The organism is Mycobacterium sp. UM_11, from assembly GCF_001414075.1.
GTDB lineage: Bacteria > Actinomycetota > Actinomycetes > Mycobacteriales > Mycobacteriaceae > Mycobacterium.
The window spans coordinates 1-44,267 of sequence record NZ_LATC01000037.1; the positions used below are offsets into that span (position 1 = coordinate 1).

The 44,267-nt window shown below is 69.7% G+C and carries 34 protein-coding genes and 2 pseudogenes; 12 read left to right on the forward strand and 24 right to left on the reverse strand.

The genetic code is table 11. The features are described 5' to 3' along the window. Nucleotides 1-6,731 (forward strand): non-ribosomal peptide synthetase (locus WU80_RS11735; RefSeq protein WP_156349709.1); only part of this gene is annotated, 6,731 nt, incomplete at its 5' end. On the opposite strand, the gene WU80_RS11740 is transcribed toward WU80_RS11735, so the two are convergent. Continuing rightward, the gene (locus WU80_RS11740; RefSeq protein ID WP_231633812.1) at nucleotides 6,732-7,037 is read right to left on the reverse strand and encodes a DUF732 domain-containing protein; all 306 of its coding nucleotides are present in this window, start codon (nucleotides 7,035-7,037) and stop codon (nucleotides 6,732-6,734) included. 461 nt (nucleotides 7,038-7,498) lie between these two features. Between WU80_RS11740 and WU80_RS11745 the strand changes: the two genes are divergently transcribed. The 4 genes from WU80_RS11745 (at nucleotide 7,499) to WU80_RS11760 (ending at nucleotide 14,918) form a co-directional block, all read left to right on the forward strand. After that, nucleotides 7,499-9,304: an N-acetylglutaminylglutamine amidotransferase gene (locus WU80_RS11745; RefSeq protein ID WP_055405225.1), complete on the forward strand. Its 1,806-nt coding sequence runs from the start codon at nucleotides 7,499-7,501 to the stop codon at nucleotides 9,302-9,304. Beyond that, entirely contained in the window at nucleotides 9,301-11,094 is a 1,794-nt protein-coding gene (gene ngg, locus WU80_RS11750; RefSeq protein WP_055405224.1) for an N-acetylglutaminylglutamine synthetase, read from the forward strand. The genes WU80_RS11745 and ngg overlap by 4 nt, the downstream gene beginning before the upstream one ends. Before the next feature lie 58 nt (nucleotides 11,095-11,152). Then, nucleotides 11,153-12,634: an MFS transporter gene (locus WU80_RS11755; protein ID WP_055405760.1), complete on the forward strand. Its 1,482-nt coding sequence runs from the start codon at nucleotides 11,153-11,155 to the stop codon at nucleotides 12,632-12,634. A 106-nt stretch (nucleotides 12,635-12,740) separates the two neighbouring features. After that, complete coding sequence (locus WU80_RS11760; protein ID WP_055403643.1) at nucleotides 12,741-14,918, forward strand: glutamine synthetase III; 2,178 nt, start codon at nucleotides 12,741-12,743, stop codon at nucleotides 14,916-14,918. A 3-nt stretch (nucleotides 14,919-14,921) separates the two neighbouring features. On the opposite strand, the gene WU80_RS11765 is transcribed toward WU80_RS11760, so the two are convergent. The 10 genes and pseudogenes from WU80_RS11765 to WU80_RS11815 all read right to left on the reverse strand — a co-directional run bounded on the left by WU80_RS11765 (nucleotide 14,922) and on the right by WU80_RS11815 (nucleotide 24,371). After that, a complete protein-coding gene (locus WU80_RS11765; RefSeq protein ID WP_055403644.1) occupies nucleotides 14,922-16,427 on the reverse strand; it encodes a serine/threonine-protein kinase in 1,506 nt (501 codons plus the stop codon). A 28-nt stretch (nucleotides 16,428-16,455) separates the two neighbouring features. Continuing rightward, on the reverse strand, nucleotides 16,456-17,283 hold the full coding sequence (locus WU80_RS11770; protein WP_082459877.1) for a DUF1707 domain-containing protein: 828 nt from the start codon (nucleotides 17,281-17,283) through the stop codon (nucleotides 16,456-16,458). Then, a complete protein-coding gene (locus WU80_RS11775) occupies nucleotides 17,280-19,049 on the reverse strand; it encodes a serine/threonine protein kinase PknE (RefSeq protein ID WP_055403646.1) in 1,770 nt (589 codons plus the stop codon). Before WU80_RS11775 ends, WU80_RS11770 begins: the two co-directional genes overlap by 4 nt. 99 nt (nucleotides 19,050-19,148) lie before the next feature. Beyond that, nucleotides 19,149-19,484 carry a hypothetical protein gene (locus WU80_RS11780; protein WP_055403647.1) on the reverse strand — a complete coding sequence of 112 codons (336 nt, stop codon included), beginning with the start codon at nucleotides 19,482-19,484 and terminating at the stop codon, nucleotides 19,149-19,151. Between the two features lie 145 nt (nucleotides 19,485-19,629). After that, entirely contained in the window at nucleotides 19,630-20,310 is a 681-nt protein-coding gene (locus tag WU80_RS11785) for a pyrimidine reductase family protein (protein ID WP_082459878.1), read from the reverse strand. A 2-nt stretch (nucleotides 20,311-20,312) separates the two neighbouring features. After that, on the reverse strand, nucleotides 20,313-20,810 hold the full coding sequence (locus tag WU80_RS11790) for a flavin reductase family protein (RefSeq protein ID WP_055403648.1): 498 nt from the start codon (nucleotides 20,808-20,810) through the stop codon (nucleotides 20,313-20,315). A 46-nt stretch (nucleotides 20,811-20,856) separates the two neighbouring features. Beyond that, complete coding sequence (locus WU80_RS11795; RefSeq protein WP_055403649.1) at nucleotides 20,857-21,264, reverse strand: ArsI/CadI family heavy metal resistance metalloenzyme; 408 nt, start codon at nucleotides 21,262-21,264, stop codon at nucleotides 20,857-20,859. 24 nt (nucleotides 21,265-21,288) lie between these two features. After that, nucleotides 21,289-22,711 (reverse strand): annotated as a pseudogene (arsB, locus tag WU80_RS11805) (ACR3 family arsenite efflux transporter). 50 nt (nucleotides 22,712-22,761) lie between these two features. Beyond that, complete coding sequence (locus WU80_RS11810) at nucleotides 22,762-23,085, reverse strand: helix-turn-helix transcriptional regulator (RefSeq protein ID WP_055403652.1); 324 nt, start codon at nucleotides 23,083-23,085, stop codon at nucleotides 22,762-22,764. Between the two features lie 38 nt (nucleotides 23,086-23,123). Continuing rightward, on the reverse strand, nucleotides 23,124-24,371 hold the full coding sequence (locus tag WU80_RS11815; protein WP_055403653.1) for an APC family permease: 1,248 nt from the start codon (nucleotides 24,369-24,371) through the stop codon (nucleotides 23,124-23,126). 178 nt (nucleotides 24,372-24,549) lie between these two features. On the opposite strand from WU80_RS11815, the gene WU80_RS11820 reads away from it, so the two are divergent. Beyond that, nucleotides 24,550-26,004, forward strand: a complete 1,455-nt coding sequence (locus tag WU80_RS11820; RefSeq protein ID WP_055403668.1) for a multicopper oxidase domain-containing protein — start codon at nucleotides 24,550-24,552, stop codon at nucleotides 26,002-26,004. A 1-nt stretch (nucleotide 26,005) separates the two neighbouring features. Here the strand turns inward: WU80_RS11820 and WU80_RS11825 are convergent, their stop codons facing one another. After that, nucleotides 26,006-27,130 carry an FAD-dependent oxidoreductase gene (locus WU80_RS11825; protein WP_055403654.1) on the reverse strand — a complete coding sequence of 375 codons (1,125 nt, stop codon included), beginning with the start codon at nucleotides 27,128-27,130 and terminating at the stop codon, nucleotides 26,006-26,008. Nucleotides 27,131-27,201: 71 nt separating this feature from the next. Between WU80_RS11825 and WU80_RS11830 the strand changes: the two genes are divergently transcribed. Together WU80_RS11830 and WU80_RS11835 are read left to right on the forward strand one after the other, a co-directional pair. Continuing rightward, the gene (locus WU80_RS11830; RefSeq protein ID WP_197281259.1) at nucleotides 27,202-28,035 is read left to right on the forward strand and encodes a hypothetical protein; all 834 of its coding nucleotides are present in this window, start codon (nucleotides 27,202-27,204) and stop codon (nucleotides 28,033-28,035) included. 136 nt (nucleotides 28,036-28,171) lie between these two features. Further along, nucleotides 28,172-28,861 (forward strand): PadR family transcriptional regulator, encoded by a 690-nt coding sequence (locus WU80_RS11835; protein ID WP_055403655.1) that lies wholly within the window; start codon nucleotides 28,172-28,174, stop codon nucleotides 28,859-28,861. Nucleotides 28,862-28,940: 79 nt separating this feature from the next. Here the strand turns inward: WU80_RS11835 and WU80_RS11840 are convergent, their stop codons facing one another. Then, entirely contained in the window at nucleotides 28,941-30,653 is a 1,713-nt protein-coding gene (locus tag WU80_RS11840) for a 3-ketosteroid-delta-1-dehydrogenase (protein WP_082459879.1), read from the reverse strand. 102 nt (nucleotides 30,654-30,755) lie between these two features. Here WU80_RS11840 and WU80_RS11845 point away from each other — a divergent pair, with 102 nt between their 5' ends. Beyond that, the gene (locus WU80_RS11845; protein WP_055403656.1) at nucleotides 30,756-31,886 is read left to right on the forward strand and encodes a Rieske 2Fe-2S domain-containing protein; all 1,131 of its coding nucleotides are present in this window, start codon (nucleotides 30,756-30,758) and stop codon (nucleotides 31,884-31,886) included. A 4-nt stretch (nucleotides 31,887-31,890) separates the two neighbouring features. After that, nucleotides 31,891-32,175 (forward strand): hypothetical protein, encoded by a 285-nt coding sequence (locus WU80_RS11850; protein WP_055403671.1) that lies wholly within the window; start codon nucleotides 31,891-31,893, stop codon nucleotides 32,173-32,175. Between the two features lie 84 nt (nucleotides 32,176-32,259). Here the strand turns inward: WU80_RS11850 and WU80_RS11855 are convergent, their stop codons facing one another. The 7 genes and pseudogenes from WU80_RS11855 to WU80_RS11885 form a co-directional block, all read right to left on the reverse strand. Then, a complete protein-coding gene (locus tag WU80_RS11855) occupies nucleotides 32,260-33,336 on the reverse strand; it encodes a hypothetical protein (protein ID WP_055403657.1) in 1,077 nt (358 codons plus the stop codon). Between the two features lie 67 nt (nucleotides 33,337-33,403). Then, nucleotides 33,404-34,364, reverse strand: a pseudogene (locus WU80_RS11860) (alpha/beta hydrolase); the annotation flags it as partial. A gap of 1 nt (nucleotide 34,365) precedes the next feature. Continuing rightward, nucleotides 34,366-35,235 carry an SDR family NAD(P)-dependent oxidoreductase gene (locus WU80_RS11865; protein WP_055403659.1) on the reverse strand — a complete coding sequence of 290 codons (870 nt, stop codon included), beginning with the start codon at nucleotides 35,233-35,235 and terminating at the stop codon, nucleotides 34,366-34,368. After that, nucleotides 35,235-35,711 (reverse strand): nuclear transport factor 2 family protein, encoded by a 477-nt coding sequence (locus tag WU80_RS11870; protein ID WP_055403660.1) that lies wholly within the window; start codon nucleotides 35,709-35,711, stop codon nucleotides 35,235-35,237. Before WU80_RS11870 ends, WU80_RS11865 begins: the two co-directional genes overlap by 1 nt. Nucleotides 35,712-35,780: 69 nt before the next feature. Beyond that, on the reverse strand, nucleotides 35,781-36,806 hold the full coding sequence (locus WU80_RS11875; protein WP_231633810.1) for an acyl-CoA dehydrogenase family protein: 1,026 nt from the start codon (nucleotides 36,804-36,806) through the stop codon (nucleotides 35,781-35,783). After that, a complete protein-coding gene (locus tag WU80_RS11880; RefSeq protein WP_055403661.1) occupies nucleotides 36,803-37,942 on the reverse strand; it encodes an acyl-CoA dehydrogenase family protein in 1,140 nt (379 codons plus the stop codon). Before WU80_RS11880 ends, WU80_RS11875 begins: the two co-directional genes overlap by 4 nt. Beyond that, nucleotides 37,942-39,528 (reverse strand): acyl-CoA synthetase, encoded by a 1,587-nt coding sequence (locus WU80_RS11885; RefSeq protein WP_055403673.1) that lies wholly within the window; start codon nucleotides 39,526-39,528, stop codon nucleotides 37,942-37,944. Before WU80_RS11885 ends, WU80_RS11880 begins: the two co-directional genes overlap by 1 nt. Nucleotides 39,529-39,630: 102 nt before the next feature. Here WU80_RS11885 and WU80_RS11890 point away from each other — a divergent pair, with 102 nt between their 5' ends. Next, nucleotides 39,631-41,562: an NAD(P)/FAD-dependent oxidoreductase gene (locus WU80_RS11890; protein WP_055403662.1), complete on the forward strand. Its 1,932-nt coding sequence runs from the start codon at nucleotides 39,631-39,633 to the stop codon at nucleotides 41,560-41,562. Continuing rightward, nucleotides 41,559-42,446, forward strand: coding sequence for an SDR family NAD(P)-dependent oxidoreductase (locus tag WU80_RS11895; RefSeq protein ID WP_055403663.1), 888 nt, complete (start codon nucleotides 41,559-41,561; stop codon nucleotides 42,444-42,446). The genes WU80_RS11890 and WU80_RS11895 overlap by 4 nt, the downstream gene beginning before the upstream one ends. Nucleotides 42,447-42,476: 30 nt before the next feature. On the opposite strand, the gene WU80_RS25400 is transcribed toward WU80_RS11895, so the two are convergent. The 4 genes from WU80_RS25400 to WU80_RS11915 form a co-directional block, all read right to left on the reverse strand. Next, nucleotides 42,477-42,914, reverse strand: coding sequence for an SRPBCC family protein (locus WU80_RS25400; protein WP_082459880.1), 438 nt, complete (start codon nucleotides 42,912-42,914; stop codon nucleotides 42,477-42,479). A gap of 63 nt (nucleotides 42,915-42,977) precedes the next feature. Next, entirely contained in the window at nucleotides 42,978-43,610 is a 633-nt protein-coding gene (locus tag WU80_RS11905) for a Dabb family protein (RefSeq protein ID WP_055403665.1), read from the reverse strand. Then, the gene (locus WU80_RS11910; RefSeq protein WP_055403666.1) at nucleotides 43,603-43,953 is read right to left on the reverse strand and encodes a hypothetical protein; all 351 of its coding nucleotides are present in this window, start codon (nucleotides 43,951-43,953) and stop codon (nucleotides 43,603-43,605) included. The genes WU80_RS11905 and WU80_RS11910 overlap by 8 nt, the downstream gene beginning before the upstream one ends. Further along, on the reverse strand, nucleotides 43,950-44,267 hold a 318-nt coding region (locus WU80_RS11915; protein ID WP_231633811.1), incomplete at its 5' end, for an IclR family transcriptional regulator C-terminal domain-containing protein. The genes WU80_RS11910 and WU80_RS11915, both read right to left, overlap by 4 nt.

The following is a 44,267-nucleotide window of genomic DNA, read 5'->3' on the forward strand; positions in this document are numbered from 1 at the left end:
CGATCGTGTCCATCCTGGCGGTGCTCAAGACCGGGGCGGCCTACCTGCCCATCGACCCCGCGCACCCCGCGGCCCGCATCGGCTTCATGCTCGCCGACGCCGCGCCCGTCGCGGCGATCACCACCGCCGAGCTGGCCGGCCGGCTGGGCGAGCACGACGTGCCCGTCATCGACGCCGACGGCCCGGCCGTCACCACCCGGCCCGCGGCGGCGTTGCCGGCACCCAGCGCCGAGGACATCGCCTACCTGATCTACACGTCGGGGACCACCGGGGTGCCCAAAGGCGTTGCGGTGAGCCACCGCAGCGTGACCCAGCTGATCGCGTCCGCGGACGCGAACCTGCCGGACGGCGGGGTGTGGTCGCAGTGGCACTCCTACGGCTTCGACGTCTCGGTGTGGGAGATCTTCGGCGCGCTGTTGCGCGGCGGGCGGCTGGTGGTGGTGCCCGACGCGGTGGTGCGGTCCCCGGAGGACCTGCACGCCCTGCTGATCGCCGAGCGGGTCACCGTGCTGAGCCAAACCCCCTCTGCCGCAGCCATGTTGGACCCGGAGGGGTTGGAGTCCGCCGCGCTGGTGGTGGCCGGCGAGGCCTGCCCGACCGAGCTGGTGGACCGGTGGGCGCCGGGGCGCGTGATGATCAACGCCTACGGACCGACCGAGGCCACGGTGTACGCGGCGATCAGCGCGCCGCTGAGGGCGGGCGACGGCGTGGTTCCGATCGGGTCGCCGGTGGCCGGGGCGGCGTTGTTCGTGCTGGACGACTCCCTGCGGCCGGCGCCGCCCGGCGTGGTCGGCGAGCTGTACGTGGCCGGCGCCGGGCTCGCCCGCGGGTATTGGCGACGGCCGGCGCTGACCGCGTCGCGGTTCGTCGCCTGCCCGTTTGGCGGGCCCGGGGCGCGCATGTACCGCACCGGTGACCTGGTGTGCTGGGGCGCGGACGGGCAGCTGCAATACCTGGGCCGGGCCGACGCGCAGGTCAAGATCCGCGGCTACCGCATCGAACTCGGCGAGATCCAGGCGGCGCTGGCCGACCTGGACGGCGTGCGGCAGGCGGCGGTCATCGCCCGCGAGGACCGACCCGGGGACAAGCGCCTGGTCGGCTACGTCACCGGGTCGGCGGAACCCGCCGAGGTGCGCGCCCGGCTGGCCGACCGCCTCCCCGCGTACATGGTTCCGGCGGCGGTGGTGGCGCTCGACGCGCTGCCGCTGACGCCCAACGGCAAGCTCGACAGCCGCGCCCTCCCGGCGCCCGAGTACCGCGACGCCGAGCGCTACCGCGCCCCGAGCACCCCGGCCGAGGAGGTCCTGGCCGGCATCTACGCGCAGGTGCTCGGGGTCGAGCGGGTCGGCGTGGACGACTCCTTCTTCGACCTGGGCGGCGACAGCATCTCGTCGATGCAGGTGGTGACGCGCGCCCGCGCCGCCGGCCTGACGTGCCGGACGCGCGACATCTTCGTCGAACAGACGGTGGCCCGGTTGGCCCGCGTGGTCGGGGTGGCCGACGGCGACGCTGGCGTGACCGACGAGGGCACCGGGGACCTGCCCGCGACGCCGATCATCCGCTGGCTGCAGGGAGTGGACGGTCCCGTCGACCAGTTCAACCAGACGATGGTCGTCGAGGCCCCCGCCGGGGTCGGGGAGGCCGACGCGGTGGCGGTGTTGCAGGCCCTGCTCGACCGGCACGCCATGCTGCGGCTGCGCGTCGACGCGAACTGGTCCCTGACGGTGCCGGAGGCCGGCGCCGTGCGCGCCGCCGACAACCTGCGCGCGGTCGACGCGCTGTCCGACGCGGCGGTGGCGGCGGCACGGTCGCGGCTGAGCCCGGCCGACGGGGTGATGCTGAGCGCGCTGTGGGTCAGCTCCACCCGCCAGTTGGTGCTGATCATCCACCACCTGGCTGTCGACGGCGTCTCCTGGCGAATCCTGTTGGAGGACTTGAACATTGCCTGGGCGCAGCGCAGTGGCGGGCAGCCGGTGGCGCTGCCGCCGGGCGGCACGTCGTTCGCCCGCTGGGCCGCGCTCCTGGACGAGCACGCGCACGCCCCGGCCGTCGTCGAGCGGGCCGACGCCTGGAAGCGCATCGCGGCGGCCCCGCCCGCGCTGCCGGCGGTGCGCCCCGACACGGACACGTACGAGACCGCCGAGCACCTCTCGGTGCGGCTCGACGTGGAGACCACCCGCACGCTGCTCGGCGAGGCGCCGGCCGCCTTCCACGCCGGCGTCAACGACATCCTGTTGATCGGTTACGCGCTGGCGTGGGCCGAGTTCTTGGGCCCCGACCTTCCTGGCGGGGCGCCGGTCGGCATCGACGTCGAGGGTCACGGGCGGCACGAGGAACTGGCCGCCGGCGTGGACCTGTCGCGCACCGTCGGCTGGTTCACCACCAAGTACCCGGTTGCCCTGGCGGTGGGCGAATTGCCTTGGGCGCAAGTGGTTTCCGGTGACCCGGCGCTGGGGGAGGTGCTCAAGGCGGCCAAGGAGCAGCTGCGCGGCATGCCGGATCCGCTGACCTACGGGCTGCTGCGCTACCTGAACGCCGACGTCGACCTGGACGGCTCCGACCCGCCGATCGGCTTCAACTACCTGGGCCGGCTGGGCGGCGCCGCGGCCGAGATGTCGGACGAGCTGTGGCGCATCTGCAGGGACGGCTCGGCCGTCACCGCGACCAGCACGGCGGTCCCCATGCCGCTGATGCACACCGTCGACCTCAACGCGGGAACCGCCGACGGCGAGGCCGGCCCGCAGCTGCACGCCAACTGGACGTGGGCGCCCTCGGCGCTGGACCGCGAGCAGGTCACTCGGCTGAGCCGGCTCTGGTTCGAGGCGCTGACCGGCATCTGCGCCCACGTGCGCGGCGGCGGCGGGGGGCTGACCCCGTCGGACATCCTGCCCGCCCGGCTGGACCAGCGACAGATCGACGAGCTCGAGCGCCTCGACGCCGTCGCCGACGTGCTGCCGTTGACCCCCCTGCAGCAGGGCCTGCTCTTCCACGCCACCACCACGCGGGCGAGCCACGACGACCTGTACGTGGTGCAGCTGGACATCGGCGTCACCGGCCCGCTCGACCCCGACCGGCTGCGCGAGGCGGTGCAAGCGGTGGTGGAGCGGCACCCGCACCTGGTGGCCCGATTCCGCGACCAGTTCGACGAACCGGTGCAGGTCATCCCCGCCAAGCCGGTGATGGCGTGGCGGTACCTGGAGCTCCGGGGCGCCGACGAGCGCGTGCAGGAACTCTGCGCCGCCGAGCGCGCCGCGGTCTACGACCTGGCCGACCGGCCCGCGTTCCGGGTGGCCATGATTCGCACGGCCGAGAACCGGCACCGGCTGGTGCTCACGATTCACCACATCGTGCTGGACGGCTGGTCGGTGCCGATCCTGGTGAACGAGACCTTCGCCAGCCTCACCGGGCAGCGGTTGGCCCCGCCCGCGCCCTATCGCCGGTTCGTCACCTGGCTGGCCGGGCGCGACCTCGACGCCGCGCGGGCGGCGTGGGGCCAGGTGCTCGCCGGCTTCGAGACCCCGACGCTGGTCGGACCGCCGACCAAGCTGGAGCCGGGCGCCCGGGGCCTCACGACGTTCGCGGTGCCCGCCGAGACCACCGCCGCGCTCGCCGAGCTGGCCCGGTCCTGCCAGACCACGGTCAGCACCGTGCTGCAGGCCGCGTGGGCGCAGCTGCTGACCTGGCTGACCGGCAACTACGACGTCGCGTTCGGCACCACCGTCTCCGGCCGGTCGGCCGAGGTGGTGGGCGCCGAATCGATGGTCGGCCTGCTGATCAACACGATCCCGGTGCGCGCCCGCATCACGCCCGCCACCACCACCCGGGAGCTGCTGGACCAGTTGCAGGGCGCGCACAACGAGACGCTCGACCACGAACACCTGTCGCTGAGCGAAATCCACCGGATGACCGGTCACGAACGGCTTTTCGACACGCTGTTCGGCTACGAGAACTATCCGCTGGAAACCTCGGCGATGGCGGTCAACCACGAGCTGTCCATCACCGACTTCAACATGTTCGAGCGCAACCATTACCCGTTGACGATGCAGGCCGCCCTGTCCGGCGACCGGCTCGGACTCCGGGTGGAATACGACGCGGGATTGTTCGACGCGGGCACTATCGACGCGCTCACCGAGCGGCTGCAGCGGGTGTTGGTGGCGATGACCACCGACCCCGCCCGGCGGCTCTCCGCGGTCGACCTGCTGGACGCCCCGGAGCACACGCACCTGGACGGGATCGGCAACCGGGCGGTGCTGGCCCGGCCGGCCCCCACCCCGGTGTCGATCCCGGAGATGTTCGGCGCGCAGGTCGCCCGCCGGCCCGACGCCCTCGCGGTCGGCTGGGACGACCTGTCCCTGACGTACCGCGAGCTCAACGACGCGGCGAACCGGCTGGCGCACCTGCTGGTCGCCGAGGGCGCGGGCCCGGGACAGTCGGTGGCCCTGCTGTTTTCCCGCTCGGCGCAGGCGATCGTGGCGATCCTGGCGGTGCTCAAGACGGGAGCGGCGTACCTGCCGATCGACCCGGCGGCCCCGGCCGCCCGGATCCGGTTCATGCTCACCGACGCCGCGCCGATCGCCGCCATCACCACCGAAGGGTTGCGCTCGCGGCTGGACGGGCGCGACGTCCGGGTCATCGACATCGAGGACGCGCGGATCGCGGGCTACCCGCACACCGCGTTGCCGGCGCCCCCGGCGGACGGCGTCGCCTATCTCATCTACACCTCCGGGACCACCGGCGTGCCCAAGGGCGTGGCGGTCACCCACCAGAACGTGACCCGGCTGATCGGCTCGCTCGACGCCGGCCTGCCGTCCCCCGGCGTGTGGACGCAGTGCCATTCGTACGCCTTCGACGTGTCGGTGTGGGAGATCTTCGCCCCGCTGCTGCGCGGCGGGCGCGTGGTCGTGGTGCCCGAGTCCGTGGTGCGCTCACCGCGGGACTTCCGCGCCCTGCTGGTCGACGAAGGGGTCAGCGTCCTGACCCAGACCCCGTCGGCGGTCGCGGCGCTGGACCCGGCCGGTCTCGACGGGTTGGCGCTGGTGATGGCCGGTGAGCCCTGCCCCGCCGAGGTGGTCGACCGCTGGGCGCCAGGGCGGGTGATGGTCAACGCCTACGGCCCCACCGAGACCACGATGTGCGTGGCGATCAGCGCCCCGCTGGCGGCGGGCTCGGGTGTGCCGCCGATCGGCTCGCCGGTGGCGGGCGCGGCGCTGTTCGTGCTCGACGCCTGGCTGCGGCCGGTGCCGCCCGGGGTGGTCGGCGAACTCTACGTGGCCGGCACCGGCGTGGCCGCCGGCTATGCCGGGCGGGCCGGGCTGACCGGGTCGCGGTTCGTCGCCTGCCCGTTCGGCGGGCCCGGGGCGCGGATGTACCGCACCGGCGACCTGGTGCTTTGGCGGGCCGACGGCCAGCTCAGCTATGTGGGCCGCGCCGACGAGCAGGTCAAGATCCGCGGCTACCGCATCGAACTCGGTGAGGTCCAGGCGGCGCTGGCCCGGTTGGACGGCGTCGAGCAGGCGGTGGTGATCGCCCGCGAGGACCGCCCCGGAGACAAGCGGCTGGTCGGCTACATCACCGGAACGGCCGACCCCGCCGAGGCCCGCACCGCGCTGGCCGGGCGGCTGCCGGTATACATGGTGCCCGCCGCCGTGCTGGGGCTCGACGCACTGCCGCTCACGCCCAACGGCAAACTCGACACCCGCGCCCTGCCCCCGCCCGAGTACACCGGCCGCGGATACCGGGCGCCGTCGAACGCGACCGAGGAGATCCTGGCCGGCACCTTCGCCCGGGTGCTCGGCGTCGAGCGGGTGGGCGTGGACGACTCCTTCTTCGACCTGGGCGGCGACAGCATCTCGGCGATGCGGTTGATCGCCACGCTCAACGCCGACCTGTCCGTCGACCTCGCGGTGCGCACCCTGTTCGACGCGCCCACCGTGCGAAGCCTGAGCCAGCGGCTCGTCACGCACTCCGGTGCCACCCCGGACGTCGTGCCGGTGCAGACCCTGAAGCGCGGCGCCGGCATTCCGGTGTTCTGCATCCACCCCGCGGGCGGCGTCAGCTGGCCGTACCAGGTGCTCGGCAACTACCTGGACTGCCCGATCGTCGGGATACAACAGGTGCCGGAAGCCGCAGAAAGCGAAGCCCGGTCAATCCGGGAGCTGGCGGAAACCTACGCCGACAGGCTGCAGCGGGTGTACCCGTCCGGGCCCTACAACCTGCTCGGCTGGTCGTTTGGCGGCGTCGTCGCCCACGAGGTCGCGATCGCGCTGCAGCGCCGCGGGTGCGACGTCGCCCGCCTCATCCTGCTCGACGCCCAGCCCGCCGTCGGCGACGGCGTCGTCCTGCCGGACGCGCTGGCCGAACACCACCCGGACGCCTGGCGATCCAGGCGGCTCGTCGACCTGCTCACCGACAACGCCCGCAAGAACGCCGCCTGGTACCGGGCGCACCGGCCCGGGGTGTTCCGCGGCAACATCACCGTCTTCGCCGCCACGGCGGACGGCGGCGACCGCGCCGCGTTCCTGGCGTCATTCTGGCGGCCGTACGTGTCCGGCGAGATCCTGACCTACTCGATCGAGTGCGCGCACGACGACATGCTGGCCAACGATTCGGTGGGGCTGTACGGGCAGCGGCTCAGGCATCTCCTCGTCCTCGCCGAACGCCGGCTCGAATTGGCCCACGATGGCCAGCACGCGTCGCGGGACGACAAGCGTCCCGGCGAGCGAGCCGGCTGACTAGTTGCCGACGGCGGCTCTGTGCTGGGGGCAATAGGACGCCACCGAGGCGCCGAGCAGGTAGCCGGCCTCGTGTGCCGACAGGTCCGTGGCCCGCACGACATTCAGCACCAGCGAGGTCGGCGTCTTGCCCTTGTCGAGCCCGGCGCACATGTTGTGCCCGGCGGCGATCGCGGCCCCGCGATCGGTGAAGACGATCCCACTGCGCTGAATCTCCGCGATGAACGCGTCATCGTTTTGATCGGCGGACGCGGGCGCCGCGAAAAGCAATCCGCCCCCCGCAAGCATCACCGCGCCGACAATCACTCGCGTCAAGGTCTTCCTCAAAGTGGCCAACCGCACTCCCTGCCATAACGGTGGCTGAACATTAACCAGAACCGAGGCACCCTTCTCGCCGGCGTTGATCGCGCCACCTCACACAAATCGGCCCCACTCGGCCGGGAAAATGGGTGGTCACGCCCGGACGGCGCCCGGGTCCGGGCCGGCAGCGGGGCGTCGAAAAGGCTTGGGCCGCCTGCGGTCCCATTCACCGGCGGCGCTCCGCGCCTCTCGGCGACCAGACACCCCGCTCGGGACGGACGGCGACGGCCGGACCGCGCGGCCGTGAACGGCGAGAGCAGAGCGCAACCAGGATTTAACAGGCGCGGTGTAACCCGCCGGCGGCATCCGCTTTGCCGCCGATACCGCCGCGGACCGGACCGCCGCACCGACGCATTTCACAGTGGCCGTTAGGGCGCGCCGCGACCGCCTTCGGTATGGTCCAAGGAGTGTGCGGAGTCACCGGGGAGGTACGGCTCGACGGGCGGGTCCCCGACGTAGCAGCGGTGTCCGCAATGGCCGCCGTGATGGCCCCGAGGGGTCCCGATGCGTCGGGCGCCTGGTCGCAGGGGCGTGTCGCGCTCGGCCACCGCCGGCTCAAGATCATCGACCTGAGCGAGGCCGGCGCCCAGCCGATGGTCGACTCGGAACTGGGTCTGGCCATCGCCTTCAACGGCTGCATCTACAACTACAAGGAGCTGCGCCGCGAACTCAGCGGGCACGGCTTCCGGTTCTTCTCGCACAGTGACACCGAGGTGCTGCTCAAGGCCTACCGCCACTGGGGCGACGACTTCGTCAGCCACCTGCACGGCATGTTCGCCTTCGCCATCGTCGAACGCGACAGCGGCCGGGTGCTGCTCGGCCGCGACCGGCTCGGGATCAAGCCGCTCTACCTGACCGAGGACAGCCACCGGATCCGGTTCGCCTCGGCCCTGCCGGCGCTGCTTGCCGGCGGTGGTGTGGACACCCGCATCGACGCGCAGGCGTTGCACCACTACATGACGTTCCACTCGGTGGTCCCGGCGCCGCTGACCATCCTGCGGGGCGTCCGCAAGGTCCCACCCGCTTCGCTTATCGCCATCGAACCCGACGGCCGGCGCACCACCACCACCTACTGGACACCCGACTTCACCCGGCGCGCCGACCGCGCAAGCTGGTCGGAGAGCGATTGGGAAGAGGCGGTGCTGGACGCGCTTCGCGTCGCGGTCAAGCGCCGGCTGGTGGCCGACGTGCCGGTCGGCTGCCTGTTGTCCGGCGGCGTCGACTCCAGCCTGATCGTCGGCCTGCTCGCCGAGGCGGGCCAGCACGGCCTGATGACCTTCTCCATCGGCTTCGAGTCCGCCGGTGGCGTCGAGGGCGACGAGTTCCGGTGGTCCGACATCATCGCCCAGCGCTTCGAAACCGACCACCACCAGATCCGCATCGGAACCGACCGGATGCTGCCCGCGCTCGACGGCGCCATCGGCGCGATGAGCGAGCCGATGGTCAGCCACGACTGTGTTGCGTTCTACCTGCTCAGCCAAGAAGTGGCGCGCCACGTGAAGGTCGTGCAGTCCGGCCAGGGCGCCGACGAGGTGTTCGCCGGCTACCACTGGTACCCGCCGATGGGTTCGCCGGCCGCGGCTTCGCTGCAGGGTTCGGTGGCCGAATACCGCGGCGCCTTCTTCGATCGCGATTCGGCGGAGCTGGCGGGCCTGCTGGGCCCGGGCATCATGGCGGCGGACGACCCCAGCGAGCGCTTCGTCACCGAGCACTTCGCCCGCGCGGGCGCCGAGACGGGCGTCGACCGGGCGCTGCGGCTGGATACCACCGTGATGCTGGTGGACGACCCGGTGAAGCGCGTCGACAACATGACCATGGCCTGGGGCCTGGAGGGCCGGGTGCCGTTCCTGGACCACGAGTTGGTCGAGCTCGCGGCGACCTGCCCGCCGGAGCTCAAGATCGCCCACGAAGGCAAGGGCGTCCTCAAACAGGCGGCGCGGCGGGTGATTCCGTCGGCGGTCATCGACCGGCCCAAGGGATACTTCCCCGTTCCGGCGCTGACCCACCTCGAGGGGCCCTACCTCGACATGGTGCGCGACGCGCTCTATGCGCCAGTTGCCAAGGAGCGCGGCCTGTTTCGCACCGAGGCGGTCGACGCCCTGCTGGCCGACCCCAACGGCAAGCTGACCCCGTTGCGCGGCAACGAACTCTGGCAGATCGCCCTGCTGGAACTCTGGCTGCAGCGGCACGGCATTTCGGGCCCCGTGGCATGACCGTCATCGATCCCTCCGGCGACCACACCGAGGCGATCACACTCGGTCTGCACGACGCGTCACCGCCGGAGTTGGTCGAGGCGATGGCCAAGGATGTCGAGCTCGAATTGGGTTGGGGCCGACTGATTTTCGGGCAGACCTTCGCCGACGCCCACCAGCTGGTGGAGGCGCTGCGGCGGGAGGGGCCCGGGCGCCGCGACATCTGCATCTACGCGCGCGAATCCCACGTCGTGGTCGCCGAAGCGCCCACCGAGCTTTTCATCGACCCCAGCCACACCTATCGGCTGCGGTTCACCGAGTCCACCGCCGAGGAGCTGTCGGCCGCGCCGCTCGGCGTGACCGTGCGCACGCTGAACGACCCGGTCGACGCCGACGCGATGAACCGCGTCTACGTGCGCTGCGGAATGGTCCCGGCCGGCGTCGACGTCATCTGGAACAACCACCTGAACGTGCCGGCGGTGACCTATTTGCTGGCCGTGCGCGACGCCGACGGCGCGGTGGTGGGCACGGTGACCGGCGTCGACCACGAGCTGCTGTTCTCCGACCCGGAGCAGGGATCGAGCCTGTGGACCCTGGCCGTCGACCCCGCGGCCGGCCTCCCCGGCATCGGGGCGGCGCTGACCCGTGCCCTGGCCGAGCGCTTCCGCGACGCGGGCCGCGCCTACATGGACCTGTCCGTCGCGCACGACAACGCCGCCGCCATCGGCCTGTACGAGAAGCTCGGCTTTGTCCGCGTTCCGGTGCTGGCGATCAAGCGCAAGAACGCGATCAACGAGCCGCTGTTCAGCCCGCCGCCCGAGACGGTCGACGACCTCAACCCCTACGCCCGGATCATCGCCGACGAGGCGCTGCGTCGGGGCATCTGGGTCGAGGTGCTCGACGCCGAGACCGGCGAGATGCGGCTCACCCACGGCGGCCGCAGCGTCGTCACCCGCGAATCGCTGTCCGAATACACCTCGGCGGTGGCCATGTGCCGTTGCGACGACAAGCGCCTGACGCGCCGCCTGGTTTCGGAGGCCGGGATCACGGTGCCCCGCGCCCGGCTGGCCACCTTCGACGAGGGCGACTACAACTTCCTCACCGAGGTCGGCGAGGTGGTGGTGAAACCGACCCGCGGCGAGCAGGGGAAGGGCATCACGGTCGGCGTGACCGCCGACAACGGCCCCGAGGACCTGGCCGCCGCGCTGGCCCGCGCCCGCCAGCATTACCCGGACGTGCTGATCGAGCAGCGGGTGCAGGGCGACGACCTGCGGCTGGTGGTGATCGACGGCCGGGTGGTGGCGGCGGCGCTGCGGATGCCGCCCGAGATCATCGGCACGGGGGAGCACAGCATCCGCGACCTGATCGCGGCCGAAAGCCGGCGGCGCTCGGCGGCCACTGGCGGCGAGTCCCGCATCCCGCTCGACGACCTCACCGAGGCGACGGTCGCCGAGGCGGGCTGGTCGCTGGACGACGTGCTGCCCCAGGGCAGCCGCCTGCGCGTGCGCCGCACCGCCAACCTGCACCAGGGCGGAACCATCCACGACGTCACCGCCGTGGTGAACCAGGAGCTGTGCCGGGTCGCGGTGACGGCGGCCGAGGCGATCGGCATCCCCGTGACGGGCATCGACCTGCTGGTGCCCGACGTCACCGGCGCCGAGTACGCCTTCATCGAGGCCAACGAGCGACCGGGGCTGGCCAACCACGAACCCCAGCCCACCGCCGCGGCTTTCATCGACTTCCTGTTCCCCGGCCACCCCGGCCAGCCGGCGGCCTGGACCCCCGAGGAGTCGCGCGCCGACCGCGGTTGATGCTTGCCTTGCGGCTCGTCTGGGTAATGCTGGGGAACGTCATTCGGATTGGAGCCAGATGAGCGGAAGCGTGCAAACCGGAACCATCACCACCCACGTGCCGGCGCGCCTGGACCGGCTGCCCTGGTCGCGGTTCCACTGGCGCGTCGTCATCGGGCTCGGCGGGGTGTGGATCCTCGACGGGCTCGAGGTAACGATGGTCGGCAACGTGTCCGCTCGCCTCACCGAGAAGGGCAGCGGCATCGACCTGAACGCGGCGCAGATCGGCATGGCCGCCGCGTTCTACATCGCCGGCGCGTGCCTGGGTGCGCTGTTCTTCGGCCACCTGACCGACCGCTTCGGCCGGCGCAATCTGTTCATGTTGACCCTCGCCGTGTACCTGGCCGCCACCGTCGCGACCGCATTCGCTTTCGCCCCTTGGTATTTCTTCGTCGCACGGTTCTTCACCGGCGCCGGCATCGGCGGCGAGTACGCCGCGATCAATTCGGCGATCGACGAGTTGATCCCCGCGCGGCTGCGCGGTCGCGTCGACCTGATCATCAACGGGACCTACTGGCTCGGGTCGGCGGCGGGAGCCGCCGGCGCCCTCGTCCTGCTCGACACGTCGAACTTCGCGCCCAACATCGGCTGGCGGCTCGCCTTCGGCGTGGGCGCCATCTTCGGCATCTTCGTGCTCCTGGTCCGGCGCAACGTCCCGGAAAGCCCGCGGTGGTTGTTCATCCACGGCCGCGACGAGGAGGCCGAGCGGGTGGTCGGCGAGATAGAGGAGGCGGTGGAGCGCGAAACCGGGGAGCCGCTGCCCGAGCCGCAGGGGCGCAAGCTCAGAATCCGCCAGCGGCAGACGATTTCGTTCCGGGAAATTGCCCGGGTGGCGTTCAAGCTCTACCCGCGGCGCGCGGTGCTCGGGCTGGCGCTGTTCACCGGGCAGGCGTTCCTCTACAACGGCGTCACGTTCAACCTGGGCACGCTGCTGAGCGGGTTCTACGGCGTGCCGTCGGGCAAGGTGCCGCTCTTCTTCATCCTCTGGGCGCTCAGCAATTTCGTCGGGCCGCTGGCGCTGGGCCACCTGTTCGACACCGTCGGCCGCAAGCCGATGATCACGGCCACCTACCTCGGGTCGGCGGTGGTGGCCGTGGTCCTCGCGGTCCTCTTCGTGACCCGGACCGGCGGCGTCTGGACGTTCATCGCCGTCCTCGCGGTCGCGTTCTTCCTGGCCTCGGCGGGCGCCAGCGCCGCCTACCTGACGGTCAGCGAGATCTTCCCGATGGAGACCAGGGCGCTGGCGATCGCGTTCTTCTACGCCGTGGGCACCGCGATCGGCGGCATCACCGGCCCGCTGCTGTTCGGGCAGCTGATCAATTCCGGGGAGCGCGGCCAGGTGATGTGGTCGTTCCTGACCGGCGCCGCGGTGATGGCGATCGCGGGCCTGGTCGAGCTGTGGCTCGGGATCGCGGCCGAGCGGCGCCCGCTCGAAGAGCTCGCGCTGCCGCTGACGGTCGACGAGGCCGGGGCCGACGACCGCGGCCCGTCTTCCGTTTGAAACCATCGCGGCGATACCGGTGACGCGGGCGTAACAATTCCGCCATCGAGAATTCCTAATGTGAGTCGGTCCACTAGACGCGGGCCCCTCAGCGATAGGAATTCCATTGAGCGGTAATGCGGTGCGCCTTCAGGCGATCAACAATGTCGAGGCATACGTTCCCCCCGCGGTCAGCTTCGTCCCGGGCGAACTGCCGGGGGAGATCTTCGGCTCCAACGTCTTCACCAAGGCGGAGATGCAGGCGCGGCTGCCCAAGGCGGTGTACAAGTCCGTCGTGGCGACCATCGACAAGGGCGCCAAGCTGGACCCCGCGGTGGCCGACGCGGTCGCGGTCGCGATGAAGGATTGGGCGCTGGAGAAGGGCGCCACCCATTACGCGCACGTCTTCTACCCGATGACCGGGCTGACCGCCGAGAAGCACGACAGCTTCTTGGAACCCGTCTCCGACGGCCAGACCCTCGCCGAGTTCGCGGGCAAGACCCTGATCCAGGGTGAGCCAGACGCCTCCAGCTTCCCCTCGGGCGGGCTCCGCAGCACCTTCGAGGCGCGCGGCTACACCGGCTGGGACGTGACCAGCCCCGCCTACGTGCTGGAGAACCCGAACGGCAACACGCTCTGCATCCCAACGGTATTCGTGTCGATGACCGGTGAGGCGCTCGACTACAAGACGCCGCTGCTGCGCAGCCAGCAGGCGATGGGCGTCCACGCCGAACGCATTCTGACGCTGTTCGGCCACAAGGACCTCAACAAGGTGGTGTCCTTCTGCGGGCCGGAACAGGAGTACTTCCTGGTCGACCGGCACTTCTTCCTGGCGCGGCCGGACCTGATCAACGCCGGGCGGACCGTGTTCGGCGCCAAGCCCCCCAAGGGGCAGGAATTCGACGACCACTACTTCGGGTCGGTGCCCGAGCGGGTGCTCGGCTTCATGATGGACACCGAACGGGAGCTGTTCAAGCTCGGCATCCCCGCCAAGACCCGGCACAACGAGGTCGCCCCCGGCCAGTTCGAGGTGGCGCCGATGTTCGAGCGCGCCAACATCGCGTCCGACCACCAGCAGCTGCTGATGACGGTGTTCAAGACGCTGGCGAAAAAGCATGGCATGGAATGCCTTTTCCACGAGAAGCCGTTCGCCGGTGTCAACGGCTCGGGCAAACACGTCAACTTCTCGGTGGGCAACGCGGAGCTGGGTTCGTTGCTGGTGCCGGGCGACACGCCGCACGAGAACGCCCAGTTCCTGGTGTTCTGCGCCGCCGTGATCCGCGCCGTGCACAAGTTCGGCGGGCTGCTTCGCGTGTCGGTCGCCTCCGCCACCAACGACCACCGGCTGGGCGCCAACGAGGCGCCGCCGGCGATCATCTCGATCTTCCTCGGCGAGCAGCTCGCCGACGTGTTCGAGCAGATCGCCAAGGGCGCGGCGACCTCGTCAAAGGGCAAGGGCACCATGATCATCGGCGTCGACACCCTGCCGCCGCTGCCGACCGATCCCGGCGACCGGAACCGGACCAGCCCCTTCGCGTTCACCGGCAACCGGTTCGAGTTCCGCGCGCCGGGCTCGGGGCAGACGGTCGCCGTGCCGATGATCGTCCTCAACACGATCATGGCCGACTCGTTCGACTACATCGCAACGACTTTGGAGCGGGCCGTCGAGGCCGGCGAGGATTTCGACGCGGCGGTGCAGAAGCTGCTCACCGAGATCATCACCGATCACGGCGCGGTGGTGTTCAACGGGGACGGCTATTCGGAGAACTGGCAGATCGAGGCGGCCGAGCGCGGGTTGCCCAACCTCAAGACGACGCTGGACGCCATTCCGGAACTCATCAAGCCCGAATCCGTCGAAGTCTTCGAGAAATATGGGGTTTTCAACGAACGCGAGCTGCACAGCCGCTACGAGGTCAGGCTGGAGCAGTACGCGCTGACCATCGGCGTCGAGGCGAAGTTGGCCCTGGAGATCGGGACGACAGTCATCCTGCCGGCGGCCCTGCGCTACCAGACCGAGCTGGCCCAGAACGTCGCCACGTTGAAGGCCGCCGGCGTGGAGCCGAATATGGTTGCGCTGGAGGCTGTTTCGGCACCGCTCACCGACCTCACCACCGCGCTGGGGACCCTGACCGAGGCGCTGTCGCAGCATTCGGCGGAATCGGCGCTCGAGGAGGCCCAGCACGCCCAGGAGGCGCTGCTGCCGGCGATGGACGCGGTGCGCGCCGCCGCCGACGCGCTGGAAGGCGTTGTGGCCGACGACCTGTGGCCGCTGCCGACCTACCAGGAGATGCTCTACATCCTGTAGGGGTCAGCCGTAGGCGTCCCACCACGTGTGCAGGTCCTCGACGCTGGCCGGGTCGCCGGACACGTCGCTGAGCATGAGCTTCTCGTCGTTGGTCCAGATCACGTTCGGGTGATTGTTGTAGGTGCCGCAGGCGATCAGCCCGGCCATGTCGTTGGGCGTCTGGTCGTAGTGCCAGCTGACGGGCGAGCGCCCCTCGCCGGGGCAGTTCACCAGGCTGACGTTCGCGATGTCGTCGTTGAAGGCCTTCTTCAGCCGGTCGGGCGTCGCGAACAGCCCATAGGTGGCCCGACTGGGGCCGCCGGGCTGGGTGTTCTGCCCGCAGGTCACCATCGCCACCGCGTGCACCCAGATGCTGCCCGACTCCGGGGTGGCGGGCGTGCACGTGCCGGCCAGGTAGCCGGGCGGGAGCAGGCTGATCAGCCGGGCCTGTTGGTCGTTGGGGGCGGCCGATGACGGGGGTGGGGTTTTCGCGACGGTGGCCTTGGCGTGCCGCTGGCCGGAGGGTTTGAGCGCCAGCCAGATCCCGACGGCGCCGACGGCGGCGACGGCCACCACGGCGGCGGCGACGATCGGCCAGCGGTGGCGCCCGCGCGGCTCCGTCCGCTGCCCGAATTCAGCTGCGGGAGAGACGATTTCACTTTCCCGCAGGATCGTCTCGGCGCGTTCGCGCTCGGGGCTGCTGAGCGCCCTGTGCGCGGCGTCGGCCAGGGCGCCGGCGGTGGGGTAGCGCTCGATCGGATTCTTGGCCATGCCGCCGGCGACCACCGGGTCGAACGCCGGGCTCACGCCGGACCCGTGCTCGCTGGGCTTGGGAATGGGCTGCATCATGTGCGCGCTGATCAGCGTCGCGGTGCTGTCGCCGCGGTAGGGCGGTGCGCCGGTCAGGCATTCGTACAGCACGCAGGCCAGCGCGTAGACGTCGGCGCGGGGGGTTACCTCCTCGCTCGAAAACCGTTCGGGCGCCATGTATTTCATGGTGCCGACCGCGGTGCCCAGTTGGGTGAGTTTCTCGTCGGACGTCGCGCTGGCGATCCCGAAGTCGGCGAGGTAGGCGAAGTCGTCGCCGGTGATCAGGATGTTCTGCGGTTTGACGTCGCGGTGGGTCACGCCGGCGGCGTGTGCGGCGTCGAGGGCCGAGGCGATCTGGTGGATGATGGCCACCGCCCGCGGCGCCGGAAGCGGTCCGTCCCGTTCCAGCAGGCTGGCCAGATCGACGCCTTCGATAAGGCGCATCTCGAGATACAGTTGCCCGTCGATCTCGCCGTAATCGTGGATCGGGACCACGTGGGGCTCGAGCAGCCGGCCCGTGATGCGGGCCTCGCGTTCCATGCGTTTGCGGAACACCGGATCCTGGCTGAAGGTGTGCGACATCAGCTTCAGCGCCACCGTCCACTGCTTGACCGTGTGCTCGGCCTCGTAGACCTCGCCCATCCCGCCCCGGCCGAGCAGTCGCGTCAGCCGGTAGGGGCCGAACATCGTCCCCACCCGCGAGCCCTGCGCGCCGGTCATCGCCTGACTCCCATCGCGATCAATCCCGTCAGCGGGCCGGGGGAGAGACCTGCGTGACGGTGCCGTCCGGGGCCAGCGCGATGGTGCCGGACAGGGCGCCGTCGGAGACGTTGATGCGCAGGTTCAGGCCGCCGTCCTTGCGCGACTCGATTGCCAGGAACACCCGGTTGGCGTCGTAGACGTGCAGGGTCTGGGGCGCTTGCTGCACGACGCCGACGACCGCTTGCACGTCGAACTTGCCGAGGTCGCCGACCGTCAAGCGGGAGGGCACGGAGCTCTTGGATCCCACGGTCGCCCAATTGCCGTCGCGGTAAAGCCACGTCACCAGCTTCTGGGCGTTCGCGGTGTCGGGTCGCTGGACCACCACCTGGTCCTGATAGATGTTCAGTTGGTAACCCAGTGTGTCGCCGAACTGGGCCCGCATCTGGGCCAGCACCCCGGTCACCCCGCTCAGCGACAACAGCTGCGGCGGCGGGGGTGCCGGGCTGGTGGTCGCGGCCGAGGGGGCGCTCGCCGCCGTGGCGGTGGACGTGGTCGACGACGCCGTCGGCGCCGAGCCGGTGTCGCGTTGCAGGGCCCAGGTGGTGCCGGCGCCGAGCAGCACGACGGCCACGGCCGCGGCGATCCAGACCCGGCGGTCGATCCGCGGTGGTGCCGCCGGCGAGACGGCGGGGTGCGCCTGCAGGTCGGTCACCAGCGATTGCAGCTCCCGCAGCGTCGTGGCCCGGGTGGCGGCGCTCACCCGTTCGCGGTGCTCTTCGGTGGACAGCTGGCCGTCACCGAGCGCCGCGTCGAGCAGCTGGCACGTCCGGTTGCGGTCGTCGTCGGTCGCCCTGATGTCATCGCTCATCGTCATCCGAGGAGCTTCGTCAGCCAGGTCGGGTCGGAATAGTTCACCGACGCGGTGCCGTCCCACACGAACGGGGTGGAGTTGGCGTTGAGCCCGGCGAGCGTCGCGTAACCGGCCGCGGATTTCGCCTTGCCCGAGCCGACGTCGTCTCCGGACTTGATACAGGTCATCACCTCGGCGTCAGCGCCCACGGTCTTGGCCAGTTGCGCCAGTTCGCCGTCGGTGCGGTCCTCCGCGGCGTCCTCGGCCGGCTGGAAGTTGCTGGCGAACAAGCCCGAATAGAAGTCGGTGTACAGCTTCGGGTCGTTTTGCGCGGCAACGCAGTACGACGCCGCCACGGCCCGCGTCGAGTAGTTCTTGCTGTGCGACTTGTCGTCGAGAAAGTCGAGCAGGTGGTAGCGCACCGCGAGCTTCTTGTTGTTCACGGCGGTTTCGATGTCCCCCGCGTTCGACCGGATGAAGCTTCCGCACGGCGGGCAGATGGGTTCGTTGAAGATGTCGATCGTCGTCGCGGCCGCCGAGCTGCCGACGAACACGCCGTCGTCGAGGACGCGGAGCGCGACGGCGTCCGCCGGTGGCGGTGCTTTCGTCGGCGTCGTCGTCGGCGCCGACGGTTCCCACGGCCGCACGACGGCGAGGACCACGCCGACGATGGCCACCAGGGCGACGCCGGCGGCGCCGGCCCACAGCCAGGGCTTCCTGCTCGGCCGCGGCGGTTGGCCCCACGGCGTCCCGGTGGTGGCGGGCCCCCAGGTGGGGGAGCCGCCCCAGCCCGTCGGCTGGGGCACCGGGGGCGTCGGCGCCCACATCGGGCCGGACGACGGGGCGTACGCGGGCGGAGCCTGGGGGGCCCCCGAGGGCCGCTGTTCGGCGGGCGCGGCCGGCACCCGCGCGACCTGGCTGCGCTGCAGGATGTCGGTGGCCCGGTCCTGGTCCGGCTCGGCCAGTGCCGCGTACGCCGCCGACGACAGGTCCCCGCAGGTGGCGTAGCGATCCGCGGGATCCTTGGCCATGCCGCGGGCGATCACCCCGTCGAAGGCCGCGGGGATGCCGGGCCGCGCGGCGCTGGGCTTGGGGATCGCCTGGTGCAGGTGGGCGCCCATCACGCTGATCTGGTCGCCGGTGTAGGGCGGGGACCCGGTCAGGCATTCGTACAAGACGCAGGCCAGCGCGTAGATGTCGGCCCGCTGGGTCACCTCGGAGTCGCTGAACCGCTCCGGGGCCATGTACTTGACCGTGCCCACCGTGGTGCCGATCTGCGTCAGCTTCTCGTCGGCGGTGGCACTGGCTATCCCGAAGTCGACCAGGTAGGCGAAGTCCTCGCCGCTCACCAGGATGTTCTCCGGCTTCACGTCGCGATGCAGGACCCCGGCGGCGTGGGCGGCGTCCAGCGCCGAGCCGATCTGGCGCACGATCGCCACCGCCCGGGGCGGGGCGAGCGGCCCATACCGGCTCAGCATCGAGGCCAGGTCTTTGCCGTCGATCAGGCGCATGTCGACGTAGAGCTGGCCGTCGATTTCGCCGAAGTCGTGGATCGGGACGACGTGGGGTTCCTGCAGCCGGCCCGCGGTGCGGGCCTCGCGCTGCATGCGGGAGCGGAAGACCGGGTCGTTGGACAGCGTCTGCGACATCAGCTTGAGCGCGACGGTGCGCTCCCGGACCGTGTCCTCCGCCTCGTAGACGTCGCCCATGCCGCCGCGGCCGATCAGCCGCCGCAGCCGATAGGGCCCGAACTGCGAACCCTCCCGCGTATCCGCGGTCGTGTCACCCATCCCGACTCCTCAGTCACCGACCGTGCGCAGGCATAAGGCTAAGGTTTCGCCGGCCGGAGGGCACGACGAATAGCGAAAGCCAGCCAGTTGGGCAAGCGATTAATCGTCGTCACCGGTGGTGCGTTCGCGCAGCCCCTCGCGTGACAGCGCCCGGACGAATCCGAACGCCTGCATCCCGGCGGGGCCGGGGTTTTCGGTGATCCAGTCGTTGATCCTGCCCAGTGCGTTCGCCAGATCGTCACGCTTGACGCGGATGAGATAGGTCATTCTGTCGTCGTCCGGATCGTCGAGGGATTCGGCGACGGCGACGGGATTCTTGAAGGCGTACGCGATCCCGTGCACGGCGTCGTGGTTGAGCGCCCATTGAACTTCGCTGGGCCGCAGCCGGTTCACCGCCAGATTGCGGTAGTCGTGGTCGTCTTTTGCGCTGCTCACCTGGCCGATATTCCTCCTCTGTGTGGCTCGAGAAAGTGGACGGCGATGAACTGAAGACGATGCCGCGCAGGCGATTCGATACGCGCACGCAACCGGGCATTTCCATCATAGGAAGCGGTGTGGTCGGCTGCATGTCGAGCGGAATTCAGCGGCGATATTTCAAGAACACGTAGTCATCGCAAGCCAGCGCGTGCTCGAGGCGCATCGCCACCGGCGCGGGCAGCGGCGACGGGGTGGGCCGGTGGCCCGCGGGCTGGCTCGCGGCGAGTTTGGGGGCCAGCGTCACGCAGATCTCCGCGACGGCGTCGGCTTCCACCAGCTCGTCCAGCACGGTCGGACCGCCCTCGCACAGGATGCGGTGCATGCCCTGTTCGCGCAGCAGGGCGACGGCGCGCGCCACGTCGACGGAGTCCTCGCCGGCCACCAGGAGCCGTCGGCCGGCGTCGTCGCGCGCGGCCGCGGCGCGCGCGCAGGTGACCACGATCGGGGGCTGCTCGGGGCGGCTGAACAGCCTTTCGGGGAGCCGGCCGCTGCGGCTGATCACCGCGATCGGGGGCGGCACGGTTCGTTCCGAATCGGTGAGCCGCACCGGGCCGTAGTTCTCGGCGCGCGCGGTGCCGGCGCCCACCAGGACGACGTCGGCGAAGCCGCGCAGGATCCTCAGCAGCTGTTGGTCGGTGGGGCACGACAGCGGGCCGGCCCGGCCGGCGAACGCGGCGGCGCCGTCGGCGCTGAAGATCATGTTGGCCCGCACGCCCTGCGGCGGATCGGCGTAGAACGACGCGAGCTCGGTGATGCCGGCGACGGTGCCCACCCGGGGGATCACCGCTACGCCTCGTGGCCGGGTTCGAGGTGCCGGACGTCGCCGAAGGACACCCAGCTCTCCAGTTCGCGCGGCGGGCTGCCGTCGACGGGCGCGAGCAGATGCCCGACGTGGTCGCCCAGCGAGAAACGCTCGAGGATCTCGCCGACGAACCAGGCCGCCGCGTCGTCGAGGATGGGCAGCTGCGCCGGGCCGGTGTGCCACGAGCAGCGGTCGAACTTGTCGGTCGTGTCGCCGGTCTGGGTGCCGAACAGCTCCACGGTGTCCAGGTGGTCGTGGTCGAAGACGTGCACCGCGAGGTGGGTCGCGTCGCCGGCGACCCGGAAGGTGTGGTTCTTCTTCGACAGCCCCACCAGGAATCGGGGCGGGTGGATGCTGGTCTGGCTGGCGAATCCGACCAGGCAGCCCGCCGCGACGCCCCCGGCCCGCGTGGTGACGACGAACATCGGATAGTTGAGCAGGGCGACCAGCTTTTCGAAGGCGTCTTCTCCGGGTTCGGCCATCCGCTCAGTCTTCCCGTTCGGCCCGCGCCGGAATCGCGCGGTGCCCCTAGGACTGGCAGCAGGGTTCGTCGCTGGTTTCTCCGAAGGTCTCGGAGTCGGCGAGCACGGTGTAGACCTCCCAGCGTTCGCCGCCGGGGCTGGTGACCCACACCTTGTCCTGGTTGGCGTAGCAGCAGGTGGTGTCGAGCTCCTCGTCGGTGACCAGCCCGCCCTCGGTGAGGCGGGCGATCTCGGCGTGCACGGTGTCACTCGAGGCGACCTCCACGCCCAGGTGGTTGAGGCTGCCGCCGTGGCCGGGATTCTCCAGGAGCACCAGCTTGAGCGGGGGGTCGGCGATCGCGAAATTGGCGTAGCCGGGTTTGACCTTGGCCGGTTCAGCGTTGAACAGCTTGGAGTAAAACGCGATCGCCTCGTCGAGGTCGTCGACGTTGAGGGCTAATTGCACGCGAGACATGGGGTGTCCTTTCTTCGGTGCGCGCTATGGCGTTGCGGTGGGCAGGAGTTCGGCGATCAGCGCTTGGACGCGCTGGGCGATGTCGTCGCGGATCGCGCGCACGGTGGCCAGCGGCTGGCCTGCGGGGTTGGGCACTCTCCAGTCGCGGTAGGACACTCCCGGGAAATACGGGCAGGTGTCGCCGCAGCCCATGGTGATCACGACGTCGCTGGCTTGCACGTCTTCGCCGGTGAGGACCTTCGGGCGGGCCGCGGTCACGTCGATGCCCAGCTCGGCCATGGCGGCGACGGCGACGGGGTTTACCTCGTCGGCGGGTTGCGTTCCGGCGGAACGGACCTCGATGCGGCCGTCGGCCAGCCGGCTCAGCAGGGCCGCCGCCATCTGTGAGCGCCCGGCGTTGTGGACGCAGACGAACAGGACGCTCGGCTTATCGGCCATCGGCGAACACCCGGGAACGCAGCGCGAGCGAAACGTAGACCAGACCCACGAGAACGGGCACTTCGATCAGCGGGCCGACGACCCCGGCGAGGGCCTGCCCGGACGTGACGCCGTACGTCGCGACGGCCACCGCGATCGCCAGCTCGAAGTTGTTGCCGGCCGCGGTGAACGCGAGCGTGGCGGTGCGGGCGTAGCCGAGTCGCAGCGCGAGCCCCAGGGCGTACCCCCCGGCCCACATGATCGCGAAGTAGGCCAGCAGCGGGATCGCGATCCGGGCCACGTCCCACGGGCGGGAGGTGATCTGATGACCTTGCAGCGCAAAGAGAATCACGATGGTGAACAGCAGCCCGTAGAGGGCCCACGGTCCGACGCGGGGGAGGAACCGCGTCTCGTACCAGTGGCGGCCCCGGAACCGTTCGCCGAGCCGGCGCGACGAGTACCCGGCCAGCAGGGGAACGCCGAGGAAGACGAGCACCGCCTTGGCGATCTGCCACGGGGAGACGTGAATGCCGGTTTGGGGCAGGCCCAACCACCCGGGCAGCACCGACAGGTAGAACCAGCCCAGCGCCGCGAACATCACCACCTGGAACAGCGAATTGAGGGCGACCAGCACCGCCGCGGCCTCGCGGTCACCGCAGGCCAGGTCGTTCCAGATGATGACCATCGCGATGCACCGGGCCAGGCCGACGATTATCAGGCCCGCGCGGTACTCCGGCAGGTCCGGCAGCAGCGCCCAGGCCAACGCGAACATCACCGCCGGGCCGACCACCCAATTGAGCAACACGGAGGTGACCATCAGCTTGCGGTCGCCGGTGACTTCGTCGAGCCGGTCGTAGCGAACCTTCGCCAGTACCGGGTACATCATCACCAACAGTCCGATCGCGATCGGCAGCGAAACACCTTGAATGGCAACGGCGCCCAGGGCCGAGCCCAGGCCCGGAACGATCCGGCCGAGCGCCAGGCCGGCCGCCATCGCCGCGCCGATCCAGACCGGCAGGAAGCGGTCCATGGTGGACAGGCGGGTCGCGGCCGCGCTGGGGGCCGACGTGTGTGCGCCCGTCACGGCTGCAGCACCGATGAAAGTTGTTGTAGCGCAGCGGGAATCACCCAGTAGTACACCCAGGTGCCACGCCGCTCGCAGTCCACCAGCCCGGCGGAGCGCAACAGTTTGAGGTGATGGGAGATGGTCGGCTGCGACAGGTCGAAGGTCGCCGAGATCTCGCAGACGCAGGCCTCGCCGCCGGGGCTGCTGGCGATCAGGCTCAACAACCTCAGGCGCACCGGGTCGCCCAGCGCCTTGAACATCGCCGCCAATTCCGACGCGTGGGACTCGGCCATGGCCGCCGTCCCCAGGGTGGGGCAGCATGCCTGCTGTTTCGACATTCTTCTATATAAGCATTTATCGAATCAGCGCGCCACCCCTATTTCGCGCGGACCCGCCGAATCGCGTAGGCGGCGAGGCCAATGGCAAGCACCGCCAGGCCGGACACCACCGACGACAGCGGCATCGCGAACGCGAGGACCACGCAGCCGACCAACCCGGTGATCGGAACCGCGCGGTGCGGGCGGCCCTCGCCGTGTCCCAGGGTGAACGCGGAAGCGTTGGCCACGGCGTAGTAGATGAGCACGGCGAACGAAGAGAACCCGATGGCGTCGCGCAGGTCGGCGGTGGCGGCCAGGATCGCCACCACCAGGCCGATCAGCAGCTCCGCGCGGTGGGGGACACCGAACCGCGGGTGCACGGCGGTCAGCGCGTGGGGCAGGTGGCGGTCACGGGCCATCGCCAGCGTGGTGCGCGAGACGCCCAGGATCAGCGCCAGCAGCGAGCCGAGCGCGGCGACGGCCGCGCCCACCTGCACGACGGGAACGAGCCAGCCCGCGCCGGCCGCCCGCACGGTGTCGACCAGCGGCGCCGTCGCCCGGCCGAGGCGCTGCGGCCCCAGCACCCCGAGCGCGGCCACCGCCACCAGGGTGTAGACGGCCAGCGCGATGGCGAGCGCGACGGGTATCGCGCGCGGGATGGTGCGTGCCGGGTCGCGCACCTCCTCGCCCAGGGTGGCGATGCGCGCGTAGCCGGCAAAGGCGAAGAACAGCAGCCCCGCGGCCTGGATGACCCCGCCGACGGTGGCGCCCGACGGGCGGAGGTGGTCGGTGACCGCCGTCCCCGAGGCGAACGCGGCGACGACCACCGCGGCCAGCACGGCCAGCACGAGGGCGACGATGACACGGGTGAGCCACGCCGACTTCTGCACGCCGGCGTAGTTCACGCCGGTGAGCGCGACCACGGCGGCGACGGCCACCGGGTGCGCGTGCGCCGGCCACGCGTAGGCACCGATGGTCAGGGCCATCGCGGCACACGAGGCGGTCTTGCCGACGACGAAACCCCACCCCGCCAGGTATCCCCAGAAGGCGCCCAGCCGCTCGCGGCCGTACACGTAGGTGCCGCCGGAGGCGGGGTAGCGGGCGGCCAGCCGCGCGGACGAGGTGGCGTTGCAGTAGGCCACCACCGCGGCGACCGCCAGTCCCAGCAACAACCCCGAGCCGGCGGCGCGCGCCGCCGGGCCGAGCGCGGCGAAGATCCCGGCGCCGATCATCGAGCCCAGCCCGATCGTCACCGCGTCGAACAGGCCCAGGCTTCGGCGGAGCTCGCCGGTGTCGCTGTCGGACAATCGTTCTCCTCACGCGCGCGCAGACGCCAACCTAGCAGAAGGGATTTGAGGTATTCTCGGCTACGACGGCGGCAGCCCGCCGTTGGCGCCACATACCCGAATCCCGCTGATTGGCAAGCGAATTGGACCGCGGCATCGACTTCCCGTCACCGGTCCTGGACGCTTGTCCCCGGAGGCGATGACGATGTCGCCGGATCGGCGGGAGTTCCTTAAATGGGCCGCGCTGGCCGCGGGCGGAAGCGCCGGGGCCTTGGCCGGCTGCGCACGGTCCGGCGACAAGGCCGACTACACGTTGCGGATCGCCACCGGCGCAGTCGAATTGGCGCCCGGCCACGTCGTGTCGACCCTGACCTACAACGGCCAATTCCCCGGCCCGCTGCTGCGGTTCACCGAGGGCCGGCGGACGGTGGTCGATGTCTTCAACGACACCGATTCCGCCGAGCAGCTGCATTGGCACGGTCAACAGGTGGGCGTCGACGTCGACGGCGCTGCCGAGGAGGGCACACCCTACATCCCCGCGCACGGCATGCGAAGGATCTCCTTCGTCCCCGGGCCTGCGGGGTTCCGCTTCTACCACACCCACGTGGTGCCGCGCGCCGACCTGTCGCGCGGCCAGTACAGCGGCCTGGTCGGCCCGGTCTACATCGAGCCCCGCCACAACGCCGGCGGCTACGACCAGGAGATCTTCCTGACGCTCAAGGAATTCGAGCCCTCGCTGAGCCGCGGCGGCGACATGGCCAGCGATTTCCTGGCCGGCGCCCCGGACCCGGATCTGCGGGCGCGGGGCGAATCGTCGATGGCGGCCTCGCTGGCCCGGGGCGACCCGCGCGGCTTCGAAGTGGGCTACGCGGCGTTCGCCATCAACGGCCGCGCGCTCGGCCACGGCGATCCCATCCGGGTGCGCACCGGTCAGCTGGTGTTGCTGCACGTGCTCAACGGCAGCGCCACCGAGACCCGCAGCCTGGCGCTGCCCGGGCACGCCTTCAACGTGATTGCGCTGGACGGCAACCCGGTGCCCCACCCCGCGCCCGTGCCGGTGCTGTGGCTCGGCGCCGGGGAACGCGTCTCCGCGTTGGTGCGCATGACGAATCCGGGGGTGTGGGTGCTGGGCGACCTGGCCGACGATGACCGGGGCCGCGGCATGGGTGTTGTGGTCGAATACGCCGGGCGCGGCGGGGACCCGGTCTGGACCGCGGCGCCGCCGTTCGCGTGGGACTACCGGCTATTCGCGCGCCCCGCCGCCGTCCCGCCGCCCGACCACACCATCGAGCTGCTGATCGAGAAGCGCAACGCCGCCGACGACGGTTTCAACGCTTGGACGATCAACGGCACGGCTTTCGCCATGGCCGCCAACCAGCCCGTGCTCGATGTGCGCCGGGGCGAGCGCTACCGGCTGCGCTTCCGCAATGCCAGCGACGACCTGCACCCGATGCACCTGCACCGGCACACGTTCGAAATCACCGAATTCGCCGGCACGCCCACCGCCGGTGTGCGCAAGGACGTCGCGATGCTGGGCGGCTATCAGAGCATGGACGTCGACTTCGTCGCCGACCAGCCCGGCCTGTCGCTGCTGCACTGCCACCAGCAGATCCACATGGACTACGGCCTGATGTTGCTGCTCAACAGCCGCTGAATCACCCCAGCGGATTGTTCTGCCGCACACCGCGATACATGCCCCACCGGACGATCCACGGCATCACCACCCGTTCGACCGACCACAACGGGAACCGGAACGCGTGGCCGGTCGGCATGAAAACCTCCAGCCCGTCGGGCTGGATGCCCACCAACGAGCCCCACCGCCGCGTCGGCGCGCGGTAGGTTCCCAACTTCCCGCCGGTCAGCTCGGCGCGGACGTTGCGGGCCACCAGCGCGTCCCCGCGGTTGCGGGCCGAGCTGCGCAGCGGGTCGGTCGCCGCGACGTCGCCCACCGCGAAGACGCCGCGCTGTCCGGGTACCCGCAGCTCCGGCGTGACCCGGACGAAGCCGCGCTCGTCGAGCAGTTCCGGCGGCAGCCAATCGGTGTTGGGCCGCACCAGCCCGATCGCCCAGAGCACCGCGTCGGCGGCCGCCGTGGGCTGGCCGGAGCTCCAGCGCACCGGCTCGCCGGTGATCTCGTCGCCCGGGAAGCCGTCGGGCAGCACCGCGCGGTGGCCCGGGTGAATGCCGACACCGAGGCCGGCGAGCCGTGCCTGGATCCGTCCCCAGATCCGCGGGTGGTAGGCCTGAAGTGCCGAGTGCCCGGGGAAGTACAGGTCGATCCGCTTGCCCGGCCAGGTGGTGGCCATGTTGAGCGCGCTGCTCACCGCGGCCGCGCCGCCGCCCACCACGATGACCGAGTCGGCGGCGGCCAGCCGGTCATGGGCGGCCCGCAGCTCCGCGCCCACCTCCGCGGCCGACTGCAGCGTCGGCCGGCGCCAGAAGCCGTTGCTGACCCCGGTCGAGATGATCAGCGCGTCGTACTCCTCGGCGAGGGCGGCGCCGTCGGCGCGGGTGCCCAGGACGGTGCGCCCCGACAGGTCGAGCCCGGTCAGCTGCGCCTGAACCGTCCGCACCCCGTCCAGGCGGCGGAACCTGTCGAACGGAATCCAGTAATCGCGGGCCCAATCGTGCGGGCGGGAGAGCCGAACGCCGAGTTCCTGACCACTGACCAGCGCCGGCTTGACGGAAATGCCGACGACGTCGGCGTGACCCGACAACCGGATCGCGGCCAGGACACCAGCGTCTCCGAGCCCGGCAATAACGACGCGCTTGCGGTTCATGTCGCTATCCTGCCTGGCATGAAGTTCGGGCCTGCCGAGTGACCATAGACATCGCCGATCCGCACCGGCCGATGCACCCGCGCGCGCGTGCCGCGTTGCGCGCCGCCGTGCGCGCGTCGGCGCCCCGCCCCGCCGCCGCCCGGCGGGCCGCCAAGGACTTCGAAAAGCCCGGCGCGGCGGCGGTGCTCGCCGAGATCCGGTGGGCGTTCACCTCGCCGCGCACCTGGTTGATGGGCGTGGTCGCCAACGTGATCTTCGCCGCCGCATGGCTGCTGGTGCAGCCGCTGACCGTCGGGCGCCACCACACCGACTGGGTGATCCTGATCGGCACCTACTTCTCGTCGTGGGTGCTGGCCGACGTCACCACCACCAATCTGTTCGGCGCCGACCACTACCGCGTCCTGGCCGGCCTGTCCGACGGCGTGCCGTTCTGGCGGATCCTGGTGATCAAAAACCTTGCCCTGCTTGCGATCGTCGGGCTGCCCACCCTGGTGGCGGCCATGGTGTTGACCCTGTGCCTGGAAACGCCGGGGCGGCTCGGGATCACGATCCCCACCGTCGCGGTGCCGATCGTGTCCTGGTTGGGGCTGGGCAACCTCATCTCCGCGCTGCACCCGGTGGGCGTCGAGCCGCTGACGCGGCGCTGGCGCCAGCGCGCCGATCGGCGCCGCACCGGCGGCTGGATCGCCGCCCTGACCCTGCCCTATGCGGTCTACTACGTCGCCGACCCGATGAACGGGGTGGAGCACCAGGTGCTTTGGACCAAGGTGCCGGCGTTGATCTGGCCGGTGTTCGGCCGCGACACCAAGAGCTTCGTGCACCTGGCCATCGCCGTGGCCGTCTGGGTCCTCGGTACGGCCGTCGCGGTGTTGTGGGTTCGCAGGCGCGGCTTGGCGATTCGATGACGGGTCACGGCACTGCGGGCTTGATCTCCTCGATCACCCACTGCGCGTAGTCGAGGTACGCGTCGACGCCATCACCGCATCCCGCCCAGCGGTCCGCGTCAAACCGATCCTCGTCTTGGGTTGTTAACCTTGCGCCGTGGACTCCGAACCGGACCCTACCGGCGAAAACAAGTCGAAGGCGGCGCTTGCCGCCACGAGTTGGGCGCTGCTGGGCATGATGTCCTACGAGGAGGAGGTCTCCGGCTACGACCTGAAAAAGTGGATCGACTGGAGCGTCGATCTGTACTACTGGAGCCCGTCGTACAGCCAGATCTACACCGAGCTGAAGAAGCTCGAGGGGCTGGGCCTGGTCACCTCACGGGTCGAGCACGACGAGGGCACGCGCAGTCGCCGGCTCTACAAGATCACCCCCGCCGGGATGGCCGCCGTCACCGACTGGACCAACAACGCCCCGGTGGACCCCCCGGTGCTCAAGCACAGCGTCCTGCTGCGCGTGACGTTCGGTCACCTGAGCAACCCGGCCCGGCTCAAGGAGCTGCTGGCCGAACACGTCGCCTACGCCGAAGCCAGGCACCGCAAAGCGGTCGAGGACGCCGACGGCGCCGAGGCCCAACCCGCGTGGGCGTATTCGGTGATCGCGCTGCGCTGGGCGGCCAAGTACTACGCGGCGGAGCGCGAATTCGCGCTCGAACTGATGAAGGACATCGACGAGGCGGACGCCATCCTGAAGAAGGCGGCCAAGGGGGGCTTCGGGCAGCCGCGCCCGATGCCCGGCTACTGGCGTGAGGTCGAGAAGCAGGTCGAGGCCAAACGCAAAGCGGACTGATCCTGCTGATGGCGGCGACCCGTCCCCCGCAAGCGGGAGGTACCCCCATCGCCCGGCCTCGCCGCCCTCGCGATCGCCGCTAGCCCGTCGCGTCCCGCGCCGCCGCGTCGCGGGCCGCGATGAAGCCGTACACCAGGCCCTGCGCGATCGTCGCCCCCGCGCCCGGGTACGTCGTGCCGAACGCGTTGGCGGCGGTGTTGCCGATCGCGTACAGGCCGGCGATCACGCTGCCATCCTCGCGGAGCACCCGTGCGCGCTCGTCGGCCTTCAGTCCGCCGCATGTGCCGAGGTCGCTGAGCACCATCTGCACGGCGTAGAACGGGCCCCTGAGCAACGGGCGCAGATTGGGGTTCGGCTTGATCGTGGGGTCGCCGTAGTAGCGGTCGTAGGCGCTGCGCCCCCGGCCGAAGTCGGGATCCTCACCCGCAGCGGCGTTTTCGTTGAAGCGAGTCATCGTCTCGCGGAAGTCGGGCGTCGGAACGTTCATCCGGGCGCCGAGCTCGTCGAGGTTGTCCGCCCGCACCGCGATGCCCGCGTCGTACCAGGCCTGCGGGATGCGCATGCGCGGGAACAGTTCGGCGCCAAAGACATAGCTGTTGCGGTACTGCTGGTCGAACACGATCCACATCGCGTCCACGGGGCTGCCCGACCGCTCCAGCTCGAGCAATCGCTGGCCGAACGACATGTAGTCCGCGGACTCGTTCGCGAAGCGGCGGCCGTTCTGGTCGACGATCAGACTTCCCGGCAGGGAACGTTCGGCCAGCATCACCGCCGGCGCCCTGCCCGGCAGGGGCGCGATGGCGGGAAACCACCAGGCCTGATCCATCAACGCGATGTCGGCGCCGCATTCCTGCCCCGCACGAATGCCGTCGCCCGTGTTGGATGGGGCACCCAGGCTCAGATTGGCGCCCAGCGACTCGGACTGAAACTTCCACCTCATGTCCATGCTGTGGTCGAAACCGCCGGTTGCCAGCACCACTCCGCGCCGGGCGGTGATCGTCACCTCGCGCCCGTCATGGTCGACGACCGCGCCCGTCACGCGCTTGCCGTCGCCTTCCAGGCGCACGAGCGGGCAGCCGGTCCACACCGGGATACCGGCGCGCAGCACCCCCGCGAACAGCCCGGCCATCAGACCCTGGCCGCCCGCGGCGTAGCGCCGACCGATCAGCCTGCCGCCGAGGCCCTGCGCCACCCGCTTGCCGAACGTCGGAATGCCCTTGCGCGGCACCCTGGCCACGAGGTTCATCCACCGGTAGTCGGCGCCCGTGGTCGGTATCGAGACGCCGGCCTCGAGCACGCCGGGCCGCAACCGGGTGCGGTACCGGCCGAGGATCGAGGTGTCAAAGGGGTGACATTCGCACGTCCGGCCCGCCGCGCTGCCACCCGGCTCCTCGGGGTGGTAGTCGGAGTAGTCACGGGCCCAGAACAGCCGCAACGGGGTGGTCCGGCGCAGCATGTCGACCGTCGCCGGCACCTGAGCCAGGAATTCCGCCGATCGTTGCGGTGGGGCCGAACCCGCGACCACCGAGTCCAAATACGCGGCGGCGCGCTCGCGGGAGTCCCCGGCGCCCGCTTCTCGCAGCACGGGGCTGACGGGTAGCCACAACGCGCCGCCCGACCGGGCTGTCGACCCACCCACGTGCGACGACTTCTCCACGATCAGCACCGACAGCCCGAGTTCGCGGGCGGCCAATGCCGCGGCCATGCCGGTCCCGGACCCGATCACCAGCAGGTCGACCGTCGTATCGGCCACGGGAAGCCCGGCGGGAATCGTCGTGCTCTGGGGGTTCACGCGCAAAACCGTATGCCGACGCCGCCCGGCAGCGGAAGAGCCGTCCTGATCAGTGGGAACAAGCGGCCCCGCTAACGGGCGGACGGGAGTTTAATCTTCCCCATGACGACGCAGTCCGAGGTCGACGAGATTCGGCAGATCGAAGCGCAGGCCGTGCCGACGCGGTACGCCCGCGGCTGGCACTGCCTGGGCTTGATCCGGGATTTCGGCGATGGCAAGCCGCACGCGGTCAGCGCCTTCGGGCAAAAGCTCGTCGTCTTCCGCGGCGCGAACGGCACCATCAACGTCCTCGACGCCTTCTGCCGGCACATGGGCGGTGATCTTTCGCAGGGCGAAGTCAAGGGGGACGAGATCGCCTGTCCGTTCCACGACTGGCGCTGGGGCGGGGACGGTCGGTGCAAGCAGGTGCCCTACAGCCGGCGCACGCCGAAGCTGGCGCGCACCGGGGCGTGGACCACGCTGCAGCAGGACGGAATGTTGTTCGTGTGGAACGACCCGGAGCGCAAACCGCCGCCGCCGGAGGTCACGATCCCGCGCATCGAGGGCGCCACCAGCGACGAGTGGACGGACTGGCACTGGTACACCACCGTCGTGCAGAGCAACTGTCGCGAGATCATCGACAACGTGGTGGACATGGCCCACTTCTTCTACATCCACGGCTCGTTGCCCACGTACTTCAAGAACATCTTCGAGGGGCATGTGGCCACGCAGTACATGAACGGCGGGAGTCGTCCCGACATCGGGAGCCCCGAGGGGACCACGATGCTGGGGACCACGTCGGTGGCTTCCTACTACGGGCCGTCCTTCATGATCGACGACCTTACCTACCACTACACCGACGGCGACGCCAAGACGATCCTGATCAACTGCCATTATCCGATCGACTCGAATTCCTTTGTGCTGCAATACGGAATCATCGTCAAGAAGTCGGACAACCTGCCCGGCGATGAGGCGCTGAAAACCGCGGTCAGCCTGGGTGACTTCGTCAAGATCGGGTTCGAACAGGACGTCCAGATCTGGCGACACAAGGCGCGCATCGACAACCCGCTTCTCGTCGAGGAGGACGGCCCGGTCTACCAGTTACGCCGCTGGTACCAGCAGTTCTACGTCGACGCCGCCGACGTCCAACCGGATATGGTGGACCGCTTCGAGTTCGAGCTCGACACCACCAGGCCCTACGAGGCGTGGATGAAAGAGGTCGAGGCCAACATGGCCGCGCAGGGCGCCGGCTAGTGTGATGTCGCTCGATTCGTCTGCGCGGCAGGACAATCGCCTCGACGAGATGCCGATGCGCCCCGTGGGGTGTCGCAGGTGCGGGGCGCAGGTGCTTGCTCGCAAAAGCAGCTGGAACCAGACCAGCGTGCAGTGGAACGCCGATGCGACGGCCCGGTGCGTCGAGCGTGCGGACGCCGTGCGGATCGCCGGCAACCACCGCGTGGTGTTCCTGGCCTGCTCGGCACTGCGCGAATCGATCGAGCGCGCCGTCGCGGCCGGCGAGCTGGCGATCGTCGACGGCGCATGACCCATCTCCGCCGAGCGTCGAATTATCGTGCCGTTGAAGGCCTTTCCACCCAAACAACTCGACGCTCGACGGTGAGGTTTTCGGTCATGCGAGCTGGAATGCGCTGATGGGTGCCTCTTCGGGATAAATAGCAGGGCCGCCCAGGTCGTAGCCGGCGTTGAGCGCGCTGATGAACGCCGGGTCGTGCAATGGTTCACTGGGGATGTCGAGCTTGATGCCCCTGCCCTTGAGGTCGTCGACCATGATGTCGATGGCCGTCTCGATGGTCAGGTCGTGCGATCCCTCCATGTTCTTCTTGAGCTCGTCGTGGTCGGTGAATACCTCGGCGGACCAGTGCACCAGGAACCGCAGTTGGTCGGTGTGGTGGCGGGCGATCACCTCGTCGCCGTTCTTGAGCAACCACTGATTCGGGTCCTCGGGGTCGCCGGAAAAGACGGTGTCGAAGGACAACCCGGCCGGAATTTGTTGCTCGAGTGGCCCGTTCGCTTCGCCGCGATGCACCATCATCTCGTTCTGCACCACCACGCCGCGGTTGTTGATCGGCGGCAGAACGCGTTTGGGGGCCTTGAGCGGGCCGTCGGGCCAGTAGGTGAACCCGCTGCCGGGGTCGAGCGAGAACCACGTGATCACCTGCGCCATCTTGACCAGGTAGTCGCCGAACAGGCCGGACTTGCCCATCACGCTGGTGAGCCAGGTCGGCGCGTTCTCGTGACGCACGCCGCGAAAGCTCGGCGAGTCCAGATGTCCCGGGTCGCGGTTGGCGCACGGCCCGTTGATGTTGAACAGCATCAGCTGGGGTTTGGCGTACTGGGCGTTCCAGTAGCTTTTGGCCATCTCGAGGAACCGCGCGTTGTAAAAGCAGTCGTGCAGCTCTGGGTAGAGCACCGCGCCGTAGTTGGCGAGGTAGCCGCGGAAGGTCGGTGTCAGGAACAGGTCCAGCGACGGGGTGAAGCCTTCTGGGAAAAGGCCGCTCATGGTGGCGATCAGCTCATCGGGCGACGCGAAGTGTTGCGCGATGATCAACCGCCACGGCCCCTCGGTGCGTACCACATCCAGCAGGCGTTCGCGTTGGTCGTCGGTATAGACGTTGTCGACCTCGCGGGGCGGCGCGGCGGGCCGCAACACGTCGGAAAGCTCCATCCGCCGGTCGTCGGTGAGCATCGGCTGTCTCCTTTTGCAGTTCGTGCCCCGATTGTGGGCGGGGCGATTCCGGTGCGGGGGGCCATGGCCCGGTCACCGGGACGTCAAGCCCGGACCGGATGGCCGAACTTGGCCCGCAGGAGCGCGCCGATCTCGGCGATGGCCAGCCGGCCCCGCGCCGTGGCGTCGGAACGCATCAGAAATCCGTGGCACATCCCGGGATAACGGGTCAGGGTGGTCTGCACGCCGGCGTCGCGCAGCCGTGTCGCATACCGCTCACCCCAATCCCGGATCGGGTCGCACTCCGCGGTGACGACGATCGCCGGGGGGAGGCCGGCGAGCTCGGATGCGTAGGCGGGCACCAGGTACGGGCTGGTGGGCGGGCCCGCGTCCCCGTCGGCCAGGGAGTGCATGTACTCGATGTCGTCGCGGCTGAGCATCGGGGCGTCCGCCAGGGCGGTGACGGACGGGGCCGTCATGTCGCGATCCAGGCCCGGATACAGCAGCACCTGCGCGCCGATCGGCGGACCGCCACGGTCGCGCGCGGCGAGCGCAACGCCGGCCGCCAATGCGCCGCCCGCGCTGTCGCCGATCACCCCGAGCCGTTCGGGGTCGACCCCCAGCTGACGAGCATTCCGTGACACCCATTCCGTCGCGGCGTACGCGTCGTCGAACTGCGCGGGCGGAGGCCACTCCGGGGCCAGGCGGTAGCCGACCGCGACGACGGTGGCGGCAGACGCCGCGGCCAGCTCACGGGCCAGCGGCTCGAATGAGTGGTTCGACCCCATCACCAGCCCACCGCCGTGCAAATACACCAGCACGGGTCCACCGCTTCCGGCGTCGGGGCGATAGACCCGTGCCGCGATGTCACCCGCCGGACCGGGAATGGCTGCTTCCGTGACGGCGGCCATCTCGGCCATCGACTCGGGCGGTGGCGCGGATTCGAGCGCGGCGCGCACGGCCGCGAGCCCGCGCTGGCGCATCGGTGGAACGTCACCGAACGAAGCGACGCGGGCGGCGGCGTCGGGGTCCAGCTGGCAGGCCCCCATGTCAGAGCCGCTGCGCACCGAACCGGCGTTCCGTGCGCAGCACGGGCCGTCGTTGCGCGGCAAGCACTTCCGCGCGCTCCGCCATCGCCGACCCCACTTCCGGGTGGGTGAGCAGGTAGAAGCGGCCTTCGGCGGCCTGTTGGAACAGCGTTTCGGCGGCCGCCAACGGGTCCATCGCCACCGCTTTGATGTCGAGCATCGCTTCGCGATGCGTCTCCGCGGCGCCCACATCAGCGGCCGCCGTGGCGTCGACACCCCCCGCGGATTCGAAGATGTTGGACACCACAGGCCCGGGCAGCACCGCCTGCACATGGATGTGGTGGTGGTGTCCCGCCAATTGCACCTCGGTGCAGAGGCATTCGGTCATGGCCAGCACGGCGTGCTTGCTCACGAGGTAGGGCGTCTGCAACGGCATCGTCACTACGGCGCCGACCGACGCAACGTTCCACACCCACGCCTGCTCGTCGACGGCCATCATCTTCGGCAGAAACGCGCGCACGCCGTAGAAGACTCCGCTGATGTTGATGTCGACGACGCGCCGCCAGTTCGTCACCGGCGTGTCCCACAGATAGCCGAACTGTTCGATACCGGCGTTGTTCACCAGCAGCCGCACCGCGCCGAAATCCCGATAGACCCGGTCCGCGAGGTCCTGCACCGCCTCGGGATCACGCACGTCGCAGACGATGTCGACGGCCGTCCCTCCGGCCGCGCAGAGTTCGTCGCGCAGCGCGGCGATGCCGTCGGCGTCGATGTCGGCGAGCACCGTGGTCATGCCCAGCCGGTGGGCGTGCCGCGCCAAACCGGCACCGATCCCGGATCCGGCGCCGGTGATGACGGCGACGCCGCCGGCGAAGATGCCGCGGGCGCTCATCAGGGGGTGGTGCTGTCGGCGTGCAGGTCCGCCAGCAGGACCGAGTTGGTCGCATCGAGAACGACGTCCATCTCGCTGAATTGCAGCCCATCGTCGCCGCGCCGGACGGCGACGTCGACAACCCCGCTGGAAACCGCGAACGGCACGTAATTGGCGATCTGGTTGACGAGGATGTAGAACCGCGCGCGGGTGACGTCACCGTCGGTGCCGGTGCGGTGGATGTTGGTGGCGTGGTGGCGCAGCGGGTACGGGCTCTGCATGCGGTGCTGGGACAACCACTGGATCACCGCGTCTCGGCCGTTGAGCTCGGGCGACATCAGGTCCTCGAAAGGACTTGCGCCCGAGTCACTTCTGGTCACATAGCGCACGTCATGGGCGTATCGGAGTGCCAGCTCGTCGTAGTGGGCCTCGTCGTAGTGGTACCAGAACTCGCCGATGAACTCCTGCAGTTCCGACAGCGCGATGTCGTGGTTCATGGCATCGAATGAAACTCCACTGTGGGCGCGACGGCACGGTGACCGCCCGATGAGTGGAACACATCCGCCTCACTCCGTGATGAGGCTCCACAAACCCCCGGCGCTCACGCGCATGGCGGCGTCGGTGACGACGTCGTCCCAGTAGCGCATCGAACCGAACTCCGACCGCCACGCCAGCGCGGCCGTGGTGAATTCGTGCAGGCGGTGCTCGCGGGTGGTGCCGATGGCGCCGTGCACTTGGTGGGCGTTCCTCACCACCACGGAGGTCGCGTGGCCCGCACACGAACGCGCGGCGGCCACCAGGAATTCCAGCGTCGGGCTCGACCACTCGCCCCCGACGCCGGCCGCCAACGCCGCCTCGGTCGCGGCCCGGGCGAGCGCGGCCTCGGCGGCGACGTCGGAAACCAGGTGCTGAACCGCTTGGAACTTCGCCAGTGGGCGCCCGAACTGCGTTCGCGAGGTCACGTGCTCGATGCAGAGTCCCAGTGCTTCGTCCAGGGCGGCGCACACCTGGATCGCCCGCACCAACCCCGACCTCAGCCGCAGCTGGCTGACCAGGGTCGGGCCGATGGGCGTTCCCTGCAGGCCGGAGAGCTCGGCGGCCACGGTGTCACGTGGTTCACCGATCGAATTGGCGCCGGGGGTGATGGTGAGCATCTCGGCCGCGGCGTCGGCGACGCGGTACTGCCCGTCGGCGCGCCATACGACCACCACGCGTTCGGCCGTGCTCGCCCATGGCACGTGCGTCGCGACGCCGCGCGTGTCGACCACGCAGACTGTGCGCGCCGCGCCGTCGGCGCCCAATCCGCTGGCGTCCAGGAGCCAGCACGCCAGCAAGTCGTGCTCCGCCAGCGGAATTCGAATACCGTTGCGCACCGCCGCGTTCAGCAGTTCGGCCGCCTCGTACCACCCGGCCCCGCTGCCGCCGTGCTCGACCGCACCGGTGAGGCGCAGCAGACCAAGCTCAGCGAGCTGCCGCCACAGACCGGAGCCCCGCTCGACGATCGTTTCGCTCCCGAGCTTTTCGCGGTGAGCGCCGAAGACGGCGCCCATCATGTCGGCCAGGGCTTCGTCGACGGAAGGCCCGGCGCTCACCGCAGCCCCAATGCGCGGGCGATTACCCCGCGAAGCACCTCGTTGGTGCCACCGCGCAGGGTGAATCCCGGCCGTTGATCCACGCCGGCACGCACCAACGCGGCGAAGATCCGGTCGGGGGAGTCCTGCAGGTCGGCGAACTCCGCGATCTCGCCCTCGGTGGTCGTGCCGAGCACCTTGACCAGGGCGGCGGGGATATCGGCCGGCTCGCGCCGTTCCAACGCGCCGGCAACCGCGGTGGACATGTGATGCAGACCGGCGACTCGCGCGACGAGCCTCCCCAGCTCCGCGTTGCGGGGAATGGCGTTCGCGGCCATCCGGTCGGCGCAGGCCGCGAGCAGGACGAACGTCGACAGGTACCGCTCGGGTCCGCTGCGCTCGAAGCTCAGCTCGGAAGTCACCTGCCGCCAGCCGTCACCGATTGCGCCGAACACCATCTCGTCGGGGACGAACGCCTCATCGAGTATCACCTCGTTGAAGTGGTGGGCGCCGTTCATCGACACGATCGGGCGCACGTCGACGCCGGGCCCCCGCAGATCGACGATGAATTGGCTCAGTCCGGCGTGCCGGTGCTCTGGATCCAGTGGCGCCGTGCGGGCGAGCACGATGAACGCGTGCGCGAGGTGCGCCCCGGACGTCCACACCTTGGTGCCGGTCAGCGACCACCCGCCGTCGACGCGCAGCGCCCTGGTGCGCACGCTGGCCAGGTCGGAGCCGGACTCCGGCTCGCTCATGCCGATGGCGAAGAAGCACTCGCCGCGCACGATCCGCGGCAGGAAGGCCAGCTTCTGTGACTCCGTGCCGTATTTCAGCAATGACGGCACGATCTGCCGGTCGGCGATCCAGTGCGCGGCGACGGGGGCGCCGGCGGCGAGCAGCTCCTCGGTGACGGCGAACCGCTCCAGAAATGAGCGCCCGTGGCCGCCGTATTCGACGGGCACCGTCATTCCCAACCAGCCGCGCGCCGCGAGCGCGGCGGTGAAGTTTTCGTCCCATCCCGACAGCCAGGCGTCCACCGACGGGGTGAACGCCCCGGCGGCCAGTTGGTCGTCCAGGAACTGCCGCACCTCGTCGCGAAGGTCCTGTGTCGACAACGGGTCGAGCGCGATCGGCGGCACCAGCCGGGAAGAGGCCATCACCGTATCTTCCACCCCGCGCTGAATCGCTCGCGCAGCACGCGTTTCAGCAGCTTGCCGCTGGGGTTCTTCGGTAGGGAATCGACGAGGAAGATCCGCTTCGGTGTCTTGAACCCGGCCAGGTGCGCGCGGCAGTGCCCGAGTATGTCGTCCTCGGCGAGGTCGACGCCGTCGCGCAGCACCACCGCCGCGACGACGGCCTCGACCCAAATAGGGTGGGCCAGGCCGAAGACCGCGACTTCTTCGATGCCGCCGTGCCGGTAGATGACCTCTTCGACTTCCCGGCTTGCGACGTTTTCCCCGCCGGTCTTGATCATGTCCTTCTTGCGGTCCACGACATGGAGCAGCCCGTTCTCGTCGTAGTAGCCGAGGTCGCCGGAGTGGAACCAGCCGCCCCGGAAGGCCTCGGCGGTCTGCTGCGGATCGTCCAGGTAACCCAGCATCAAATGCGGGCTGCGATGGGCGATTTCACCGACTGTTCCGGTGACGACGGACTTGTCCGCGTCGTCCAAAATCGCGGTCTCCACGTTGGTCACCGGCCGCCCCGCCGAACCCGCGTGCGCGTCCTGTTCGTCGGGCCCGAGCGCGGTGGCCAGCGGCGCCATTTCGGTTTGGCCGTAGAAGTTCCACAACCTCATGCGCGGCAGGCGCTCCCGAATCTCGTTGAGGATTTCGACCGGCATCGCCGAGGCGCCGTAGTAGCCCTTGCGCAGGCTGGACAGGTCGACGGTGTCGAAGAGGGGTGATCGCAGCAACGAGATCCACACCGTCGGTGGGGCGAAATAGTTGGTGACGGCGTAGCGCTCGATGGTGCGCAGGACAAGTTCGGGGTCCGGCCGCGGCAGGATGATGCTGGTGGCGCCGAGATAGACATCGGTGGCCAGGAAGTTGTCGAGTTGCGCGCAGTGGTAGAGCGGCAGCGAATGGATCTCGACGTCGTCGGCGGACATGTCGCCGGCCAGGATCGTGCTGATGTAGTTCCACATCAGGCTTCGGCTGGTATGCATGGCGCCCTTGGGGCGCGATTCGGTGCCGCTGGTGTACATCAGGCGCAGCAGCTGGTCGTCATCGATGTGGGGGCGTGGGGCCGTCGAGGTGGTGCTCAGCCACTCGGCGAAGTCGGGCCAGCCGGCCGGCGCGGACCGCCCGGGCGGCGCCAGCGCCGCCTTCGTCGTCACCGAGCCACCCAGTCGCATGGCTTGCTCCGCGGTGGGTGTCAAGTCCGCTTCCACGATAAATCCCCGTGCGCCACTGTGGCCGAGGATGTAGGAGACCTCCTCGGCGGTGAGCATGAAGTTGACCGGGACGAGGACCACCCCCGCCCGCGCCGTGGCGAACGCCAGTACGGCGTATTGCCAGCAGTTGTGCGACAGGAGGGCCAACCGATCGCCGGCTCGAAAACCGTTGTCGCCCAACGCCGCGGCCGCGCGGTCTACCAGGTTCTCGAAGTCGGCGAAACTCAGCACGACGTCGCCGTCGACAATCGCGATCTTGTCCGGGTGCCTGCGCGCCGACCGGCGGGGGATATCGCCGAGCGCGTGGCCGCGGGCGCGCGCGACGCTGACGTCCAACTCGCCCAACTGCATGCCGGCCACCGTAGGCGCCGACACTCGACGGTTTGTCCCCGGTGTCCCGCTGAGTAGACAAGGGCCACCCGATGGCGACGGGCGACGGCGATACTCGGCGTCATGAGCACGGGCGCAACCGCGAGAGCCGACCGCACCGGGCCCGTGGGCGTCGATCGCGACGAACTGCGGGCCAACCTGCTTCGCGCCGACCCCGGCGTGCTCGTCGCGGTGCTGGCGCAGCTCACCGGTGACCCCGGGGTGGTCGACCGCTTCGCGCCGAAGATCACCCACGTGCCCGACCCGCCGGAGCAGGCGGGCACGACCGACCCGGAGACGCGGGCGGCCATCGTCGAGGCTATGGTCAGCGCGCTGCAAGTGCCCCGGCCCCCGCACGCCGCCCGGGCCGACGACCCCGACCTGTTCGCGCGGATCGCGCCGGTCGCGCTCGGCGGAACGATCGACCCCGAATACCTCCCGCTGCTGTTGGAGCAGGGCGGATTCCAACCGCCCCAGCCGGTGCTGCCTCGCACCGCGAAGCTCCCCGACGACTTTCGGGTGGCGATCATCGGCGCCGGCATCGCGGGATTGACCGCCGCGTTGGAGTTGGCCGACGCCGGCGTGAACTTTGAAATCTTCGACCGCCACGACGAGGTCGGTGGCACCTGGTACACGACCACCTATCCGGGTATCGGCGTAGACACGCCCTCGGCGTACTACTCGTTGTCGCGCGACATCAACGGCGATTGGTCCAGCTATTACCCGATGGGGTGGGAGTATCAGTCCTATCTGGTGTCGGTGGCCGACAAGTACCGACTGCGGCAACGCACCCGCTTCGGTACCGAAGTCGAAGCCCTTCGGTGGGACGACGAGCGTCAGCAGTGGCAGATCCGTGCGGTGGGCCCCGGCGGTGCCAGCGAGATCAGCTACGCCAATGTGGTGATCCCGGCCGCCGGCTACCTCAACCGGCCACGCTGGCCGCAACTGGACGGAAGGGGGACTTTTGCGGGAGTCGAAATCCATTCGGCGCGTTGGGATCCCGGCCTTGATCTGACCGGCAAGCGGGTTGCCATCATCGGTGCCGGATGCACCGCGGTGCAGATCGTCGACGCGTGCGTCGATGAGGTGTCGCACCTGACGGTGTTCCAGCGCCAGCCGCACTGGGTGGCGCCGCGGCGGCGGCTGACCGATGACGTGCCCGACTATCAGCGGTGGCTGGGCACCCGGTTGCCGTTCTACGCCAATTGGATTCGGCTCAAATCCTATTGGGGAACCGCGGACAACAACTATCCCGTGATCTTGTACGACGCCGAATGGGCGCGCGACCATCTGTCCATTTCGCCGGCCAACGACGCGCTGCTGCAGATGTGCCTGAAGTACATCGACGACGTTTTCGGCGCGGGCAGCGAACTCGCCCGGAAGGTCACGCCGGACTTCGCGCCCTACGGCAAGCGGATCATCCGCGATCCCGGCGGGTACTACGCGGCGCTGGCCCGCGAGCACGTCGACGTCGAAGCGAGCGAACCCGCCCGTGTCAACGAGGCGGGCATCGTGACGGCCGACGGCAGGCAGATCGACTTGGACGTCATCGTCTACGCGACCGGCTATCATCTGGATTTCCTGTCCACCATGGACATTGAGGGGCGCGGCGGCAAGAGGCTGGCCGAGGAGTGGGGCAACCGGCCGCGGGCCTACCGCGGTGGGACCGTCCCCGGGTTCCCGAACTTGTTCATCTCGTCGGCGCCCAACTACAGCCCGGGACACGGCGCGGGACACAATTTCGGCGTCGAGGTGATGGTGCACTACGTGATGGAATGCCTCCAGCTGATGGCGCTGCGAGCGGCGTCGACCATCGAAGTGAATCAGCGCGCTTACGACGACTACGTCGCCGACATCGACGCGACGATGGAGGGCACCGTGTGGTGTCACACCCCGTCCGCGCACACGTACTACCGTTCGGGCGGTGGGCGGATCGTGACGGCCTTCCCTTACCGGCTGCTCGACGTATGGCGTGATCACCGGGTACCCGTTGAGGGCGATTTCGAGTTGCGATGACCGGGTTGCTCTCCGGGAGGACGGCTTTGGTCACCGGCAGTAGCCGCGGGATCGGCCGGGCCATCGCCTTCCGCTTGGCGGCGGAAGGCGCCACCGTGGCGGTCACGGCCCGCTCGCACGACGCGTCGTCGTCCGTGCGCGGTGGAGCGGCCAGCACGCTGCCCGGCACCATCGGCGAGACGGTCGAGTTGATCGAGGCCGCCGGCGGGAAGGCGTTCGCCGTCGCGGCCGATCTCGAGGATGCCGGGCAGCGCGACGGGCTTATCGACGAGGTGGTCGACCGCGCCGGCCGCATCGACATCCTGGTCAACAACGCGGGTTTCGCGGACTACTGTCTGGTGGAGGACATGAGTCTGGAAACGTTCGACCGGACGGTGGAGCACTACCTGCGCACACCGTTCGTTCTGACCAAAGCCGTTGTGCCGCAGATGCGTAAGCGGGGCGCGGGCTGGATCGTGAACATCGGCTCGGTGACCGGCGTCGCCCCGGTGCGACCGTATCGCGACTACAACAAGACCTCCGGCGACGTGATCTACGCGTCGTGCAAGGCCGCGCTGCATCGCTTCACCCAGGGCGTCGCCGCCGAATTGCTCGATGCCGGCATCGCGGTGAACTGCGTCGGCCCGTCGACGGCCGTTCGCACACCCGGTGCGGCCCAGCTCATTCCGGATGGCTTCCCGACCGAGCCGGTGGAATACCTGGCCGAGACCGTGCTGGCGATGTGCCACCTGCCGGCCGCCGAGCGCACCGGACTCGTCGCGTTCAGCCTGCACTTTCCCTGGTCGCAGCAACTGCCCGTGCACAGCCTGGATGGCACCCGATTGTTGCCGCCGTTGCCGCCACCGCCGACGGCGAATCCGAATATCAGGGCCGCGGGGCTCTAACTGGGGTCAAATGCGAGTGGCCTGGCAGCGTCACACCGGCCGGCGCTCGGCTCCCTGGGCCAGGGCAGCGGCCATTCTGGGCATGCTCATGCGCAGCAGCACCCAAACGAGTGGTCCGGCAAGGGGGATTCGCGAACGAAACGTTGCCCGCCAGACGATGAGCGACCCGCCAGGTTTGTCACGGATGTCGACATCCGCGCGGTGGTCGGCGACCGGGATCCCGGACAAGATGGTGTAGGCGTGGTGGTGCGGGCGGTCGGCCACCAAAACCTTTTCGCGCATGGTCAATCCACTCACCACGACTCGGCGTATGGCGCCTTCCCGTGTACCGGCGCCTCCTGGGTCGTCCCAACCGGCGCTTCGGGTGCCGGGCAACCAATCCGGCCACCGCTCGACGTCGATGAGCAGGTCATAAACGACCCCGGCAGGCGCGGTGCACGGCCTTTCGACGCGACAGGAGAAGCGCACGGGTAGAGACTACGCGAAGCACAACGTCCGGGTGCCGCATGGCCGCACACTCACGGCTTCCGCTTACCTCAAAACCGCAGCAGCACTGAGACAGAAGCTATGGCAAACGCGATCGCGCACGATGACTTCGGGACATTCGGGGTCGAACCAACGGTCCACGACCGCCCAGTGGATGGGATGCGTCAGATAGGGGCCCATGAGCCCGTCGACGTCGGTGAAGTGCTGTTCGAACACGTGGGTCCACGCCGAGGCGCCGGACGCTTCGTCTACACGGCTGAGCTGCCAATCAGTTATGGTCCGAGTGTATTTCGGCATCAGCCGCAGATCGGCCTCAAAACGGGCGATGGTCGCCCGGTCGGTACCGGGCACCACGCTCAACAACAGGGTGCGATAGACGGACCCCGGAAGAGCCGACCAATCCGTGCTGGCGGGACGGCCGTGATAGCTCGCGCCGTTGACGCGACCAACCGACGGGTCTCGCAGCAGCTTGCTGAATGTTCCTGCGACAGAGTCCCATTCGCGTGGACCAGTGAACCGCATGTGCAGGAGAATGTCGCCGCCGTTACGCGAACCGGGCAGCGTCGGCTGCACCACCCAGCGCGACGCTTGGGCGTCGCGGGCGGCCGAGCGCAACGCGGTGAGCATCCGGTCGCGTTCGTCCTCGACGACGTCCAACAACCTGGTGACGCTAAACATCGCAAAGCCGGTCCACGTCCTCGGCGGACGCGGCGAACGAGCGGGACCGCTCCTGCACGAGATCGGCTATGCCGCACCACCATTCACCGAGGGCCGGGTCCGTCCTGCCCTTCCACGTCATCTCCCACCACGCCCGCACGTCGGGCAGCGTCCAGGTGATGGTCACGGTGTTGGTTTCGTCATCGAACCAGATCGGCGGGCTGACGAGGACATCGCGCAACGTCATGCCGCGCTCCCGCGCGCCCGGGGCGTACTCGGCGAGGTAGGCGTCGACGAATCGCCGAGCGCACCCGGGTCGGGTGACCACCCGGTCGATCACGAAGACCCGTCCGCCCGCGTTCACGCGTACTGAAGGGCGGGCCGCGTCGCCGGACCCGCGGGACGCAACGGGCGCAGCGGCTGCAGGGTTGGAGCGACGCGCTGCGGACCGCCCTCGACGTTGCGCCAGATGCCCATCGCGGTCATCCGCACCGGGGCCGTCAGTCGCTGGTCGAACATCATGCGGTTCATCGGCCCGCAGACCGACACCGCGGCCACCGCCTCACCGGGCCCGCCGATCGGTGCCGCCACGCAGCCGAAGCCCAGCAGCGACTCCTCGCGCTCGAACGCGACGCCATGGGCCCGCACCTTGGCCAACTCCTGTCTCTTATACACATC

Bases quoted from the DNA above. Each gene is read 5' to 3' on its own strand.
- WU80_RS11870 (WP_055403660.1), bottom strand. From the start codon at position 35,711: ATGAACCACGACATCGCGCTGTCGGAACTGCAGGAGTTCATCGGCGAG.
- WU80_RS11845 (WP_055403656.1), top strand. From the start codon at position 30,756: ATGACGACGCAGTCCGAGGTCGACGAGATTCGGCAGATCGAAGCGCAG.
- WU80_RS11865 (WP_055403659.1), bottom strand. From the start codon at position 35,235: ATGAGCGCCCGCGGCATCTTCGCCGGCGGCGTCGCCGTCATCACCGGC.
- WU80_RS11755 (WP_055405760.1), top strand. From the start codon at position 11,153: ATGAGCGGAAGCGTGCAAACCGGAACCATCACCACCCACGTGCCGGCG.
- WU80_RS11895 (WP_055403663.1), top strand. From the start codon at position 41,559: ATGACCGGGTTGCTCTCCGGGAGGACGGCTTTGGTCACCGGCAGTAGC.
- WU80_RS11770 (WP_082459877.1), bottom strand. From the start codon at position 17,283: ATGACGATGAGCGATGACATCAGGGCGACCGACGACGACCGCAACCGG.
- ngg (WP_055405224.1), top strand. From the start codon at position 9,301: ATGACCGTCATCGATCCCTCCGGCGACCACACCGAGGCGATCACACTC.
- WU80_RS11795 (WP_055403649.1), bottom strand. From the start codon at position 21,264: ATGTCTCGCGTGCAATTAGCCCTCAACGTCGACGACCTCGACGAGGCG.
- WU80_RS11775 (WP_055403646.1), bottom strand. From the start codon at position 19,049: ATGGGTGACACGACCGCGGATACGCGGGAGGGTTCGCAGTTCGGGCCC.
- WU80_RS11855 (WP_055403657.1), bottom strand. From the start codon at position 33,336: ATGCTCACCGACGACCGGCGGATGGAGCTTTCCGACGTGTTGCGGCCC.
- WU80_RS11890 (WP_055403662.1), top strand. From the start codon at position 39,631: ATGAGCACGGGCGCAACCGCGAGAGCCGACCGCACCGGGCCCGTGGGC.
- WU80_RS11765 (WP_055403644.1), bottom strand. From the start codon at position 16,427: ATGACCGGCGCGCAGGGCTCGCGGGTGGGGACGATGTTCGGCCCCTAC.
- WU80_RS11825 (WP_055403654.1), bottom strand. From the start codon at position 27,130: ATGAACCGCAAGCGCGTCGTTATTGCCGGGCTCGGAGACGCTGGTGTC.
- WU80_RS11850 (WP_055403671.1), top strand. From the start codon at position 31,891: ATGTCGCTCGATTCGTCTGCGCGGCAGGACAATCGCCTCGACGAGATG.
- WU80_RS11885 (WP_055403673.1), bottom strand. From the start codon at position 39,528: ATGCAGTTGGGCGAGTTGGACGTCAGCGTCGCGCGCGCCCGCGGCCAC.
- WU80_RS11830 (WP_197281259.1), top strand. From the start codon at position 27,202: ATGCACCCGCGCGCGCGTGCCGCGTTGCGCGCCGCCGTGCGCGCGTCG.
- WU80_RS11905 (WP_055403665.1), bottom strand. From the start codon at position 43,610: ATGTTTAGCGTCACCAGGTTGTTGGACGTCGTCGAGGACGAACGCGAC.
- WU80_RS11790 (WP_055403648.1), bottom strand. From the start codon at position 20,810: ATGGCCGAACCCGGAGAAGACGCCTTCGAAAAGCTGGTCGCCCTGCTC.
- WU80_RS11880 (WP_055403661.1), bottom strand. From the start codon at position 37,942: ATGGCCTCTTCCCGGCTGGTGCCGCCGATCGCGCTCGACCCGTTGTCG.
- WU80_RS11810 (WP_055403652.1), bottom strand. From the start codon at position 23,085: ATGTCGAAACAGCAGGCATGCTGCCCCACCCTGGGGACGGCGGCCATG.
- WU80_RS11820 (WP_055403668.1), top strand. From the start codon at position 24,550: ATGACGATGTCGCCGGATCGGCGGGAGTTCCTTAAATGGGCCGCGCTG.